Raw genomic sequence first — 54,884 nt, 5'->3', positions numbered from 1 at the left:
TACCCGTGTTGCCGGCGTTGCCAATGTCACCAGCGCTGCTCTTGTTGACAGCATGGCTCATGCTGGCAGCGCGGCTCACTTTGCCAGCGCGCCGCATGTTTCCGCCGATGCCCATGTCACCGCTGCCCATGTCACCGCCGCCCGCGTAGCGCATGTCACCCATGCCGCCGCTGTTGGCGTTCGGATCGTAGCTGGCCTGGGTGTTCATGAATCCGCCGGCCTGCAGCTGCGCCGCGCTGCGCTCGAAGCGCGAGCTGCGGGCCTGGTGCCGATAGTGATGATGTCTGCTGGCGTGATGCACGTAAGCGTGCCGCTCTGCGCTATGACGGTGAGGCCGCGCCGAGGCCGGAGAAATAAACGCGGCGACCGCCGCGAAGAAAAGCGCCAGCGCGACAACACAACGCGACAGGCGAGACGCAAACAACTCGAACATTAGTCATCCTTCGTTGACACCCCCACTCCCAGCCGGCCCGTGCGCGGCCGACATCCGCCGGGCCGTAAAGCTTCCGGATGTGGCGAGAACAAGACGCCGCGCGGCGGCGGGAATTAACGCTTCGGTGAATTGCTGCGATGATTTTGTGTCGATGCAGGTCTGTTGCCGCCGCATTGCGGACAACAGCATTAACTGCAATTCTCGAAACAACGGCTTGAAGAGAGGGAAACGGTTAATGCCCCACGCCACGACCAGGGACGACGTCCGCATTTATTTCGAAGAGGCGGGCCAGGGAACGCCGATCATTTTCCTGCACGAGTTCGCTGCCGACTACACCAATTGGGAGCCGCAGATGCGTTACTTCTCGCGCGGCCATCGCTGCATCACCTATTCGGCGCGCGGCTACACGCCGTCGGACGTGCCTGAGGGCGAGGTCTACACCTACACGCATTTCTACACCGACGCGCTCGCGGTGCTCGATCATCTCAGGATCGATCGTGCGCATCTCGTCGGGCTCTCGATGGGCGCCTACTCATCGCTTCAGGTCGGACTGAACGCGCCGCAGCGTGCGCTGTCGATGACGCTCGCCGGCGTCGGCTCCGGCTCGGAGATCGAGAATCTCGACGCCTGGCGCGAGCAATGCCGCGCCAACGCCGAGCAGTTCGAGACGCTCGGCTCCGCGGAGGTGGCAAAAGTCACGCGCGAGGCGCCGAGCCGGATTCCGTTCCTGGTCAAGGACCCGCGCGGCCACGCCGATTTCTACGCCGCGCTGGCGCGGCACGATGCCAAGGGATCGGCGCGCACGATGCGCGGCTTCCAGGGCGGCCGTCCCTCGATCTACACCATGACGGACGCGATCAGGGGCGTCGCAACGCCGGCGCTGATCATCTGCGGCGACGAGGACGATCCCTGCGTCGGGCCGAGCCTGTTCTTGAAGAAGCATCTGCCGGCCGCAGGCCTTGCGATGTTTCCGAAGTCGGGGCACGTGCTCAATCTCGAGGAGCCCGCGCTGTTCAACGAGACCGTGGAGCGGTTCGTCACGCTGGTGGAAGCGGGACGATGGCCAGTGCGCGATCCGAGGTCGGTGGCGGCGCATTAAGACGAAGGCGTCACCAAGTACTCCGTCATTGCGAGCGCAGCGAAGCAATCCAGGCTACCGCCGCGGAAATAGCCTAGATTGCTTCGTCGCAAGGGCTCCTCGCAATGACGAGTAACTACTTGCCCTGCCCGCGCGTCAGCAGAAACACCCCCTGCTCGCCGAACATGTTCCACACCCACCAGGGCAGGTTCAGCGGCACCGGGCGGCCATAGAGATCGAGTGCCACGGAGCGTTCCATCTTGACGTTGATCTCGTCGCAGAGCTCCACGAAATCCTTGATGGTGCAGAAGTGGATGTTGGCGGTGTCGTACCAGGTCGCCGGCAGGTTCTCGGTGCGCGGCATGTGACCGCCGATCAGGAGCTGGAGCCGCATCTTCCAGAAGCCGAAGTTCGGGAACGACACGATGGCGCGGCGACCGATGCGCAGCAGATTCTCCAGCACAACGCGCGGCTGCCGCGTCGCCTGGAGCGTCTGCGACAGGATCACGTAGTCGAAGGCATCATCGGGATAGTTGACGAGGTCGGTGTCGGCGTCGCCCTGCACCACCGCGAGGCCCTTGGCGACGCAGCGGTTGACGCCCTCGCGCGACAATTCGATGCCGCGGCCGTCGATGCCGCGGGTCTCCAGAAGCTGGAGCAGGTCGCCGTCGCCGCAGCCGACATCGAGCACCTTCGAGCCCGGCTTGACCATTTCGGCGACGAGCAGATGGTCGGCGCGAAAATGACCTGATCGTTCCGAGTCAAGGCCGCCCAACGGCAGCACTTCCTGCGCTGACATCCTAACTACCCTTGTTAGCTATTCTTGCCGTTGAGTCCGCGCGCCTTGCCTGCCGATTCCAGGAAGGCGCGGGCGATGTCGAAGAATTCGGGCACGTCGAGCAGGAAGGCGTCATGGCCGCGATCGGTCTCGATCTCGGCAAACGACACCCGCGCGCTCGACGCATTCAGCGCATGCACCAGCGCGCGCGATTCCGAGGTCGGAAACAGCCAGTCGCTGGTGAAGGAGACCACGCAGAAGCGTGTCTTGATTCCGGTGAACGCCTTCGCCAGCACGCCGCCATGGTCGCCGGCGATGTCGAAATAGTCCATCGCGCGCGTCAGATAGAGATAGGAGTTGGCATCGAAGCGCTCGACGAAGGACGAGCCCTGGTAGCGCAGATAGGACTCGACCTGGAAGTCGGCGTCGAACGAGAAGGTCGGCAGCTCGCGATCCTGCATGCGCCGGCCGAACTTGCGATGCAGCGCGGCGTCGGAGAGATAGGTGATGTGCGCAGCCATCCGCGCCACCGCGAGGCCACGATGCGGATGGATGCCGTGATCGGCATAGCCGCCATTGTGCCAGTCGGGATCGGCCATCACGGCCTGGCGGCCGAGCTCGTGGAAAGCGATGTTCTGCGCCGAGTGCCGCGTCGAGCAGGCAATCGCCAGCGCGGAATACACGCGCTTGGGGTAGGCCGCCGTCCATTGCAGCACTTGCATGCCGCCCATCGAGCCGCCGACCACCGCGAACAGCGTGTCGATGCCCAGCCGGTCGATCAGCATCGCCTGCGCGCGAACCATGTCGGGGATGGTGATGACCGGGAAATCCAGGCCCCACACCTTTCCGGTCGCGGGATTGATCGAGGCCGGCCCGGTCGAGCCCATGCAGCCACCGATCACATTGGCGCAGATGATGAAGTATTGGCTCGGATCGAGCGGACGGCCCGCACCGACCAATGTTTCCCACCAACCGGGCTTGCCGGTGACGGGGTGCACATTGGCGACATGCTGGTCGCCGGTCAGCGCATGGCAGATCAGGATCGCGTTGGAGCGGTCCGCGTTGAGCTCGCCATAGGTCTGGTAGGCGATCTGGAACGGCGAAAGATCGACCCCGCAGTCGAGCGACAACGGCTGATCGGCGCCGAAATGCGCGACGAGCGAACTCGGATGATCCACCTCATGCGACCGTTCATCGGCACTGATCGCGGGACTGGGAATCGACGTGACGCCAACCATCTCTGACCATCGACCTCGTTTGCGATCGGACTTCAGATCGCGACTGACATCAGGCCATAAAAAACCCGGCCTGAACGATAGGTTCGGCCGGGATCGAAAGCGTCCCCGGCCTGTTTAGCGAGTTTTTTAACGTGGCTGCAAGCCGGCCGGCTCAAATGACCACGGAACAGGCAAAACCTAGCGGCTTGGACGGTTTTCGTCAAGATACGGTCCGGATTGACCAAATTCGTCCCCGTCGCGTCAGCCGAAAAGGCCCAATTTCCCTTTGCATTTCTCTTTGCTTTCGCCGCTCCGACTGCCTAATCAAGACATCGACCGCAGCGGATCCGACCTGATGGACCCGCATTGGAACGCCTCTCAACAGCACTTGCCAGATATGTCCCAACGTCCGCCCGCGCCACCATCGTTGCAGGAATTGCGCAAGGAGATCGACGCGATCGACGAGGGCATGCATCGCCTCCTGATGCAGCGCGGCGACATCATCGACCGCCTGATCCAGGTGAAGCAGACCCAGGAGGTCGGCTCGGCGTTCCGGCCGGCGCGCGAGGCCGACATGATGCGGCGGATCGTGGAGCGCCATCGCGGCATCCTGCCGCTCGACACGGTCGAGAGCATCTGGCGCGTCATCATCGCGACGTTCACTTACGTGCAGGCACCGTTCGCGGTGCATGCCGACATCTCGGTGAGCGAGCCCGCGATGCGCGATTCCGTGCGATTCCATTTCGGCTTCACCGTGCCTTACGTCGCGCATTTCAGCGCGCAGGCGGCGGTCGAGGCGGTGGCGAAATCCAAGGGCGATCTGGCGCTGGTCTCGGCGACTTCCAGCCGCACCCCGTGGTGGCTGGAGCTGGAAGCCGAAGGCGCACCGAAGATCATCGCGCGGATGCCTTTCGTCGAACGCGCCGACCATCCGGCCGCGCTGCCCGTGTTCGCGATCTCGCGCGTCGCCGACAGCGCCCTGGTGACGGAGGTGGAGACCTTCAGCGTGCGTGTCTCCGGGTGGAATGCCGAGATCGCGCGGGCGCTGTCGCCGCTCGCCGACATCGTGGCGGTGCCCGATACCGCCTTCGACGGCGCGGCGCTGCTGGTCTCGGTCACGAGCGCGAGCAGCATCGACAAGATCAAGGCTGCCCTGATCGAGGCGGGGGCCTCGGTGCGCTCCACGGCCCTCGTCGGCAGCCACGCAACGCGCTATACGGTGCCCCCGACCGGGCCGAAATCGTAAGTCACGAGCCGCCTGCCATTCCGGAGTTGAAGATGTCCCGCCCCGTGCCGAACCCCGGCATTCTCGATATTGCGCCTTACACGCCCGGCAAGAGCCCGGTGCCGGAGCCGGGCCGCAAGGTGTTCAAGCTCTCGGCCAACGAGACGCCGTTCGGTCCCTCGCCCAAGGCGATCGCGGCCTTCAAGAACGTGGCGGATCATCTGGAAGACTATCCGGAAGGCACCTCGCGGGTGCTGCGCGAAGCCATCGGCCGCAGCTTCGGCCTCGACCCCAACCGCATCATCTGCGGCGCCGGCTCGGACGAGATCCTCAACCTGCTCGCCCACACCTATCTCGGCCAGGGCGACGAGGCGATCTCGACCACGCACGGCTTCCTGGTCTACCCGATCGCGACCATGGCGGTCGGCGCCAGGAACGTGATCGCACAGGAGACCAACTTCACCTGCAACGTCGACGCCATCCTCAAGGCTGTGACGCCGAAGACGAAGCTGGTGTGGCTTGCCAATCCGAACAACCCGACCGGCACCTATATTCCGTTCGACGAGGTCAAGCGCCTGCGCGCCGGCCTGCCCTCGCACGTGCTGCTGGTGCTGGACGCCGCCTATTGCGACTACGTCTCGCGCAACGATTACGAGATGGGCATCGAGCTGGTCGCCACCACCGAGAATACCGTGGTGACGCACACCTTCTCCAAGATCCATGGCCTCGCCGCGCTGCGCATCGGCTGGATGTTCGGCCCCGAGCACATCATCGACGCGGTCAACCGCATCCGCGGTCCGTTCAACGTGTCGACGCCGGCGATGTATGCCGCGGTCGCCGCGATCGAGGACACCGCGCATCAGGCGATGTCGAAGCAGTTCACCGAGACCTGGCGCAACTGGCTCACCGAGGAGATCGGCAAGCTCGGGCTGAAGGTGACGCCGAGCGTCGCCAATTTCGTGCTGATCCACTTTCCGACCGAGAAGGGCAGGACCTCGGACGAGGCCGACGCCTTCCTGACCAAGCGGGGCCTCGTGCTGCGGGCGCTGAAGAATTACGGCCTGCCGCATTCACTGCGCATGACCATCGGCACCGAGGAGGCCAACCGCCTCGTCGTCGACGGTTTGCGCGACTTCATGGCCGGCAAATGAGCGTACAGCCGCACTTCCAGCGCGTCGCCCTGATCGGCTTCGGCCTGATCGGCGGCTCGATCGCGCGCGCTGCGAAGCTCCAGGGCCTGGCCGGCGAGATCGTCACCACCGCGCGCTCGGAGAAGACGCGCGCCCGCGTGCTCGAGCTCGGCATCGTCGACCAGGTCGTGGCGACCAATGCGGAAGCGGTGAAGGATGCCGATCTCGTCATCCTCTGCATTCCCGTAGGCGCCTGCGGACCTGTGGCGCAGGAGATCGCCGCGCATCTGAAAGCCGGCGCGATCGTCTCCGACGTCGGCTCCGTGAAGGGCGCGATCGTCAGGGACATGGCGCCGCATCTGCCGAAGACCGTTCATTTCGTGCCGGCGCACCCCGTGGCGGGCACCGAGCATTCAGGGCCGGATTCCGGCTTTGCCGAGCTCTTCATCAACCGCTGGTGTATCCTCACCCCGCCGGAAGGCGTCGACGCATCGGCCACCGATCGCCTGCGCGCCTTCTGGGCCGCGATGGGTGCCAAGGTCGAGGTGATGACGCCGGATCATCATGATCTCGTGCTCGCGATCACCAGCCATCTGCCGCATCTGATCGCCTACACCATCGTCGGCACCGCCGACGAGCTGGCGCAGGTGACGGAGTCCGAGGTCATCAAGTTCTCCGCCGGCGGCTTCCGCGATTTCACCCGCATCGCCGCGTCCGATCCGACGATGTGGCGCGACGTCTTCCTCGCCAACAAGGAAGCCGTGCTGGAGATGCTCGGCACCTTCACCGAGGATCTCGCCAAGCTCACCCGCGCGATCCGGCGCGGCGACGGCGAAGCGCTGTTCGACCACTTCACCCGCACCCGCGCCATCCGCCGCGGCATCGTCGAGATCGGCCAGGATTCGGCGGCGCCCGATTTCGGCCGGCCGCATGCGCAGCTCGGCAAGAAGCCATAGCACACAGTCCCGTAGCCCGGATGAGCGTAGCGACATCCGGGACGGTCCCCGCATATCGCTTCGCTCATGCGGGCTACGCGCTCGCGACGAGGAGACAGAAACTAATACAGCGGCGGGATCTGGCCGACCTTGACCGGGCCGAGCAGCACGGCGCCGTCCACGAACTTCAGCGGGAAGCTGCGGGCCTTCTTGCCTTCCAGCGTGCTCTCGGTGCCGATCGAATTGATGCCGGCGGCAACGCCGGCATTGGCGTTCTGCTTGATGACCTTGCCGAGGCCCGGGACGGCGCGATCGAGCGCACCGAACAGATTGTTGAGATCCTGCGACTTCACGCCGGGCGCGACGCGGTCGAGGGTTGCCTGCGGCACGCCCTCTTCCAGCATCTTCTCGATGCCGAGCGCCGGGATCACCCGCTCGAGGCCGGTCACCGTCATCTGCAATTCGCCGTCGAGTCGGCCATTGGCCGAGAGTCCGAGCGTGCCGGCTGCGACCGCGATCATCTCGCCCTGCTGGATCCGCGACTGCACGATCTCGATATGGCCGCCGGCGGCCTGGATCTCGCGGAAGCGCTGCGGCCAGGGTTTTGGCGTGAGGTCGGAGAGGCCGGTGACCTTGGCGCGCGTGTCCGCCTCGAACGGCTCGGCGAGCAAGGGATGCACGCCCTGGATGCTGCCCTGCGCGACATGGAGCACGGTCTCGATCACGGGATGATCGGACGGCGATCCGTCCGCGAGGCGCCCGTGCAGCTCGACCTGCTTGGCGCGCGCGAGCGGCACCTGCACGCTGCCGTCGAGCCGGTTGATGACGGGATCGTCGAACACGATGGAGGCGCGGTCCGGCACCGCCGGCAGGCCGACCACGCTGCTGCGGCCCTTGCTCCAGTTCACCACGAAGGTGTTTTGCGTAACGCCGTCGGTGAGGGTCGCCGGCGCGGAGAATTCGGCGATGACGCGCTTGGGATCGTAGACCTGGGCGACGACCAGGATGTTGTCGAGCCTGGCCGTGAACGGCGTCTTGCTCGCGTTCTGCGAGACCAGGGCGACGCTGGCACCGGAGCACTGGACCTCGAACCGGAACGGGAAGCCCGCGATCGAGCGCTTGGCGCAATCATAGATGCGGCCGGACTTGGCCTCCTGCGCGCGCCAGGCGTCCGCGGCGATCTCGGCCTGCGAGGCGGCATAGAACCAGAAGCAGCTCCACGCGACGGCGAGGATCAGGAGGAGAACGGGTGCGATGAAAAGGCCCCAACGGGGGCGGCGGCCTGCGGCAACGGTCAGATTGGACATGCGGCGACCCTTTGACCCCAGATTTTGTCAAATGTAAGCGAGGTTGGCTTGCTCCGAAAGGCGGAGAATTCGCTTCGCTTGGGGGCGCGGGTCTGGTAGCCGTGCCCGCCATGTCGGAAATCACCCTCCCCTCCGTCACGACAGCCAAGGGCGACCTCTGGGTGTTCGGCTATGGCTCGCTGATGTGGCGGCCGGGCTTTGAATTCATGGAGCGCGTCCCGGCGCGGCTGGTGGGCGAGCATCGTGCGCTCTGCGTCTATTCCTTCGTGCATCGCGGCACGCCGGAGAAGCCGGGCCTGGTGCTCGGGCTCGATCGCGGCGGCGCCTGTCGCGGTATCGCCTTCCGCGTCGCCGAAAAGGACCGCGCCGACGTCGTCGCCTATTTGCGCGCGCGCGAGCAGGTGACGTCGGTCTATCGCGAGGTGATGCGCTCGGTGTGGCTGGAGAACGATGCGCGGCAGCGCGTCTCCGCACTCGCTTATGTCGTCGACCGCGGCCATGTGCAATATGCCGGCCGGCTGTCGCTCGCCGATCAACATCGCCACGTGCTCCAGGGGCACGGCCAGTCCGGGGCCAATCGCGACTATGTGACCGCGACGGTGAAGGCGATCGAGGCCGAAGGCTTTCGCGACACGCAGCTGCATCAGCTCGCGACGATGCTGCATGGGGAAGCGCATTCCCTGCACGCGCCGGCTCCGAGCGAAGACCGCGAAAGTCGCTAGCTGCCGGTCGGCGCGTAGCTCGGTGCCGAACCGATCAACTGCTCCTGCTCCTTGCGGCCCGCTTCGACGAGGCGGCCGGTTGCCTCTTCGATCGCCGTTTGCACGCGGGAGAGATACTCGTCCTTCGGCAGGCCCGCCGGCAGCGGATCGAGGAACTCCACCACCAGCGTGCCGGGATAGCGCATGAAGGTGCGGCGTGGCCAGAACAGGCCGGAATTGAGCGCGATCGGCAGACACGGCACGCCGCAGGACGAATAGATCTGCGCAAAGCCCGTCTTGTAGTCGGGAGGCGCGCCCGGCGCGCGGCGCGTGCCCTCCGGAAAGATCACGAGCTGGCGGCCGCTGCGCACCGCCACGCGTGCCCGCCGCGTCATGTCCAGCAGCGCCTTCACGCCGGCCTTGCGGTCGATCGCGATCATCCCGGTCTTGACCAGGAACTGACCGAACACCGGGATCTGCATGAGCTGGCGCTTGAGGATGAAGATCGGGCGGTCGAAGAATCCCGGCAACACGAAGGTTTCCCAGAACGACTGATGCTTGGCCACGATCACCAGCGGCCCCTGCGGAATCTTCTCCTGCCCGCGGAATTCCACCTTGATGTTGCAGATCACCCGCATCAGGACCAGCGTCGCCTTCGCCCACCATTCCGCAACCGTCAGCATGGCGCGCGGCGGCATCGCAAAGGTCGGCAGCGCCACGATCGCGAGACACACCAGCACGGCATAGAACAGCACGTTGAACACGAGCGAGCGCAGGAAAATCAAGAACATCGACGATCCGATCAATTGCCGATCAATTGGCCTGTGCGGTGGCGGGCCGCTTCGGCTGCATCCCGGGAGGCTGCTCCGATACTTCGGGCGAAAGGTCAATCCCGAAATCCTCCAGCCGCACCCTGAGTTCGGCCGCGATGTACTTGACATATTCCGACAGCAGCAGCCGCAAGGTGGACGCCGAGGCCCACCACGGCTCCTCGCGCCATTTGTCGCCGACCACGGCGAACGGGATCAGAATCGTCTCCGGCATCGCGTGCGAGAATTCCACCAGCGCGCGCGGCATGTGATAGTTCGAGGTCACCACGATCAGCGATTTGAACCGGCGCGCCTGCGCCCAGCGGCGCGCCTCCGCCGCATTGCCGCGGGTCGAGAGCGCGGTGCGGTCGAGGTCGACGCAGCAGGTCATGAAGGACTGGTTCTCCGGCAGCGTGCGGGAGATGTCGCTTGCGGTCGAGGTCGGATGCACGCCGGAAATCAGGAGCCGCCTGCCATAACCGGCAGCCAGCAGCTCCATCGCATCCGACACCCGCGAGGAGCCGCCGGTCAAGACCACGATGCCGTCTGCCTTGCGGTCCGGCACGATCTCGGCGCCGCGCAACTGCGACAGGAACGCGATGAAGCCCGCCGCCGCGCCGACGAAGGCGAACGCGATCGTCGACACCACGGCTGCGCGCAGCCAGCCGCGCGGCAATTTCGGCGATCGATCGTCGGTCGGCGAGGTCATGCGATGTCGGTAATCCCTTCCCCGGATGATTTTAAAACGTTTTGAGGCGAAGTGGAGTCCGGTTTATCGGGCTCCATCAACGTAGCGAAAACACTCGGGTCGCGAACTCGATCACCCTCTCCCCTTGTGGGAGAGGGTGGCTCGCCGCGGAGCGGCGAGACGGGTGAGGGGTTCTCTCCGCGAACTCGACGTTCGTGTGCGCGGAGAGACCCCCTCATCCGGCGCTTCGCGCCACCTTCCCCACAAGGGGAGAAGGAAGAAAGCAACTCAATCCACATCATTCAGCGTTGCGAACAGCGTCTGGCGCGAGGCGACGGCGGTGATGGCGCCGATCAGGACCGCCTGCACCGCGAGCACGACATAGCCGGAGGGCCGCAGCGAGAAGGTGCCGAGCAGGGCGGCGAACTGGTCGCCGACGGGCGTCCCTGAAAACCAGCCGGCGATCGACTCGGAGAAGCCGAACACCAGCATGGCGGCGCCGCCGCCGATCACGCCGCCCTCCAGGCCCAGCCTGAGGAAATGGCGCAGGAAGCGGTTGGCGATGTAGCGGTCGCCGGCGCCGACGAAATGCAGGACCTCGACGATCGGACGGTTCGCCGCCATGGCGCCGCGGGTCGCGAACGACACCGAGATGATGGTCGCGATGATGACGAGCGCGAGGATGCCGAGACCCGCGAGCACGGTGGCGTTGGTCATCGAGCGCATGCGCTCGATCCAGGCGCGGTGGTCGTCGACGCTGGCGCTTGGCGCCACTTGCGTCACGCGGACGCGCAAGGCGGCCAGATCGAGCGCCGTGCCGGGCTGCACGCGCGCGATGATCATGCGCGGCACCGGCAGATCGTCCATCGACAGTCCGGTGCCGAGCCAGGGCTCGAGCAGCTTGCCGCTCTCGTCCTTGGTGAACGGCTTGACCTCGACGATGCCGGCTTGGGCGCGCATCGCCTCGGTCACCGCGGCGGTGTCGCGCTCGAGGTCGCGCCCGGACTGCGGGCGAATCTGGATGGTGATTTCGCTGGCGACATCCGACTGCCATTCGGCGGCGGAGGCGCTGACCAGCAGCACCGTGCCGGTGGTCATCGAGGCGAGGAAGGTCATGATGGCGACGACGGCAACCAGCGCGCGGCCGTGGATCGAGGCGCGCGGCACGATCGGCGACATGTTGCGCGCCTTGGCCGGAAGCTGCGGACGCTCCTGTCCGAGATCGACCAGTACGCCGCGCTCGTCGGTCCTACTCATAGACGTGCAGCCGTCCCTGATGCAGCACCAGCCGCCGCGCCTCGTACTGGTCCATCAGGCCGATATCGTGGGTCGCGATGATGACGGCGGTGCCGGATTTGTTGAGCTCGATGAAAAGGCGCAGCAGGCGGCGGCCGAGCGTCGGGTCGACGCTGCCGGTCGGCTCGTCCGCGAGCAGAAGTTGCGGCCGCGAGATCACCGCGCGCGCGATCGCCGCACGCTGCTTCTCGCCGCCGGACAGGATCGGCGGCAGCGCGTCCATGCGCTCGCCGAGTCCGACCCAGCGCAGAAGGTCGATGACCTCCTTGCGATAGCTCGACTCGCTGCGGCCCATGACGCGGAACGGCAGCGCGACGTTCTCGTAGGTCGTCATGTGATCGAGCAGGCGGAAGTCCTGGAGCACGATGCCGATGCGCTTGCGCAGGTCGGCGATCTCGTCCTTGCCGAGTTGCGAAATATCGTGGCCGAACAGGTTGACGAGGCCGCGCGTCGGCCGGTGCGACAGGAACAGCAGGCGCAAGAGCGAGGTCTTGCCGGCGCCGGACGGGCCGGTGAGGAACTGGAAGGAGTGCGCCGGGATCTGGAAATTGAGGTCGCGCAGGATCTCCGGCCCCAGACCGTAACGCAATCCGACATTTTCGAACCGAACCAAGCTCAGCTCCGTTCGAGAGGGGGCGATGGCCGCGACGCGATGCTCCGCCACGCGCGATCAACGGTTTTTGCGACGGTTATGGTTTCCGGTTCGTTAACGGTCGCCCTGTAGCATCCAGGACGCCCGGGCCTCCGCGACCCTGGCATCGTCAAGACTCGTTCATGCATCAAGGCTCGTCCATGCATATCGTCTGCCCCCATTGTACGACATCCTACGCCATCAAGCTTGCGAGCCTTGGGGCGAACGGGCGGACAGTCCGCTGCTCCCGGTGCAAGCAGACCTGGGTCGCCTATGCCGAGGATGCCATCGAGGAGGCGTCCGTCCCGGCCATGGCTGCGGCCAGCCAGGCCGACGACCAGTCCGATCTCGCCGAGCAGTGGAACTCCTACGCCAAGGACGACGGCGCCACCGACACGCCTGTCGTCGACAGCCCCTCCATCGCCAGCGACTGGCCGGAGGAGGACGCCAGGGAGACCGAGGACGAATGGTCGGCGGCGGCCCGCGACGCCGAGGATGAGGTCGCCGGCGCGCAGCACCAGTCCTGGTTCCGCGGCCTGTTCAGCCGGCGCGGGGCGCGAGTGAGGCGTCAGGTCCCCACCGTGGCGCCGCGAAAGTCCCATTTCGGCCTGCCGACCGCCTGCGCCGCCATGGGCGCGCTGGTGCTGGCCCTGATCGTCTGGCGCGGCGACATGGTGCGGCTGCTGCCGCAGACCGCGGCCTTCTACAAGATGGTCGGCCTCGACGTTAACCTGCGCGGGCTGGCCTTCAAGGACGTCAAGCTCTCCAGCGAGACCGTTGACGGTAAACAGGTGTTGGTGATCGAGGGCGTCATCGTCGGCGAGGGCAAGAAGCCGCTCGACATCCCGCGGCTGCGCTTTGCGGTGCGCGACGCGCAGGGCGCGGAGATCTATGCCTGGAATGCGGTGCTGGAGCAGACCGTGCTGCGGCCCGGCGAACGCGCCTTCTTCCGCTCGCGCCTGGCCTCTCCGCCGCCGGAGGGCCGCAATATCGACGTTCGCTTCTTCAACCGGCGCGACATTGCCGGCGGCAGCGTGTAATCAGGCTCGCAAGGTCCGCACGGGAGGTTGGTCCCAAGGTTGGTCCCATGCCAAAAATCTTGATCGCCGACGACGAGGATTCGATGCGCCAGCTGGTGGCGCGCGCCATCGCCATGGACGGGCACCAGACCGTGACCGCGCAGGACGGCGCCGAGGCGCTGGAGATCCTGACCCGCGAGGACGGCGCATTCGATTTGCTGCTCACCGACATCCAGATGCCGGTGATGGACGGCATCGCGCTGGCGCTCTCCGCCGCGCGCGATTTCCCCGACCTGACCATCCTGCTGATGACCGGATTTGCCGACCAGCGCGAGCGCGCCTCGAACCTCAACGCGCTGGTGCATGACGTCGTGACCAAACCGTTCTCGGTCGCCGACATCCGCACCGCAGTGGCGGACGCGCTGGCGGCGAAGAAGCGGTAGCGCGCGGCCGCCGCAGTTGCGTCGGCTATGCGTCTATGACGCGACGCCGCCGCTATACATTCGGTGTCGTCCTGGCGAAAGCCAGGACCCATACCGCGTGATTTATCTGTCCGAAATGGAAGTCGTACCGGGCAACCAGCCTTCGCCAAACGCCTCCCTGGGGTAATGGGTCCTGGCTTTCGCCAGGACGACATTGGGGAGGCATCGAGGCTATCGCCTCTAGAAATCCTTCAGCAACCGCTCGATATAGTCGAGCTCGATCTGCGGACGCGAAGTATCGCCGAGGCGGCGGCGGAGTTCTTCGAGGATGCGGCGGACGCGCTGGGCGTCGATCTCGCCCGGAATCTTGACCGTGTAGTCGTCGCTGAACTCGCGGCCGTGAAGCGGGCGACCGAGCGGATCGGTCTGATTGCCGCCGCTCTGCTGGCGGCCGGCCCGGTTGCCCGGACCATCGCCCTGCCCGTCACCATCGCCCTGCTGCATCGCCTCGGCCATCTTCTGCGCACCCTTGCGCAAGGCTTCGAGAGCCTTGCCCTGCGAGTCCACGGCACCATCCGCATTGCCCTCGCCGAGCTTTGAGCCGGCATCGCCCATGGCACCGTCGGCGGTGTCCAGGCTGCCGTCATCATCGCCCTGGTCACCGTCCTGATCGCCATCCTGGCCGGGCTGTCCCTGATCGCCCTGCTGACCTTTCTGGCCCTGTTGCCCTTTCTGGCCCTTTGGTCCCTTCTGCGTGAGGCCGCGCTTGGCGAGCTCGTCCTGCAACTTCTTCAGCCGGTCGCGCAGCGCCTGCTGGTCCTGCTGGAGGTCCGACATCGACTGGTCGCCCTGCGGCTTGCCGCGCGAGCGGTCACGCCGGGAATCCTGGCCCTGCTTGTAGGTCTTGTCGCGCAATTGCTGCTGCTTGCGGATCATGTCGCTGAGCTCGTTGAGCGCCTGCTCCATGTCGCTGTCGCCGGATTGGCCGGGCTGCGCCATCTGGAGATTTTCCATGATCTGCGCCAGCTGCTCGAGCATGCGCTGCGCCGCCTCGCGATTGCCTTCGCGCGCCGCCTTCTCGATCTGCTTCAGGAGATCGTCCAGATCCCGCTGCGTGATAACGGAGCGATCGCGATTGGAGGACTGGTTTCTTTCCGTCGCGCGCTTGTACTCCTCGAGCTTCTGAATGGCATCGGATTGGTTGCTCAGGCTGCGCCCGGACTCCTTCTGGCGCAGGTTATCGCCGGCATCCTGCATCGCCTTTTCCGCGCCATCGAGCAGCGCATCGGGATCCTGATCCTGCTGGGCAGCGACGGACGGGAGGCCTCCCAACAGGAAGGCGAGGCAGGCGATCGACATCGCCTTCAAGACTGGCACGCGTGCTAGCTTCCGCATTTCCGGTCCCGCGTAAACTGGTTGGCCCCGTCGTCTCCCGCCTTGGCCCGGTTGCTCGCCGACTTGCGATAGGCCTGAAGCTGCTGGCGCAATGCGTCCTGCTGCTGCGCCAGTTCCTCGAGCTGCTCGGGCGTCGCGTGCTGGGTCTTTTGTCGCAGCTCGACGGCCTTGTCGAGGATGAGCTGGACCTCCGCCGGGAACGGCTGCCGGGGACCCAGCGGATTTTGCTCGGCGCGCCGGGCGAGGTCGCGCACCTTGCCGGCCATGGCCTCGCGGAGCTTTTGCGTCAGCACCCGGATCTCGTCCTCGCTGGCACCGCGCTCCAACGCCCGCTTGAGCGCGTCCTGCGCCGAGCGCAGCGCGGCATTGACGCTGCCGGCGACACCGTCGTCCTCGATGGTCACCGCGAACGCCCACATGCTCGCCACCACGTCACGCATCGCGTCGTCGGTGCGGGCCGCCTCGAGCTGGAGCGCCAGGCTGCGCAGACCGAGATAGCAGCCGGCATCCGGGGTGAACAATTCGGGCGCGATCATCAGCGCGTCGAGCGCGGCGTAGACGTCGGAATTCTTGTTGGCGTCGAGCGCGAGGATGCGGCGCTGCTCGATCAGCGCGCGCGCGAGCGGGTTCGTGAACAGCCGCTCGGGCAGGCGCATGTTGAAGGGTTCGCTTCTGGCCTCGTTGCCGGCCTCGTCCTTGGCGGCGAGCCTCAGCGTGACGTCGGCGCCGGCATAGGGGTCCTCGCTGAGGTCCTTCACCGTCTGGCCGACGCCGTTGCGGGTGCGCGCATTCGGCAGCACCAGCGGGAATTGCGGCGGCTGGAACAGCGGCCGTGCGGCAGCCTTGGTATCGCCGTCCTTGCTGCCATCCTTGGCATCGGCGGGGCGCAGGCCAAATTGCGCTTCGGCGCCGGTGACGCCGTAATCGTCCTCGATCTTGTAGGAGAGCTGAAGCGCACCGCGCGCCTGGCGCTCCGGATCCTTGGCCAGCGCAATCGTCGGCGCGCGGTCCGGCGTCGCCGCAAACGACCATTGCGGCTGGCCGGCGGGCGCGCGGACATGCGCGGTGCCGTCGCCGGTGATGGCGAAATGCTTCTCGTTGGTGCCCTTGGGCGTGGCTTCGGTGGGGGCGACCTCCTTGAGGCCGCCGGAGACGGCGACATCCAGGCTGCCGCCGGAGGAGCGCACGATCAGGGTCGAGCCGGCGGGAACGGCGAGCGGGCCGCCGGCGGGCAGCGCCGCGGCCTCCTTGTTGGCGGCCGACAGGATCACCGGCGGCTTGCCGGTGTAGAGCGGCGGCGTGACCCAGGCATCGACGCGAACATTGGTCGGCGCCAGCACGCCGTTCCAGTCGAAGGCCGCGCCGAGCCGCATCGCGCGCTCGTTGCCGGCGGCGAAGAAGGTCGCAACCAGCATCACCATGACCAGCGCTCGCAGCGCCCAGGGATCGTGAAGAGCGAGCCGCGGGCGCGGCAGACCGGCACGGATGCGCTTGAGCGAGGCCAGCGTACGCTCACGCTGCGCCTGCCACAGCGCCTTCGCGACCGGGTCCTGCGAGGTCAGCGTGTCCGTGAGCGTGGTGGCGGGGCGGTGACGGATGCCGGAGCCGCGGTCGAGCCGGCTCAAAGCTTCCTCGCGGCTCGGCCAGCGGAAGCGAGCCAGCGGGAACAGGGCCGCAATTGCGATGCCGGCGAAAACGACGAGACCAATGGCGCGGGCAAGGAACGGCAGCGCCAGCCAGAGACCGGCCCAGGACAGCGCCAGGAACAGGCCGACGACGGTCAGAAGCCGCGCCAAATTCGGCCAGGCACGCTCCCACGCGATGGCATATCTGGCCCGATCGAGGGCCTGCGCCAGCTTCAGCCGCGGCAGAGCGTCGCCATCGCGGATCGGGTCTGACGGGTCGGGGGTGACGCCGTTCAATCAGCTCTCCAAGTTGCCCGGGAGAGGAGAGCGTATCACAACGGCAGCACTGAGGCATCCGTTCCTGTACGGGAGACACCCCTTTTCCCGCATAACACGAGGACGTGACTGGCCCGCCGCAACCCCGTAATTTCCGCGCCGCCATCCAGGGACAAGCAAAGGGAAAACGAAGGAAACGCCATGGACAAGAAGATGCACGACAAGGGCCTGGAAGTCCGCAAAGCGGTGCTGGGGGAAGCCTATGTCAACAACGCCCTGAAGAACGTCGACGATTTCAACCGTCCGTTCCAGGAGATGCTCAACGAATATTGCTGGGGCACGGTGTGGGGCCGCGAGGAACTGCCGCGCAAGACCCGCAGCATGCTCAACATCGCGATGATCGCGATCCTCAACCGCCAGCACGAATTCCGCGCGCATCTGAAGGGCGCGCTCACCAACGGCGTCACCCGCGACGAGATCCGCGAGATCCTGATGCAGGTCGCGATCTATGGCGGCATGCCGGCCGCAGTCGACAGTTTTCGCATCGCGCGCGAGGTGTTCGCGGAGATCGACGGGAAGGCGTGAGGGGGCGGGCTCTCTCCACTGTCGTCCCGGACAAGCGAAGCGGAGCGTAGCGCCGATCCGGGACCCATAACCACAGGCGGATGTGGTTAGCGGGACTCGGAGTGACCGCTTTCGCGCTGCGACTCCTCCCTGGGGTTATGGGTCCCGGATCGGCGCGCGCTTGAGGCGCGCTTGTCCGGGACGACACCGGGGATAGAGCGCGGATTTTCACGACAACAACGAATAATCAAAACAAGGAACACCATGGACATCGGATTCATCGGCCTTGGAAACATGGGTTTCCCGATGGCGCGGCGGCTGGTCGAGGCAGGCCACAAGCTCGTCGTGTTCGACACGCGCAAGGAGGTCGTCGACAAGCTCATCGCGCGCGGCGCAACGCCAGCGACATCGCCGAAGGACGTGGCCGATCAGGTCGAGACCGTGATGGCGAGCCTGCCCTCGCTGCAAGCTTCGCTCGAAGTTGCAACGGGGACGAACGGCGTGATCGAGGGCAAGCGCGTCAAGCGCTTCATCGATCTGTCCACCGTCGGCTCGACGATGGCTTCGAAGATTCACGCCCTGCTCGCCAAGCGCGACATCGTGCAGATCGACTGCCCCGTCTCCGGCGGGGTCGGCGGCGCCGAGAAGGGCACGCTGGCAGTGATGGTGTCGGGGCCGAAGGCGGAGTTCGAGCTGCTGAAGCCGGCGCTCGATGTGATCGGAAAGGTGTTCTTCATCGGCGAGAAGCCGGGCGCAGCCCAGACCATGAAGCTCGCCAACAATTTCCTGTCGGCCGCTGCGATCGTGGCGACGTCGGAAGCGGTCGTCATGGGTGTGAAGGCCGGGCTCGATCCCGCGGTGATGATCGACGTCATCAATGCCGGCTCGGGCATGAACACCGCGAGCCGCGACAAGTTTCCGCGCGCGGTGCTGCCGCGCACGTTCGATTTCGGCTTCGCCACGGGGCTGATGGTGAAGGACGTCCGCCTCGCGCTGGAGGAAATGAAGCAGCTCGGCCTGTCGATGGAGGTCGCTGATGCCGTCGGGCGCCTGTGGGAGACCGTGATCAGCGCGGAAGGCGCCGATTCCGATTTCACCGCGGCGATCAAGCCGATCGAGAAGAAGGCGGGGGTTGTGGTTGGTGGGAAGACCGGCGGATTGGCGGGGAAGTAACACGCCAATCTCTTCGTCGTCCCGGCGAAGGCCGGGACCCATAACCACAGGCGGATGTGATTACGGGGACTCGGAGTTACCCGCTTCGCGCCACAACCCCTCCCTGGGGTTATGGGTCCCGGCCTTCGCCGGGATGACACCGTGATTGTTGAACCGGCGTGGCCTCACAGCCACGGCGCCGGCGTGTCCATCGCGATCAGCTGCTCGACCTCGATGCGCGGGCGCACCACGGCGTATTGGTCGCCCTTCACCAGCACCTCGGGCACCAGCGGCCGCGTGTTGTAGGTGCCGGCCTGCACGGCGCCATAGGCTCCGGCGGTCATGATGGCGAGGAGATCGCCCGCCTTCGGCGTCGGCAGCGTGCGGTCGAGCGCGAGATAGTCGCCGGTCTCGCAGACCGGGCCAACGACGTCGGCCACCATCGTCGCCGCATCCCTGGCCGGCTGCGTCACCGGCAGGATGTCGTGATGGGCCTCATACAGCGTCGGGCGGATCAGGTCGTTCATCGCGGCGTCGATGATGACGAAGTTCTTACCGTCGCCATGCTTCACATAGATCACCTTGGCGACCAGGATGCCGGCATTGCCGACGATCATGCGGCCCGGCTCGAACATCAGCGTGCAGCCGAGATTGTGACTGACGCGCTTGACCATCGCGGCATAGGCATCGGGCGCCGGGGGCGCCTCGCGGTCCATGTAATAGGGAATGCCGAGGCCACCGCCGAAATCAACATGCGAGATGTCGTGGCCGTCGGAACGCAGTGTCTGCACGAATTCGGAGAGGATGCGGAACGCCGTCTCCATCTTGGACAGGTCGGTGATCTGGCTGCCGATATGCACGTCGGTGCCGGTCACCTGGATCCCGGGCAGCTTCGCTGCGCGCGCATAGACCTCGCGGGCATGCGCGATCGGGATGCCGAACTTGTTCTCGGACTTGCCGGTGGAGATCTTGGCATGCGTGCCGGCGTCGACATCGGGATTGACGCGCACGGAAATCCGCGCGGTCTTGCCCATCTCGGTCGCAAGGCGCGACAACAGCTCGAGCTCCGGCTCGGATTCGACGTTGAGACAGAGGATGTCGGCGGCGAGCGCAGCGCGCAGCTCTTCTTCCGTCTTGCCGACGCCGGAGAACAGGATCTTGCGGGCGGGAATGCCCGCGGCCAGCGCGCGCTTCAATTCACCGCCGGAGACCACGTCGGCGCCGGCGCCAAGCTTGGCGAGCGTACGCAGCACCGACTGGTTGGAGTTCGCCTTCATGGCGTAGCAGACCAGCACCTTCTCGCCGGCGAAAGCATCGGCGAAGACGCGGTAATGCCGCTCCAGCGTTGCGGTCGAATAGCAATAGAACGGCGTGCCGACGGTTGCAGCCAGCTCGGACAGGTTCACCGCCTCGGCGTGCAGCACACCGTTGCGGTAGTCAAAATGGTTCATGGCTTTGGCTCAGTTGCCCAGCCTATCTGCTGGGTTTGTCGTCCAGGAGCGGGTCGAGAATAAACGGTTTCTTCCTGCCGCGGGACGCCGCAGGGGCGGCGTCGGCCCCGTAGGTGGGATTGAACACGCTCGGCGTCTTCTGGGCTTCGGTCTCGGTGTCGGTCGGCGCAGCACCGTTGGGCGCGGGCACATTGGAGGCGGTCGGCGGCAAATCCAGCGGGCCCTTGCGGCCACAGCCGGCAAGCGCGAGCGCCGTCAGGCTCAAGACAATGATGGCCCACCCCGAGCCGGCCGGGCGAAACTTTGACGTCACGACGAAATCCCCACTACGCGGGCCGCACCATACAGAGATTGGCGCACTCTGGCGAGAGCCGGATGACCATGAAACATAAGCGAAATTTTGCCCTCAGCCCGATTTTCGCTCTTTTTCCAGCCGCTTCAGCCAGGCCTTGGCCTGGGAGGCCACGTTCTTCGGCGCGGTGCCGCCAAAGCTGGTCCGGCTCTTCACCGACGATTCGACCGAGAGCACCCCGAGCACGTCCTTGGTGATCCTGGACTCGATCGCCTGCATCTCCTTCAGCGGCAGCTCGTGCAGCGCCACGCCGCCCTCGGCGGCCTTGGCCACGATGCGGCCGGTGACGTGGTGGGCCTCGCGGAACGGCATCTTCAGCGTCCGCACCAGCCAGTCGGCAAGATCGGTCGCGGTGGCGTAGCCCTCGCCGGCAGCAAGCCTCATCTTCGCTTCATCAGGCACGAGGTCGCGGACCATGCCGGTCATGGCGCGGATCGCGAGCGACAGCGCGGCGAAGCCCTCCATCGCGCCCTGCTTGTCCTCCTGCATGTCCTTTTGATAGGCGAGCGGCAGGCCCTTCATCACGATCAGGAGACCGTTGAGCGCGCCGATGACGCGGCCGGTCTTGGCGCGCACGAGCTCGGCGGCATCCGGGTTGCGCTTCTGCGGCATGATCGAGGAACCGGTGGTGAACTTGTCGCTGAGCCGGATGAGACCGACCAGCGGCGAGGTCCAGATCACGATCTCCTCGGCAAAGCGCGACATGTGCACGGCGCAGATCGAGGCCGCCGACAACGTCTCCAGCACGAAGTCGCGGTCGGAGACCGCGTCGAGCGAGTTCGCCATCGGCCGGTCGAAGGCAAGCGCCTTTGCGGTCGCGTGGCGATCGATCGGGAACGAGGTGCCGGCGAGCGCGGCGGCGCCGAGCGGCGATTCGTTGAGCCGCTTGCGCGCGTCCTGGAAACGGCCGCGGTCGCGCGCGGCCATCTCGACATAGGCGAGCAGGTGATGGCCGAAGGTCACGGGCTGCGCGGTCTGGAGATGCGTGAAGCCGGGCATCACGGTGCCGGCATGCTCCAATGCGCGCTCGACCAGCGCCTGCTGAAACGCGGCGAGCGCCGCATCGGTCTCGTCGATGACGTCGCGGACGAACAGACGGAAGTCGGTGGCGACCTGGTCGTTGCGCGAGCGCGCGGTGTGCAGCCGCCCGGCGGCGGGGCCGATCAGCTCGGACAGGCGGCTCTCGACATTCATGTGAATGTCCTCGAGCGCGCGCTTGAACGTGAAGCCGCCCTTGCCGATCTCTGACAAAATCGTGTCTAGACCCTTGCCGATATTTTTCGCATCAGAGGCCGTGATGATGCCCTGCGTGGCCAGCATCGCGGCGTGGGCCTTGGACGCGGCAATGTCCTGGGCAAAGAGGTGACGATCGACGTCGATGGAGACGTTGATCTCTTCCATGATCTCATCGGGACGTTCCGAGAACCGGCCGCCCCACATCTTGTTGCTCATGATCCCCTGCTCACGCCTTGCTTGTCGGTGGCCACGTTTGCTGGCCGCCGCCAGCCGTATTAAGAGGCCCCTGATAGCCATATCTGCGACCGGATGACAAACGATATGCTCGACACGAAGCCCTCCGCCACGCGCCGGATCCCCCTCGTCATCGCCACCGTGGCGGTCGGCGGGCTGGCCGGCTTCGCTGCGCTGTACGGGCTGGGCCTGAGCCGGGCGCCTACAGGCGATCCGGCCTGCCGGGCGGCAGTGGCTACGGCGCAGAAAATCGCCCCGCTCGCCCATGGCGAGGTGGCGGCGCTGACCATGGCGAGCGCACCCTTGAAGCTGCCCGACCTCGCTTTCGAGGACGCCGACGGCAAGCCGAGAAAGCTGTCCGATTTCCGCGGCAAGACGCTGCTGGTGAACCTCTGGGCCACCTGGTGCGTGCCGTGTCGGAAGGAAATGCCTGCGCTGGACGAGCTCCAGGGCAAGCTTTCGGGCCCGAATTTCGAGGTGGTGGCGATCAATATCGATACCCGCGACCCCGAGAAGCCCAAAACCTTCCTGAAAGAGGCCAATCTGACCCGGCTCGGCTATTTCAACGATCAGAAAGCCAAGGTTTTCCAGGATCTTAAGGCCATAGGCCGGGCCCTGGGCATGCCGACCTCGGTGCTGGTCGACCCGCAGGGTTGCGAGATCGCGACGATCGCGGGGCCGGCGGAATGGGCGAGCGAGGACGCGCTCAAGCTGATCCGGGCTGCGACGGGCAAGGCCGCCGCGTCGCTTTAGGCGGTGACGTTCAGATTATTGCCGACACCCGCGCCGACATTGGCGAGCGAGGGCTGGCCGGCGCCCATCAGCGTCAGGACGGTGGATTTCTCCATATCCATGTTCTGCTTGGTCAGCGTCGCCGCGATATTCGACTGCAACGCGCCTTGCTGAGCGGCCAGCATGGTGCTGACCATTGCCATCATGTCCATTACGCGAACCCTCGTACCGGGCGCAGCCTAGGCGCGAGCGGTTAACGCGACATGAATTGTCACAGTGCTGTAGGGTGGGTTAGCCGAAGGCGTAACCCACCACTGTGTGTCTCCGCGGAGGCGAAAGCGGTGGGTTACACCTGCGGACTGCGCTTCGCGCAGCCGCAAGCTAACCCACCATACGACATCAGCGCGTCGGAACCGGCTTGGCGCCGCGGTAGTCGTAGAAGCCGCGCTGGGTCTTGCGGCCGAGCCAGCCGGCCTCGACGTATTTCACCAAGAGCGGGCACGGACGGTACTTGGAGTCGGCGAGGCCCTCGTGCAGCACCTGCATGATCGACAGGCAGGTATCGAGGCCGATGAAATCGGCAAGCTCGAGCGGGCCCATCGGATGGTGCGCCCCGAGCTTCATCGCCGCGTCGATCGCCTCGACGTTGCCGACGCCTTCGTACAGCGTGTAGATCGCCTCGTTGATCATCGGCAGCAGGATGCGGTTGACGATGAAGGCCGGGAAATCCTCGGAGACTGCGACCTGCTTGCCGAGCTTGGCGACGAATTCCTTGGACGCCTCGAAGGTCGCATCGTCGGTGGCGATGCCGCGGATCAGCTCCACCAGCTCCATCAGTGGCACCGGATTCATGAAGTGAATGCCGATGAAGCGCTCGGGCCGGTCGGTGGCGGCGGCAAGGCGCGTGATCGAGATCGAGGACGTATCCGAGGCGACGATCGCCTCGGGCTTCAACACGGCGCAGAGCTCGTGGAAGATCTTGCGCTTGACCTCCTCCTTCTCGACCGCGGTCTCGATCACGAGATCGCAGTCGGCGAGGTCGTCGAGCTTCTCGGCGGCCACGATGCGCGACAGCGCCTTGGTCTTGGCCTCCTCGGTGACGGCCTTCTTGGAGACCTGGCGGGCCAGATTGCCATTGATGGTGGCCATGCCCGACTTGAGGCGATCGGCCGAAACGTCGTTGAGCACCACGTCGAAGCCAGCCAGCGCCGCAACATGCGCGATGCCATTGCCCATCTGACCCGCGCCGATCACGCCGACCTTCTTGATCACTGCCGCCATAATGTCATCCACCGGAACGGCGCGCATATCGCGCCTGTCTATCCCCCAAGCCGGGAGGTCTGATTTGATCAGAACCGTGATTTAATCAGAACCTGGGCTCGAAACCTAGATTGGATCGCTCCCCCGGCGTGCCCCACGCCAAAGAAAACGCCTCAAAAATGAAACACCGGCCGGAGTTTATACCTCCGGCCGGTGTTTTGAACGTCTTTTACTTGCCGAGCTTGCCGAGTTCGGCCGTCAGCTCCGGAACCGCCTGGTAGAGGTCGGCGACCAGGCCGTAATCGGCGACCTGGAAGATCGGCGCGTCCTCGTCCTTGTTGATCGCGACGATCACCTTGGAGTCCTTCATGCCGGCCAGATGCTGGATCGCGCCGGAAATGCCCACCGCGACATAGAGCTCGGGGGCGACGACCTTGCCGGTCTGGCCGACCTGCCAGTCGTTCGGCGCATAGCCGGCGTCCACCGCCGCGCGCGAGGCACCGACGCCGGCGCCGAGCTTGTCGGCGAGCGGCTCGATGTATTTGGCGAAATTCTCGCGGCTCTGCATGGCGCGGCCACCGGAGACGATGATCTTCGCCGAGGTCAGCTCGGGACGGTCGCTCTTGGCGACCTCCTCGCCGACGAAGGACGACAGGCCCGGATCGGCCGCCGCCTGAACGCTCTCGACCGGCGCGCTGCCGCCTTCGCCCGCCGCGGCGAAGGTGGAGGTCCGCACTGTGATGACCTTCTTGGCGTCCTTCGACTTCACCGTCTGGATGGCGTTGCCGGCATAGATCGGACGCTCATAGGTGTCGGGGGCGACAACCTTGATGATCTCGGAGACCTGCATGACGTCGAGCAGGGCTGCGACGCGCGGCATCACGTTCTTGAAGCGCGAGGTCGCGGGCGCGACGATCGCATCATAGGACGGGGCCAGCGAGACGATCAGCGCGGCCAGCGGCTCGGCAAGATCGTGCGCGTAAAGCGCGCCATCGGCGAGCAGCACCTTCTTCACGCCTGCGAGCTTGGCGGCGGCGTCCGCCGCGGCCTTGGCACCCTCGCCGGCCACCAGCACCTCGACGTCCGCACCGAGCGCGGCGGCCGCGGTCAGGGCCTTGTTGGTCGCATCCTTCAACGACGCGTTGTCGTGTTCGGCAATCAGAAGCGTCGTCATCAGAGCACCCCGGCTTCGTTCTTGAGTTTCGACACCAGCTCGGCGACGTCCTTGACCTTGACGCCCGCCTTGCGGCCCGCCGGCTCGGTCGTCTTGAGAACCTCGAGGCGCGCGGTGACGTCGACGCCGTAATCGGCGACGGTCTTCTCCGCGATCGGCTTCTTCTTGGCCTTCATGATGTTGGGCAGCGAGGCGTAGCGCGGCTCGTTGAGACGCAGGTCGGTGGTGACGATCGCCGGTCCCTTGAGCTTCACGGTCTGGAGACCGCCGTCGACTTCGCGGGTGACCTTGAAGTCGCTTCCTTCGACCTCGAGCTTCGAGGCGAAGGTCGCCTGCGACCAGCCGAGCAGCGCGGCCAGCATCTGGCCGGTCTGATTGCTGTCGTCGTCGATCGCCTGCTTGCCGAGGATGATCAGGCCCGGCTGCTCTTCCTCAGCGATCTTCTTCAGGATCTTGGCGACGGCGAGCGGCTCGACGGCGCCCTCTGCCTTCACCAGGATGCCGCGATCGGCGCCCATGGCAAGACCGGTGCGGATCGTCTCCGACGCCTGCGCCGGTCCAATGGAAACCACCACGACCTCGGTGGCCTTGCCACCTTCCTTCAGGCGCAGCGCTTCCTCGACCGCGATTTCATCGAACGGGTTCATCGACATCTTGACGTTGGCGAGTTCAACGCCCGATCCATCGCCCTTGACGCGGACCTTGACGTTGTAATCGACCACCCGCTTTACCGGCACTAAGACCTTCATCGATCCTCTTTCACTCAATTTGGGAAGGGGGTTATCAACTGGCGCGGAACCTAAAGGCCTGACCCGGCCCGGTCAACGCGCGAAGAGGCCAAATTTTAGACCTTGGAAATGGGCCGTTCTAATGGGTCAGCGATTCTGGCCCGGAACCCAGAGCACGTCGCCGGCGCCGTTATGGTTGGCTGCGCGGCTGGCCACGAACAGGAAGTCCGACAGGCGATTCATATATTGGATACCAGCGGCGCCGACCGGCTCGCCCGGCTGGGCCGCCAGTTCCACCATCACGCGTTCCGCCCTGCGGCATATCGTGCGTGCGACATGCAGGTAGGCGGCGGCGGGCGTGCCGCCGGGCAGCACGAAGGAGGTGAGCGGCGCGAGCTTGTCGTTGAGCGCGTCGATGTCGTGCTCGAGCCGCTCGACCTGGCTTGCCACTACCCGCAGCCGTTCGGCCTTTTTAGTTTCCTTGCCTTCCCGCTCCGGCACCGCGAGGTCGGCGCCGAGATCGAACAGATCGTTCTGGATGCGGCCGAGCATGGCATCGAGCTCGGGCGTATCATGGGTATGGAGACGCACGACGCCGATCGCGGCATTGGTCTCGTCCACGGTGCCATAGGCTTCGATGCGCAGATCGTATTTCGGACGGCGTTCGCCCGAGCCGAGCGCTGTCGTGCCGTCGTCACCGGTCTTCGTATAGATGCGATTCAGCACAACCATGTTCAGCGCCCCATCGCCCAGACCGCGATCATGGCAATGACGATCGCCACGAACTGAAGCAGCACGCGCCAGCGCATCAGCTTCTGCGAGGTGTTGGGCGAGCCGCCCCGCATCATGTTGACGAGACCGAGCAGCAGCACCAACGCCACGGCGCCGGCCGCCACCGGCAGGATGAAAGTACTCAGGAGAGATGCCATCGGGGGTAGATAACACCGTGCGCGCCGGTCCGCCATCTCCCCACCCGTCATTCCGGAGCGCGCCACCGGGTCGCGCTTTGCGCGGTCCCGTCGCATCGCCCCGGAATGGCGACTGGGTTGGTTGGCGATCTGGCTTTTAGGCCAATAATATCAGAAGCTGGCTGGATGATTTCCGATTTGCGTCCATCGCCGGCCCTCGCCTCTCCCCGCTTGCGGGGAGAGGCCGACGCGCGCAACGCGCGGCGGGTGAGGGGGGCTCTCCGCGAGGACGGTGACAGAGGGATTCGCGGAGACTCCCCCTCACCCGGAATCCGCGCTACGCGCGCATTCCGGCCTCTCCCCGCAAGCGGGGAGAGGCGAAGCCGGAGCAAGCCGTGAAAGCCATCCGCTACATCTACGTCGTCGTGATGGATGCGTTCTACACGTTCCTGGCCGATGACGGCTGGGCGATCGCGAGCCACATTGCGCTGTCGACGCTGATGGCGCTGTTCCCGTTCCTGATCGTGCTGACCTCGCTCGCCGGCTTCTTCGGTTCCAAGGAGCTCGCCGACCAGGCCGCCAGCCTGATGCTCGAGGTCTGGCCCAAGCAGGTCGCCGACAGCCTTTCCGGCGAGATCCACGACGTGCTGACCACGACCCGCACCGGCGTGCTGACCATCGGCGCGGCGCTGTCGGTCTATTTCGCCTCGAACGGCGTCGAGGCGCTCCGCGTCGCGCTCAACCGCGCCTATGCGGTGGTGGAGATGCGGCGCTGGTACTGGCTGCGGCTGGAATCGATCGGCTATACGCTGGTTGCGGCCTTCACCGCGCTTGCCATGGCGTTCCTGATCGTGCTCGGCCCGCTCATCATCGAGGCGACGCGGCGCCACATCCCGCTGTTCGTCGAGTCTAACGAGAGCATCCTCACCTGGCTGCGCTACGGCATCACCATCGGCGCGCTGGTGGTGGCGCTGATCATCCTGCATGCGTGGGTGCCGGCGGGGCGGCGCAGCTTCCTGCAGATCCTGCCCGGCATCGTCTTCACCGTGGTGGCGTCGCTGATCTCGGGCATCGTGTTCGGGCAATATCTGGCGCGCTTCGCCAACAATTACGTGACGATGTATGCGGGGCTGGCCTCGGTGATCATCGCGCTGGTGTTTCTGTATTTCATCGCCGCGATCTTCGTCTACGGCGGCGAGCTCAACGCCGCGATCATCAAGTCGCGACTTCCTCACGGCGTGTCGCTACAAGCAGCGCAGTCGCTAAAGCACGCGGAGACACGGGCTTGACCAGGAAGGCGTCGGCGCCCGCCTCGCGCGAGGCCGCCTCGTCCTCGCCGCGCCCGGACACGCCGATGATGGGGATTCGAGCGAGCGGCGCCGGCATGGTGCGGATCCGCCGGATGGCCTCGACGCCGTCGATGCCCGGCAGCACCATGTCCATCAGCACCGCGTCGAAGGCCCCCTGCGCGAGCCGGTTCACCGCATCCTCGCCGCGTCCGATGAACTCGGCATGATGGCCGAGCTCGGTCAAAATGGTGTTGAGCACGACGCGGCCGAACGGATTGTCCTCGACGCTGAGCACGCGCAGCGCGGCCGCCGCATCGGCCTCGGCCTCGCCCTTCGCCTTGCGGGACCTGGCCGGCCCCGCCGCGTCCAGCGACACCGTCAATGTGAAGGTGGCGCCGCCGCCGCGTCGCGGTGCGACCGAGATGTCGCCGCCCATCGCGCGCGCCAGCTGCTTCACCGAGGATAGTCCGAGCCCGGCGCCGCCGAAGCGCGAGGCGATGGTGACATTGGCCTGGGTGAAGGGGCGGAACAACCGCTTGATCTCGGCCATGGTCAGGCCGATGCCGCTGTCGGACACCGCGAAGGCGACGCCAACCCTGCCCTTCGTCTTGTCTCTTTTCCTGCCTTTGGCCGGACGCCAGGGCGCGACCACGAGCGCCACGCCGCCCTGGTCGGTGAACTTCACGGCATTGTCGATGAGGTTCTCGAGCGCGGCGCGCAGGCGGACGGGATCGCCGACCACCAGCCCCGGCAGCTTTTCGGAGAGCTCGACCTGGGCCTGGAGGCCCTTGGCCGCGGCGCGCCCAGCCAGCGAATCGCCGGAGCTGCGGGCCAGCGCCCGCAGGTCGAACAGGTCCTGCCGCAGCGCGCTGCCGCCCTTTCCGGCCCCCTTGCCGGTCCGGGCAGCGTCCACGAACAGGGTGGCGAGGCTCGCCAGATGCTCGGCGCCGGCCTTGATGGTGTCAGCCCAGCGCCGTTCCCGCTCCCCGAGATCCGAGGTCGCGAGCAGGTCGCTGATCGCAAGAATGCCGGTCAGGGGGGTGCGGACTTCATGGGCAAAGGCGGCAAGTGCCGCCTGGACCACGTCCGGCGTGACCGCCTTGGTGCTGCGCTTGCGCACCTTTCCGGCCGCCCCGGACCGCTTCCGAGGCAGTCGCCTGGACGTCCGCGTGGTGCGCGCTGCCCGCGTTTTCGCCGCCATAATTCCCCTTCGAAGTATCCCCTTCGAACCCCGGGCTGTCCGATAAGCATGGCACGGCGGAACACCCGGAGTCACGGCGGTGTTTGGCTAAACCCCAGAGAAACTTAACCTAATCCCACCAGACGGCGGATGCTGGCGGGCGATGCACCGGCGTCGCGCAACTCCCGCAGGCCGGTCGAGCTGCTCGATTTCGACAGCTTCCGCCCGGCTTCGTCCCGAATCAGCGCGTGGTGGCGGTAGGCGGGTTCCAGCAGGCCCAGCAGGGTTTGCAGCAGGCGGTGGACGGAGGTGGCGTGAAACAGGTCCTGGCCGCGCACCACCTCGCTGATCCCCTGGAGGGCGTCGTCGACGACCACGGACAAATGGTAGCTGGTCGGCGTCTCCTTGCGTGCCAGGATCACGTCTCCCCAGGCCTCGGGCCGTGCGGGAACCACGCCGCGCTCGCCGTCGGGCCCCTCGCCGAGCTCGTTCCAGCCCAGGCTGGCAACGCGCCGGCAGGCAGCCGCCATGTCGAGCCGGAGCGCATAGGGCGCGCCGGATGTGATCAACCGCGCCCGCTCGCCGGCGGGCAGTGACTTGGCGTCTCCGGTGTAAAGCGGCGCGCCGTCGGGATCGCGCGGCCACGGCCCATGGGCCTCGCGCGCGGCGACCAGCTTTGCGATCTCGGCGCGGCTTTCGAAGGCGGGATAGACGAAGCCGAGCGCAGAGAGCTTGTCCAGCGCGGCGCGGTAATCGGAAAGATGCTCCGACTGCCGCCGCACCGGTGTTTCCCAGGCAATGCCGAGCCAGGCGAGATCTTCGTAGATCGCCGTCTCATACTCAGGCCGGCAGCGCGTCGCGTCGATGTCCTCGATCCGCAGCAACAGGCGCCCGCCGGCCTCGCGCGCACGGTCGAAGTTGAGCAGCGCAGAATAGGCGTGGCCGAGATGCAGGAAGCCGTTCGGGCTCGGAGCAAATCGGAAAACGGGTGGCGACATATGGCAGGATCTCGTCATGGCCGGGCTTGACCCGGCCATCCATCTTCCATGACTCTGTTACGATCGGAAAGGGATGCGCCGGTCCCGCCTGCGCCGATGGTTTCGGCGGGCTTCTCGGTATTGGGCCGGCGTAGCTCTAGCAGAGACGGCAAGCCCGCGCATGACGAGTTAGGCCACAATGACCATCCACCTCGAAACCCAGTCCGATCTCGAAGAGGCCATCCAGGCGCTGGTGAAGCGCGATCCGCGGCTCAAGCCCGTGCTTGCGACTGCGGGCATGCCGGCCTTGCGGCGACGCGAACCGGGCTTCCCCGGGCTTGCGCATATCGTCTGCGGGCAGCAGCTCTCGACCGCGAGCGCCGCGGCGATCTGGGGACGGCTGTCGGACGCCTTCGATCCGTTCGATCATGAGGCGGTGGGCCGCGCGCGCACCGACCGGCTGGGACGGCTTGGCCTGTCCGCCGCCAAGATCAAGACGCTGAAACATCTTGCGCGCGAGATCACGGCGGAGCGGCTGAACCTCGACGTGCTCGCAGAGGAAGATGCCGACGCCGCGCATCACACGCTGATCTCGCTGCCCGGTATCGGGCCGTGGACGGCGGACGTCTATCTCCTGTTTTGCCTCGGCCATGGCGATGCCTGGCCGGCCGGCGACCTCGCGGTGCAGGAGGGAATCAAGATCGGCCTCGGCCTTCCGGCGCGGCCGACGGAGAAGCAGATGGCGCCGCTCGCCGAACCCTGGCGTCCGCTGCGCGGCGCGGCGGCGCATCTGTGGTGGAGCTATTACCGCGCGGTGAAGAAGCGTGAGGGCGTCATCGCCGGCGAGGCGAACGCCGTTTTAAACAATGTTGCTGTTGCAAAGCGCCTAGGCGTGAAAGAGAAGATGCCGGCACGGAAAAAGCCGGGACCTTCACCATGACATCGACCGACTTCGTCGTTGCGCGCAACGATCTCGAGCAGTGCAAGCTGATCGAGAGCGCCATTCCGGATGCAGCCGCGCTGCCGGCGGATGCGCTGCTGGTGAAGGTCGAGCGCTTCGCGTTCACCGCCAACAACATCACCTATGCCGTGATGGGCGACGAGCTGAAATACTGGCAGATCTTTCCTGCACCGCAGGGCTTCGGCAACATCCCGGTGTGGGGTTTTGGCGAGGTGATCGCCTCGAAACATCCGAACATCCCGGCAGGCGAGCGCCTGTTCGGCTACTTCCCGATGGCGACGCATCTGGTCATCGAGGCCACCGACGTCAGCAAGCGCGGCTTGCGCGACGGTGCTTCGCATCGGCAGGGCGTGGCGCCGGTCTACAATGCCTATGCGCGCGTCACCGGCGATCCCGCCTACGCCGGCCGGCAGGGCGACTACCAGGCGCTGCTGCGGCCGCTGTTCATGCTGTCGTTCCTGGTCGACGACTTCCTCGCCGAGAACGATGATTTTGGCGCGCGGACCGTGCTGCTGTCGAGCGCCTCGAGCAAGACCGCGTTCGGCCTTGCGCATCTGTTGCACACGCGCGGCCGCAAGGTGATCGGCCTGACCTCAGCCGGGAATACCGGCTTCGTGACGTCGCTCGGATGTTACGACGAGGTCGTCACCTATGACCGCGTGACGTCCTTGCCATCGAATGCGCCGGTCGCCTTCGTCGACATGGCCGGCAACAGCGCCCTGCGCGCCGGACTGCACCGGCATTTTGGCGACCAGATGAAATGCTCAGTGCGCGTCGGATTGACGCATCGCGCCACCGACGCCGACGAAGGAGCCCTGCCCGGCGCAAAACCGCGCTGGTTCTTCGCGCCGGACCATATTCGCAAGCGGGCGAAGGATTGGGGTCCAGGCGGCATCGAGCAGCGCTTTGGCGCGGCGTGGTCGGGCTTTGCGCCGCTGCTTGAGCGGAGCCTCGCCGTCGTCGAGAGCCGCGGGCCGGAGGCCGTGCGGCGAGTTTATCTCGACACGCTGACGGGGCGCATTCCGCCTGAGCAGGGCCACATGCTCTCGCTGCTCGGGTAAAGCGCTTTTGACATGGGCTGATCCAGTATAGCGTTCGACTTCTACTATTGGAGCATGATCTCTTCGGAAAACCGCTACACGCTTTGCGCTACGCGGCCCTCCGGGTCCGGATCATGCTCCAGAGGAAACGCCGCGAAGACGGCCACGAGGTCGCGAATGCTGGACAGGACGAAGGATATTTCCGTCGCTGCGCAGGCCTGGCTCGATGAATTCGCGGGCGCACTCGGCAAGCCGGAATCCGCCGCCGCGCTGGACCGCCTCTTCCTCGCCGAGAGCTTTTGGCGCGATGTGCTGGCGCTGAGCTGGAACTTGCAAACGCTGGCCGGCCGTAGCGCGATCGCTCAGGCGTTGGCCGCGCTCGCGTCCAGGGCTGCGCCGATCCATTTCGAGATCGCACCGAACCGTGCCGCACCGCGCTGGGTGACGCGCGCCGGCACCAGCAACATCGAAGCCATCTTCAACTTCGAAACCGCGCTCGGCCGCTGCAGCGGCATCCTGCGGCTCGTGCCTGATAATACCGACGGCGACCGGTTGAAGGCGTGGACGCTGCTGACCGCGCTCGACGAGCTCAAAGGTTTCGAGGAACAGCTCGGCACGTCACGACCACGCGGCCATGCCTATTCGCGCGATTTCCGCGGGCCGAACTGGCTCGACCAGCGCAACACCGCGCGCGACTATGCCGATCGCGACCCGGCCGTGCTGGTGGTCGGCGGCGGCCAGGCCGGGCTCGCCATCGCGGCACGGCTGAAGCAGTTGAAGGTCGATACCTTGATCATCGATCGCGAGACGCGGATCGGCGACAATTGGCGCAAGCGCTATCACGCGCTCACCCTGCACAACCAGGTGCAGGTCAATCACCTGCCCTACATGCCGTTCCCGCTGAACTGGCCAGTCTATATCCCCAAGGACAAGCTCGCCAACTGGTTCGAGGCTTACGTCGATGCCATGGAGCTGAACTTCTGGACCGGCACCGAATTCGGAGGTGGCTCTTACGACGAGGCGAACGGCCGCTGGACCGTCACGCTGCGCCGCGCCGACGGCAGCAAGCGCACCATGCATCCGCGCCATGTGGTGATGGCGACCGGCGTCAGCGGCATCGCCAATGTTCCTGACATTCCGACCCTCGCCAATTTCAAGGGCACGCTGGTGCATTCCAGCCGCTACGAGGACGGCGAGAACTGGGCAGGCAAGCGCGCCCTTGTCATCGGCACCGGCAACAGCGGCCACGACATCGCGCAGGACCTCCACTCCAGCGGCGCCGAGGTGACGCTGGTGCAGCGTTCGCCGACGCTGGTCACCAATATCGAGCCGTCGGCGCAGCTCGCTTACGCGACCTACAATGAGGGCACGCTCGAGGACAACGATCTGATCGCGACCTCGATGCCGACGCCGCTCGCGAAGAAGACCCATGTGATGCTGACGGAGCAGTCGAAGGAGCTCGACAAGGAACTGCTCGACGGCCTCTCCCGCGTCGGCTTCAAGCTCGACTTCGGCGAGGCCGGCACCGGCTGGCAGTTCAAATACCTCACCCGCGGCGGCGGTTATTACTTCAACGTCGGCTGCGCCAACCTCGTCGTCGAGGGCGCGATCAAGCTGAAGCAGTTTTCCGACATCGAGGGTTTTACCGCCGAAGGCGCGCGGATGAAGGACGGCACGACCATTCCGGCCGACCTGATCGTGCTCTCGACCGGCTACAAGCCGCAGGAATATCTGGTGCGAAAGCTGTTCGGCGATGGCGTCGCCGACCGCGTCGGGCCGGTCTGGGGATTCGGTGAAGGCTTCGAGCTGCGCAACATGTATGCGCGCACGAAGCAGCCCGGCCTGTGGTTCATCGCCGGCAGCCTCGCGCAGTGCCGCATCAACTCGAAATATCTCGCGCTCCAGATCAAGGCCCTCGAGGAAGGGATTTTGGGGCGTGAGGTGGCCCCGACTTGAGCCATTCGTCATTGCGAGCGCAGCGAAGCAATCCAGAGTCTTTCCGCAGAGACAGTCTGGATTGCTTCGCTACGCTCGCAATGACAGTGTGCGGATGATCGTGTGCGGCCAAGACGAACAAGAGGAGTATCCATGCCAGCCATTCTCGGCACCGGCGAGCACCGCTACCGCGTCGTCGAAAATTTCGCCAAGCTACCGGACGGCTGGCAGCTCACCGACGTCGCCTCCGTTGCGGTTGACAGCCGTGACCGCGTCTACGTCTTCAACCGCGGTGCCCATCCGATGGTGGTGCTGGATCGCGAGGGTAATTTCCTGCGCAGTTTTGGCGAGGGCCTGTTCTCGCGCGCGCATGGCCTGCACATCGATGCCGATGACAATCTCTACTGCACCGACGACGGCGACCACACCGTGCGCAAATGCACCACCGACGGCAAGGTGCTGCTGACGATCGGCATCCCGCAAAAGCCGGCGCCGTTCATGAGCGGCGAGCCGTTCCACCGCTGCACCCATACGGCGCTGTCGCCGAAGGGCGAGATCTACGTCTCCGACGGCTATGGCAATGCGCGCGTGCACAAGTTCACGCCCGACGGCAAGCTGATCAAGAGCTGGGGCGAGCCCGGCACCGATCCCGGCCAGTTCAACATCGTGCACAATATCGCGGCCGACGCCGATGGCTGGGTCTACGTTGCCGACCGCGAGAATCATCGCGTGCAGGTGTTCAATGGCGAGGGCAAATTCGAGACGCAGTGGAACAACCTGCACCGGCCCTGCGCGCTGTGCTGCTGCGGCGGCGGCAAGAACCCGACCTTCGTGATCGGCGAGCTGGGCCCCGGCCTCGACATCAACCGCAACGTGCCCAATCTCGGCCCGCGGCTGTCGATCGTGGACGCCAAGGGAAATCGCATCGCGCGGCTCGGCGGCGAAGCAGGTCCGGGCGTGGCCAGCGGCAAATTCCTGGCCCCCCACGGCATCGCGCTGGACTCGAAGGGCGACATCTATGTCGGCGAGGTCGGCGTCACCAACTGGGCGACGAGCTTCCCGGACGAGGAGATGCCGGCCGTCGTGCGCGCGACGCGGTGCTTGCAGAAGCTGGAACGGGTACGGGAGTGATCCAACGGCGCCGCCGCGAAGAGATGACGCGCTTTTGAAGTGCCGCTCCCTCCCCAGCGTCGTCCTGGCGAAAGCCAGGACCCACTACCCCAGGGAGTGGTTTGGTGAAGACAGGTTGCCGCGCGGTACTGGGACCCCGCATCACGGATGGATTCCGCGGTATGGGTCCTGGCTTTCGCCAGGACCACAGCGGAGAACGAGGCCGCGTCGTACGATATGTGTCGGCCTATGGAGACGCCCTCGCGCCACCCGGTCCGGCGCCTTGACCGTGAAGGCGGTTCCGCGGTTGCCCCGCATGGACCCCTCCCCGAATCGCGGCGTTTTTGCGCGTTTTGCCACCCCGCCGCCGCATTGCCTGCGCCTGAATAAGTCGCTCAACGGGCTTCACAATCCCGTCACGCTGCATGTAGTATGTCAATACATGCTGCTTCGCAGCGTACATGGAGGCCGGGAGCGTTACTTGAACGCACATGTCTCGCAAGGCAGTTGGCCGGTGTTGGTGCTGAATGCGGACTTCCGGCCGCTGAGTTACTACCCACTGTCTCTGTGGTCGTGGCAGGACGCGATCAAGGCGGTGTTCCTCGACCGCGTCAACATCGTCGCGCATTACGATCAGGCGGTCCGAAGTCCCACGCTGGAAATGCAGCTGCCGAGCGTGGTCTCGCTCAAATCCTTCGTCAAGCCGACCACCCACCCCGCCTTCACCCGTTTCAACGTCTTCCTCCGCGACCGCTTCAATTGCCAATATTGCGGCTCGCCCGAAGACCTCACCTTCGATCACATCATCCCGCGCAGCAAGGGCGGCCAGACCACCTGGGAAAACGTGGTCGCGGCGTGCTCGCCCTGTAACCTGCGCAAGGGCAACCTTACGCCAGCGCAAGCCAGGATGTTTCCGCGCCAGAGCGCCTTCGCGCCGACCGTGCACCAGCTCCACCGCAACGGCCGCATGTTCCCGCCGAACTATCTGCACGACAGCTGGCTGGACTATCTCTACTGGGATACCGAGCTGGATCCGTAGGACGGGCGAATACACTCACACCCCGATCGCATTCCTTGCCACCACGTCGCGATAGAACGCGGCACTCAGCTTCGGCACCCTCGCCTGCGTCTCGAAGTCGACCCGATACAGGCCGAAGCGTTTCCCGTAGCCGAAGATCCATTCAAAGTTGTCCATCAGGCTCCACAGGAAATAGCCGCGGATCGGCACCCCTTCCGTGACCGCGCGCTGCATCTGGGTCAGATAGTTGCGCAGGAACATGATGCGGTCGAGGTCGTAGACCTGGCCGTCGGCGGCGATCTTGTCCTCGGACGAGGTGCCGTTCTCGCTGATGTAGATGGTCTCGATGTTCCAGATCTTCGCGGCGAGGCGCGGCGCCCAGTAGATCACTTCGGGGCCGATCCGCAGCCATTCCGAATTCATGTGCGGGAACGAGGTGGGGAACGGCAGCACGTGGAAGCCGGGCGCGCGGTCGGAGGCGGTGACATAGAACTGCGGTGCGTAGATGTTGAGGCCGACGAAGTCGTTCGGCGTGCCGATGATCTTCAACTCCTCAGGCGTGAATTTCGGCGCGTTCGCGCCGGCATAGGCGAGGAAGCCGTCGGTATACTTGCCCTCCAGCACCACGCCGAGGAAGCCGGCGTTGAGCTCGCGCGTCGCAATCTCGGCGGCACGGATGTTTTCCGGCGTTGCGATCGCCGGCACGCAGGCCGCGATATTCTCGGCTGCGCCCACCCTTGTGCCGGCGCGCCCTGAGGCGCGGATCGCCTGCACGGCAAGCCCGTGCGCCAGCGCGACGTGATGGCGGACCTGGTTCAGCTGCGCCGCCGGCAGCTTGAGGCCGGGCGCGTCGATGCCCCAGCCGTAGCCGAAATTCACGAAGCGCCCGACCTCGTTCACGGTGAAGATGTTTTTTACGCGATCGGTCAGGCGTGCGGCGACGTACGCGGCGTAGTCGGCAAAGGCCTTCGAGGTGTCGCTCGACTGCCAGCCGCCGACGCGGTCCTGGAGCGCCTGCGGCAGGTCCCAGTGATAGAGCGTGGCGTAGGGCTCAATGCCGTTCGCGAGCAGCTCGTCGACCAGGCGACTGTAGAAATCGAGCCCCTTGGGATGGGGCCGACCCGCCCCATCGGGAAACACCCGCGGCCACGCGATCGAGAAGCGGTAGGCCTTGACGCCGAGCGCCTTGATCAGCGCGACGTCCTCCTTGTAGCGGTGATAATGCTCGTTGGCGCGGTCGCCCGTGGAGCCGTCCTCGATCTTGCCGGGCGTGTGGCTGAAAATGTCCCAGATCGATTTGCCGCGGCCGTCCTCGTTGACGGCGCCTTCGATCTGGTAGGACGAGGTCGCGGTGCCCCACAAGAAATCCTTCGGGAACGGCGCGCCGCGCCCGGCCGATGCTGGCGTTTCGCTCTCCGCAGCGCTGACGCCCGTCGCCGCTCCCAGCGCGGCAAGGCCGGCGAGCTTGGCAAGATGACGCCGCGAGAAATCCGCCGACATATCTATCTCCGCGCCTGCTCCATCTCGATCTGATAGGCGGAAACCCGGTCGATCTCGAATGCGACGGCCGGCGGTGATTCCGCATCGACGGGACCGACGCCGATAAAGAACTTCGATCCGATCGCGAGATTGACGATCATGTACATGGGATCGTCGAAGCCGATCGGCACCTTGATGTCGGACACCGGCTTGCGGTCGATGAAATAGACCAGGCGATCCTCCTCCCACAGCACACCGTAATTGTGGAATGTGCTCGAGGCGTCGCCGACCGCGAAGTCGAAGCCGCAGGACTGGATCTTCTGGGTCGACGGAATCCGCCAATGCGTCGTCATCACGAGATCGCCCGGCCGCTCACCCCGGCCTTCCAGCACGTCGACCTCCGGCGGCCAGCCGCCGTCGTCCGCCAGCATCCAGAACGCCGGCCACACCGCATGGCCGACCGGGAGCTTGGCGCGGATTTCGAAATAGCCATGCTTCTGCGCGAACGTGCCCTGCGTCGTCAGGATCCCGGAGATGTACTCGTTGTTGAACAGAACGGACTTCAATTCCGGCGGTGTACGGCTCGCGACGATCGAGAGCACGCCGTCCTTCACCTTGAACGGATCGAGCCCGAGCGGCGCCGCGGCGCGCCCCGAGTAGCGCGGATCGACATAGATCTGCTGCTCGCCATTGGCGCTGGTCTTGCGCTTGAAGTCGGAGCCGTCGCCGCCCCAGTAGCGCGCCTCCGGCCACGCCGCGCCGCCGGCATAGTGCGGCACCCAGCGTCCGCCCGACAGCGGATGCTCGTCAAAATCCTCGTTGAACGTCCGCCGCAGCGGCAGGAAGATCAGCGAGGCAGGATTGACCGTTTCGAGCTTGCGGCATTCGATCGTGGACGGATCGGTCGTCACCTGCAGCGACATGGTGCCGGGCGCGTCGTCGAGATCGTCCGGCACCGCGCCCAGCGCTGGCACGGCGGACAGACTGATTGCGACCAGAGCGCTCCTCGTCCAACGGCCGTTCATCGCTGCACATCGAAGGTATAAGGAAACGGACCGAGGCTAACGCGCCCGCATTGGAGCGAGCAAGAGCGGCCAGGCGGCCGCGGACGAATTTGGGGGCACCGCCCGCACGCGCGACCCATATTTTCGTGCACTTGCACAAACTGGACACCGCCATGGACCGCGGTCGGCTTGTGGCGCGGCCGATCGCCGGGGACGGAACCCGAGGCGCCCGGATCCGTTCAAGGTGGAGGCCGGCCGGATGTATCGCGACAGACGTATCCGGGCCCGTCACAGCACAAGGGGAGACGCGCCATGCCCACAGCCGAGAAGGATCACGTCTACAAGATCCTGGATCTGGTCGGATCATCCGAAACTTCGATCGAGGATGCGATCAAGAACGCGATCAGCCGCGCCGCCAAGACCATCCGCGAGATGAAATGGTTCGAGGTGGTGCAGACGCGCGGCCACATCGAGAACAACGCCGTGCGCCACTATCAGGTGACGCTGCGGGTCGGGTTTACACTGGAAGAGTGAGGCAGGGACGCCAGGCGAATCCGGCGTGAGGTCAGCGTGGTTAACAACCTCCGACGATAACCCGTCGAAACATCGAGGACTGGTTCCGGCCGAATACGGGATTCACACAATCAGCGCGGATGACGCAACAGCCCGTTAAGACCAAAGTGAGAGGTTTGCTCCGAAATGGAGCAAGCCTGATGAGTACGGGCCGCGACCTCGGAAAGACGCGTCTTCCGCTCTGGGCGGCGGGTTTCGTCATGCTGACCTGCTTCGCCATCCTGGGCTTGAGCGGCTGGCGCGAATGGGAATCGCGCAATGCCGAGCTCAGAACCGCCGAAATCGACGTGGCCAACCTCGCGCATTCGCTGGTCCAGCATGCCGACGACACGTTCGAGCTCGTCGATACTATCCTCGTCGGGCTGGTCCATCGGCTCGAGCTCGATGGAACGGGTCCGGACACGATCGCAAAACTCCAGACCTATCTGCCGACCCGCAAATCATCGGACCGCATCCGCGGCATCTTCGTCTATGACGAGACCGGCCGCTGGCTTGCCACGACCGAGCAGGTTGACTTCTCCAAATTCAACAACAGCGACCGCGAATATTTCCAGCGCCATCGCGACTCGCCGGATCCGGGCACGCTGATCGGACGACCCATCAAGAGCCGCGCCGGCGGACAGTGGATCATCACCGCGTCTCGCCGGATCAACCACCCCGACGGCAGCTTCGCCGGCGTTGCCCTGCTCACGATCGACGTCAGCTATTTCGTCAAGTTCTACGAGCGCTTCGACCTCGGTCCGCACAGCTCGGCGTCGCTGCTGAACAACGACGGCATCATGCTGGCGCGCAGCCGCGACGAGACCGGCGCCTTCGTCGGACGCGACCTGTCCAACGCGCCGCTGTTCAAGCAATGGAAAACCCGTCCGGCTGCGGCAGTCTACTATTTCAAGTCGCCGTTGGATGACGTGCAGCGGCTCAGCTACTACCAGCGCAGCAGCCGCTATCCCCTGATGGTGCTGGCGAGCAAGTCGCAGGACGACGTACTGGCCCCTTGGCGTCGCGCGGCGGTCGCACGCATGACCGTTGTCGTCGGCCTCGTCCTGCTGATCGCGGCGATCGGCTTCTACCTGGTCCGTCAGCTCTTGCAGCGGCAGCGCATGGCACAGGCTCTGATCGCCAAGGAAGCCCATTTCCGCCTGCTGGCCGAGCAATCCAGCGACATGGTGACCCGGATCGGACTGGACAACCGGCTGATCTACGTTTCTCCGTCATGCGCGCGCATCATCGGCTGGTCTTCCAACGAACTGCTGGGGACGTCGGCCGTGGCCGGGGTTCACGCGGAGGACATGGAACGGGTCGAGCAGGCCATTGCCGCGCTGAAGAACGGCGAGGCGGAGGAGGCAAGGTTCGTCTACCGTCAACGCCATCGCGACAAGGGCGAGATCTGGGCCGAGTCGGCCCTGCACGTGACCCGGGCGTCCGACAGCGGCGAGATCGACGGCGTCGTCGCGGTGGTGCGCGACATGACCGAGCAGAAGGACTTGCAGGACAAGCTCGCCTCGCTCGCGGCGACCGACGGCCTCACCGGGCTCGCCAACCGGCGCGCATTCGATGAGCGCCTCGCGGACGAATGGGCCCGCGCCCGCCGCGACGGCACCCCACTCTCGCTCCTGCTGATCGACGTCGATCATTTCAAGGCGTTCAACGACCATTACGGGCATTTGGCCGGCGACGGCTGCCTGCGCGCGCTGGGGCGGATCCTGTCCGCCCATCCCCGGCGGCCGGCCGACCTCGCGGCGCGCTACGGCGGCGAGGAGTTCGCCGTGCTGCTGCCGAACACCGATGCAGACGGCTGCGCCAGGGTCGGCGAGGAGATTCGCGGCGCGTTGCGCGACCTCGCCATGCTGCACGCGCAGAATCCGCCCTCGCGGCTCGTCACGGTGAGCGTGGGCGCCGCGACGGGGTTTCCATCCGAGACCACGACCGACTCCAGCGCGCTGGTCGCGGCCGCCGACCGCGCGCTCTATGCCGCAAAGGACAGCGGCCGCGACCGGCTGATCGTATCGGGACAGGTCGTGCCCTGGCCCGCGAAGAGCGCGTGACGCAATCGCCGATCTGCGAGGCGTAGCAAACGCTTGCCCTTGCCGGCGTAGCTGCGGATAACGTTCGAAAACTCGCCTTCGAAACGCGCCGCCGCCGACCAGGCAGCATCGCGGCGATCGGCCCTTTCCCGGATTTGTCGCCCGCGTTCGGGCGGGATATGACTGCGATCACGGCCGGAGGTTCGGCCGATCCGAGAGTGCTGCTGTGCCTGATGGGATCAAGCTCGTCCTCTTCGACATGGACAATGTCCTCTGCAGCTACGACAGGGGACAGCGTGTCGCCTGTCTGGCAGAGCTCGCGGGATCGACCAGCGAGTGCGTCCACCAGGCGATCTGGGACAGCGGCTTCGAATCGCTCGGCGATTCCGGCGCTCTCGATGCCGCGGATTATCTGCGAGGCTTCGGCGAGCGCATGGGCTATCCGCTGTCGCTCGACGAGTGGGTGGAGGCGCGGCGCCGTTCAATGCAGGCCGATCGTGCGGTGCTGGAGATTGCCCGACGTCTGCGCGAAACCGTCGATATTGCCGTCCTGACCAACAACACCACGCTGGTCGCCGACCACATCGACACGCTGCTGCCGGACTTGCGGCCGCTGTTCGGCTCCCGGATCTACACCTCGGCCCAGTTCAAGACGGCAAAGCCGGACCCGCGCTGCTATCGCCTCTGCCTGACCGAGCTCGGCGTGATGCCGGAGACCGCGCTGTTCGTCGACGATCTCCCGGCCAATGTTGCCGGCGCGCGCGAGGCGGGCCTGTTCGCGCATCACCACACGTCGGTGCAGGCTTTCAGGCAGGCCCTTTCGGCGTACGACCTGCTTCAGGGCGAATGAATACGCGTCCTGCTTTGCCGGCGTCAGGCCAGATGGCACGCCACGAAATGGCCGCCCGCCCCCTCCTTCAGCTCCGGCGCGCTTTCCGCGCAGCGCGGCTGGGCGATCGGACAACGGGTGTGGAAGTGGCAGCCTGACGGCGGCTTCATCGGGCTCGGCACGTCGCCCTTGAGGCGGATGCGCTCACGCTTGAGCTTGGGATCGGGCACCGGCACCGCTGACAACAGCGCCCTGGTGTAGGGATGCTGCGGGTTGCGGTAGAGGTCGCTGGCCTTCGCCAGCTCGACGATGCGGCCGAGATACATCACCGCGACGCGGTCGGAGATGTGCTCGACCACCGAGAGGTCATGCGCGACGAAGAGATAAGTGAGGTTCAGCTCGGCCTGGAGATCTTCCAGCAGATTGATGACCTGGGCCTGGATCGACACGTCGAGCGCAGAGACCGGCTCGTCGCAGACGATCAGCTTCGGCTCGACCGCGAGCGCGCGCGCGATCACGATACGCTGGCGCTGGCCGCCGGAGAATTCGTGCGGGTAGCGGCGCATGTGCTCGGCCTTGAGCCCGACCTTGACCAGCAGGCTCGCAACGCGCTCCTCCCGCTCCTTGGCCGATGAGCCGAGCTTATGGATGATGAGCGCCTCGCCGAGAATCGCCCCCACCGTCATGCGCGGATTGAGCGAGGCAAACGGATCCTGGAACACGAGCTGCATGTTCCGCCGCATCGCGCGCAGATCGTTGCCACCGAGCTGGCGCACGTCCTGACCGTCGAACACGACCTCGCCGTCGGTCGGCTCGATCAGGCGCAGCACGCAGCGCCCCGTCGTCGACTTGCCGCAGCCGGATTCGCCCCCCCCCCCCCCCCCCCCCCCCCCCCCCCCCCCCCCCCCCCCCCCCCCCCCCCCCCCCCCCCCCCCCCCCCCCCCCCCCCCCCCCCCCCCCCCCCCCCCCCCCCCCCCCCCCCCCCCCCCCCCCCCCCCCCCCCCCCCCCCCCCCCCCCCCCCCCCCCCCCCCCCCCCCCCCCCCCCCCCCCCACCGAGAACGACACGCCGTCGACCGCATAGACGCTGGCGACCTGGCGCGACAGCAAGCCGCCAAAAACGGGGAAATGTTTCTTCAGACCGCTGACGCGGAGCAAGGGTTCGCTCATGGCGCGGCTCCCAACTGCGTATCCCCCAAGTGACAGGCCATGCGGTGCCCGGGCGAGACCTCGCGGAGCAGCGGCTCCTTCTCGGTGCAGACGCTCATGGCAAACTTGCAGCGCGGCGCGAAGCGGCAGCCGACCGGCGGATTGATCAGGATCGGCACCGAGCCGCCGATCGCCTCCAGCCGCGTCTTGTGCTCGCTGTCGAGGTCGATGCGCGGGATCGAGCGGATCAGCCCTTGGGTATAGGGATGGCGGGGATCGGCGAAGAGATCGTCGACGCTCGCCTCCTCCACCACCTTGCCGGCATACATCACGACGACGCGCTGCGCGGTCTCGGCGACGACGCCCATGGCATGGGTGATCAGCATCACCGCCATGCCGAAGCGCTCCTTCATGTCCTGCAAGAGGTCGAGGATCTGCGCCTGGATGGTGACGTCGAGCGCGGTGGTGGGCTCGTCGGCGATGATCAGCTTCGGCTTGCAGGCGAGCGCCATCGCGATCATCACGCGCTGGCGCATGCCGCCGGAGAACTGGTGCGGATAGTTGTGCACGCGGCCCTCGGCGTTGGGGATCTGCACCAGCTTCAGCATCTCGATGGTGCGCTCGAGCGCCTGCTTCTTGGTCACGGCTTCATGACGGCGCAGGCTTTCGGCGATCTGCTCGCCAACGGTGAGCACCGGGTTGAGCGATGTCATCGGCTCCTGGAAGATGAAGCCGATTTCCTTGGCGCGGATCTCATCGAGCTGATTGCTCGTCAGCGGCACGAGATCGCGCCCCTCGAAGATGATCTGGCCGGCCGCGATGCGCCCGGGCGGCATCGCGATCAGCTTCAGGATCGACATCGCCGTCACGGTCTTGCCGCAGCCGGACTCGCCGACGACGCAGAGCGTCTCGCCGCGGTTGATGGAGATGTCGACGCCGTCGACGGCCTGCAAGATGCCGTCGTCGGTGGAGAAATGGGTTTTCAGGCCCTTGATCTCGAGCAGCGGCGCCATCAGATCACCCGTCGCGCATCGAGCGCGTCACGCAGGCCGTCGCCGATGAAGTTGATGGCGACCACCGCGATGAAGATCGCGCCACCCGGAAACAGCGCCCAGTGCGGGCCGATGTCGAGGAAGTCCTTGGCGTCGTACAACAGCCGCCCCCAGGTCGGAGTGTCCGGCGGGAAGCCGAGGCCGAGGAACGACAGCGTCGATTCCGCGATGATGGCGGCGGCGACGTCGATGGTGCCGGCGATGATCACCGGACCGAGCGCATTGGGCAGGATGTGGCGCACCACCTGCCGGACCGGGCTGGCGCCGAGCGCGCGCGCGGCCTCGACGAACTCCTTTTCGCGGATCGACAGGAACTGTGCGCGCACGAGGCGGGCGACCGGCATCCAGCGCAGGCCCCCGATCACGAGCACGATCAGGATGAAGATGCCGCCCTCGGGGCCGAACGCGGCCTTGAGCCCGTCGCGGAACAGATAGATCAGCAGCAGCAGCAGCGGCAACTGCGGCAGCGACAGGAAGAGATCGGTGAGCCACATCAGCCCGTGACCGAGCGCACCGCGCGACATGCCGGCAAGCGCACCGATCAGCGTGCCGACGAACACCGAGACCAGCATCGCGGCAAGGCCGACAGCGAGCGAGATGCGCCCGCCGTAGATCATGCGGGCGAGGATGTCCTGCCCGAGATCGTCGGTGCCGAAGGGATGGGCGAGCGAGGGCCCCTGCATGCCCGCCACGATGTCGATGTCGTCGATCTTGACCCGCCAGACGAAGGGGCCGGCGACCACCGCCAGCACCAGAATGAGGAGCAGGAACGCACTGACCACGGCAAGCTTGTGGCGGCTATAGCGCCGCCACGTCTCGCGCCAGGGCGAGTAGACGCGCCGCTCAGCGGAGGGAGATGCGAGGGTCAAGCCAGCCATACAGGACGTCCGCGATGAGATTGAACAGGACCACAAGGCACGCGAAGACGAAGGTGACGGCCATCACCACCGGCGTGTCGTTGGAAAGGATGGAGGAGATCAGCAGCGAGCCGATGCCGGGGATGCGGAAGATCTGCTCGGTGACGATGGCGCCACCGAACACCGCCGGCATCTGGAGCGCGATCAGCGTGACGACCGGGATCATCGCATTGCGCATCACATGCTTGACGATGACCTTGGCCTGCCCGAGCCCCTTGGCGCGCGCCGTGGTGACGTAGTCGAGCCGGATCACGTCCAGCATCGCCGAGCGCACGAAGCGCGTCATCGAGGCCGCCTGGAACAGGCCGAGCACCGCCACCGGCATGATCGCCTGCCGGATCATCTCCAGCACCCAGCGGATGCCGGTGGCCTTGATGTCGCTGGAATAGACGAAGGGCAGCCAGTCCAGCGTGACCGAGAAGATCAGGATGAACAGGATGCCGGTGAAGAAGGTGGGCAGCGAGAAACCGACGAAGGCCAGTACGTTGGCGATCTGGTCAAACAGTGAATACGGCTTGGTCGCCGCGTAGACGCCGACCGGAATCGCGATCAGGAGCGCCAGGATCTGCGCCGAGCCGATCACATAGAGCGTCGCCGGCAGGCGCTGGAGGATGAGCGCATCGACGTCCATCCGGCTGACGAAGGAAAAACCCCAATCGCCATGCGCCATGGCGGAGAGCCAGTGCAGGTAGCGCAGATAGATCGGATCGTCGAGGCCGAACTTCGCCCGAAGCGCGGCAGCGACTTCGGGCGGTACGTTCGGATTGGTCGCCAGTTCCGAGAAGGGATCGCCGGGGGCGAGCGCCAGCACGACGAACAGCACGAGCGAAATGCCGAGCAGGCTCGGAATGGCGATCAGCAGGCGACGCAGGACATATTGACTCATAGGGAAAGACCCCGCCTAGACCTGCGCGATCATGCCTCCCGGTACCAGTCGAACAGGTTGTCGGTCTCGTTCGCCCAGCCGCTGATCACGCAAACCAGGTTGTTGGCAGCGGCCTCCACCTTGAGGCGATGCTGCACCGGGATGAACACGGTGTCGCCGATCAGGATGTCGTTGGCCTTGATGTAGAACGCCGCACGCTTGACCGGATCCATCTCGCCTTCCGCGGCCAGGATCGCGGCATCATACTCCTTGTTCACGTAGCGCGGGAAATTCTGTCCCTGCCACTTGTTCTCCTTGGTCGCCACGTTCGCCGACATATAGCGCCGCATGTGCTGGGACGGATCCGGCTGGCTCATCGGGATCTGGAACATCTCCATGTCGGCATAGAACTTCGGATAGATGTCGGGATTGCCGGCGTCGGAGGAGAAGAACACCGAGGCGACGACCGATTTCAGTTCGACGTCGATGCCCGCCTTCTGGCAGGCCTGCTTGACGATGGCCTGGGTCTTCTGGCGCGGGCCGTTGATCGAGGTCTGGTACAGAAGCTTCAGCTTCTTGCCGTCCTTCTCGCGGATGCCGTCCGCACCCGGTTTCCAGCCGGCGTCATCCAGCATCTTCGACGCCTTCTCGATGCTGAATTCCCAGCTGGTGTTCTTGGAGACGAACTTTTCGGGGCCGTTGAGGAAGTTCGCCGTGGTGCGCCCTGCGCGGCCGTAGATCACCTTCTTCACCGCTTCACGATCGACCAGCAGCGCCAGCGCCTTGCGCACGGCGGGATCGGAGAACAGCGGGTGCTTCGTCTTCATCGAAGAGCGCTCGCCATCGACCTCGGTGTTCGGGTCGGTGAAGTTCAGCGCGATGAACTCGGTATCTCCGCCCACGGCGTAGATGGCCTTGCCCTTGCCGCCCTTCTCCAGGCGCAGCAGCACGTCGTCTTCCACCTGGATGTTATAGCCGAAATCGTATTCGCCGGTCTGGATCACCGCGCGCGCCGCCGAGACGGCATCGCCGCCGCCCTTCATTTCGAGCGTGTCGAAATACGGGCGGTTCGGCATGTGATAGTCGGGATTGAGCTCGCCACGGACGATATCGCCCGGCTTGAACTCGAGGAACTTGTACGGGCCGGTGCCGACCGGCGAGAGGTTGTTCGGCGCCTCGCGGGACTTGGCGCCCTTGTAATCCGCGAACAGATGCTTGGGGATGATGGAGTTCGGCGCCCCGACGAAAGCGTCGGCCCAGAACGGCGTCGGCTTGTTGAAGACGATGCGGACGGTGAGGTCATCCACCTTCTCGACGACGATGTCGCGATAGGTCGCAATCGTGACCGCGGAGGTCGCGGGATCCTTGGCATATTCCCAGTTGAACACGACGTCGTCGGCGGTGAACGGCTTGCCGTCATGCCATTTGACGCCGGGCTTGAGCTTCCAGGTCACCGACTTGCCGTCGGCGGCGAGGCCGCCGTTCTGGATCGACGGGATTTCCGCGGCCAGAACCAGCTTCATGTTGCCGTCCGGATCCCAACAGGCAAGCGGCTCGTAGAACAGGCGCGAACCGTCCTGGTCCTTGGTGCCGGTGGCGAAATGCGGATTGAGCAGGGTCGGCCCCTGCCACCACAACAGCTTCAGCGCACCGCCGCCGCCGCGCTTGGTCGGCTTGTAGGTCGAAACGCCTTCCGCCATGGCGACGCCGCCCAGCGCGAGGATCTGGTTGGCCAGCGGGGCTGTCAGACCGACAGCGGCGAGACGCTGGATGAAGGCACGGCGATCCATCCGTCCGTCCTTCACTTGGCCGATCATCGAACGCAGTTCTTTATCCAGCATGGTTTGTCCCCCGTCTGGTTCCCGAATGGATGCAGGCGGCCGCGATGCGACCGCCGGGTTTTGTCTGGCCGTAGATGGCACACTGAATAGGCCGCCCGTCAACTGCGACCGTGTGTATGCAAACAGTGTTCTGGCTGTCCGTTGGGCAAAACTGCGTTCCGCAGCCCAAGCGCTCGGCAATCCGGCGTCAAAACACGCCGAAATCCACGTTGCACTGCGGAAAATTTGTTCGCCGGATCAGACGAAGTATCGAGACGAAATTCTACACCACGGACATATTCAGCGGTGGCGCGACGTGGTCCGGCAGCGGACAGACATAAGGTGTCTTGGCTGTCCGCCTCGCAAGGTCGGCTTTCGCGGCCTTGATCAGCTCCGGTTCCGTGAGCGCGTTGATGCCGATACCCGCCATCGCCTTGGCCGCCTGCACCATGGCCTTGTGGGCATGCGGGCTCTTGCCCTGCGCCACCACCTGCCAGGTGTGGAACGGCGTACCAATTGCAACCGTTGGTGCGTGAACCTGCACCGTCGGCACCACCCAGCTCACATCGCCGACGTCGGTCGAGCCGACCAGCGGGTTGCGCTTGGCATCGAGCGGCACCAGGAAGTCGGCCAGCGGCCGATCGGTCGGCTCCATCCCGATCGCGTAGTAGACCGAGGCGATGTCCTTGTCGCTCAGCGTCGATCGGATCTGGGTGGCAAACCCCTTGTCCGCGTCGTCGAAATGCGGCGGTCCGAGCTCTTCCATGACCCGATGCAGCGCCTGCTCCAGCGGCGTATTCGGCAGGATGTTGGAGACCGCGGAGATGATCTTCATCTCGACCTTGGTCTCGGTCATCAGCGCCGCGCCGTCCGCGATCTTGCTGACGCGTCCGACCAGCTCGTTCATGCCGGGCAGATCGCGGGCGCGGATGGAGTAGCGCACGCGCGCATGCGCCTGCACCACGTTGGGCGCAATGCCGCCCGTGTCGAGCAGCGCGTAATGCACCCGCGCGTCGCTCGGCATGTGCTCGCGCATGTAGTTCACGCCGACATTCATCAGCTCCACCGCATCGAGCGCGGAACGGCCGAGATGCGGCGAGGCCGCGGCGTGCGAGGTGCGGCCGGTGAAGATGAAGTCGGCCCGCGTATTGGCGAGCGACGGCGTCACCGCCACTTCCCAGAAGCTGTGCGGATGCCAGGTGATGGCGATGTCGGTGTCTTCGAACGCACCGGAGCGCACCATGAACGCCTTTGCCGCGCCGCCTTCTTCTGCCGGACAGCCGTAGTAGCGCACGCGGCCCGGCACCTTGTTCTCGGCGAGCCAGTCCTTCACCGCGGTCGCCGCCAGCAGCGCCGCGGAACCGAGCAGATTGTGACCGCAGCCATGGCCGTGGCCGCCGGTCTCGACGGGACGGTGTTCCGCAACGCCTGCCTCCTGGCTGAGGCCCGGCAGCGCGTCATATTCCCCCATGAAGGCGATGACCGGTCCGCCCTCGCCCCATTCGCCGATCAGCGCGGTCGGGATGCCGGCGACGTTCTCGGTGATACGGAAGCCCTGATGGCGCAACTCGGCGAGATGCTCGGCGGCGGACCGCGCCTCGGTGTAACAAACCTCCGGCATGCCCCAGACCTTGTCGCTGAGGTCGATGAAACGCGTCTTGATCGTGTCGACGCCACGCCAGATGTCGCTGCGGTTATCCATGCTTCGGTCCGTGATCTCTTGGTCAAACGAAGCGGCAATCGTTAGCAGCTTCAATGCACGGCGCCTAGCACCTCGCCGGACAGCAGCCATGCGGCGGATGCCGGATCGAAGGGCCGCCGGACCGCCGACCGCGCGCGAAACGATCCCGCGACTTTCGAAGATTTCACGCCGCGTTCTGCAGAATAGTTGAGGAACGAGGCTTTCAAGACGGCCTTGTCCAGCCTAAATTATGCGGGCTTCGCGCGTCGTCCCGCCGGCCACGGCGGAGCGATGCACTAGCCAGGAGAACTCCATGCCCGCCCTGACCGAATGGAGAGTGCCGCCGGCCAATCAGCCGCGTGCGAGCGATTACGGTTTCGATCTCGACCGCGCGCTCGCGTCCGTCGTCGGCCTGCACGCCATCATCCCGCCCGACGCGTTCAGCGCCGAGACGCTGGGCACCGAGCGCGCCGGCAACGGCGTCGTGATCGACGACGGGCTGGTGCTGACCATCGGTTATCTCATCACCGAGGCGGAATCGGTGTGGCTGCACCTCGCCGACGGGCGCGTCGTCGAAGGACATGCCCTGGGTTTCGATTCCGTCACCGGCTTCGGTCTCGTGCAGGCGCTGGGTGAGCTCGACGTCGAACCCTTGCCGCTCGGCGACTCGGCGCAGACCCGCGTCGGCGACCGCGTCGTGGTCGGCGGCGCCGGCGGCCGCACGCGATCGGTTGCGAGCCAGATCGTGGCCAAGCAGGAATTCGCCGGCTACTGGGAATATCTGCTGGACGAGGCTGTCTTCACCTATCCCGCGCACCCGAACTGGGGCGGCACCGGCCTGCTCAACGAGCGCGGCGAGTTGATCGGCATCGGCTCGCTTCAGCTCGAGCGCGAACGCGACGGCAAGGCCGAGCACGTCAACATGATCGTGCCGATCGACCTGTTGAAGCCGATCCTGGAGGATCTGCGCAAGTTCGGCCGCGTCAACAAGCCGTCGCGGCCCTGGCTCGGACTCTATTCGACCGAGATCGACAACCGCGTGGTGGTGATCGGAATCTCCGCCAATGGTCCGGCCGCTCACGCCGAGCTCAAGACCGGCGACGTCATCCTCGCCGTGGACGGCGAGAAGATCACGAGCCAGACCGCCTTCTACAAGAAGATGTGGGCGCTCGGCGCCGCCGGCGTCGACGTGCCGCTCACCGTGCATCATGAAGGCGTCACCTTCGACGTCACGGTGACCTCGACCGACCGCTTCAAGCTGTTGAAGGCGCCGAAGCTGCACTGACCGGCCGAACTGAAGCAAGGAAGCGGCGATGACCGAGGCCGTCGTTGACGACATCGTGGCCGTACTGCCGCCGCTGCTCGATGCGCTGGAGGCGCTCGGCTTCTTCGCCCGCCACCTGCATCCGCCGGCCTTCGCCTCCGTGATGAATGCGATCGGTGCGCCGGACGACGCGCTGCAAGCGGCGCGCGCCGCGATCGGCACCTGGCCTGAACAGTTCGCCGGCTTGCGCAACCGGCTCGATGGTGCCTGCAACGAAACACTCGCCGCCTTTGCCGGCATTCGCGAGGTCGAGCGCGGCAACGGCGATCTCGTCGCCCTCTTCCGCGCACTGCGCCACGCGCCGCGCGCGCTGGAAGCGCTTTATCCGCTTGCGGTGCAGTTTCCGCCGGTCAGCAGCTTCTTCCTCAACGCCGCGAGGCGCGAGGACGAGAACCTGCTGGCACGGCTCGCGGCCGGCGCGGGCGAGCACACCGGCATCTTCCACGATCACAACGAGCCCGGCAGCCGCGGCGGCTTCTCGGTCTATGTCCCCGAATATTACACGCCCGATCGCGCCATGCCGCTGGTGATGGCGCTGCATGGCGGCAGCGGCAATGGCCGTGGCTTCCTGTGGAGCTGGTTACGCGATGCCCGCAGCCTGGGTGCGATCCTAGTGGCGCCGACGGCGACCGGTCAAACCTGGGCGCTGATGGGCGATGACACCGATACGCCCAACCTCATGCGCATCCTCGAGACCGTGCGCAGCCGCTGGACCATCGACGGCTCGCGCATGCTGCTGACCGGCATGAGCGACGGAGGCACTTTCTGCTACGTCAGCGGGCTCGATGGCGCCTCGCCCTTTACGCATCTCGCGCCGGTGTCGGCGACCTTCCACCCGCTGATGGCGGAGATGGCGGATGCTGCGCGCCTGCAGCGCCTGCCGATCTTCATCACCCACGGCAAGCTCGACTGGATGTTTCCTGTGCAGACCGCGCGACAGACGCAAGCGGCGCTCTCCGCTGCCGGCGCCGACGTCACTTATCGCGAGATCGACGATCTCAGCCACACCTATCCGCGCGAGATCAATGCGGATCTGCTGGCGTGGCTGAACGGAGAATGAACAACCTCTCCTTAGATGCGCCGCATGGCCGCGGAACCATCGCGCCGTGCCGACGTTATCGGCGCGACACCGGAGGTTCGCTATGAAGACTTTTTTCGGAATGATTTTGGGCGCGCTGCTTCTTGCGGGCGGCGTCTATGTCTATGATTCCATGCAGACCTCATCCGTCGCCAATGGCGAGGTCGCGACCACCAACCGCACCATCGTGAACTGGGATGTCGCCAAGGCCGACTGGGATGCTCTGCGCGATCGCGCGCACAAGGACTGGGTCCGCATCTCGTCGAAGTAACGTTGCTGACATCATGAACAAGGCGCCGTCGCGGTCTGCGGCGGCGCCTTTGTGTTGGCCGTGTCAGTTGCGGCGAGCGCCTTAGTTCATCTTGGCCTTGCGCGCGTCGGCGATGACCTGCTCGAACTCGGTCATGCTGAGCGCGCCGGGCACGCGGTACTTGCCGACGATGAACGACGGGGTGCCGCGGAAGCCGAAGGCTTCGGCCTGCTCGTTGTTGCGCTTGAGGATGGCGTCGATGTCCTTGGCATGGTCGGTGAGATCGCGCTTCAACCGGTCCATGTCGACGCCGGCAGCCGCCAGAAGCTCATTGATGCGCGGCTCGGTCAGGCGGGAGCTGACGCCCATCATGGCGTCATGGGCCTGGTGGTACTTGTCCTGGAATTTCGCCGCGAGCGCGATCCGCGCCGCCGTGACCGACACCGGCCCGAGGACCGGCCAGTCCTTCATCACCAGCCTCACCTTGCCGTCGTCCTGGACGACCTGGCGCAGCTCGGGCTCGAGCTTGCGGCAATAGGGGCAATTGTAGTCGGACCATTCGACGATGGTGATATTGCCGTCGGGATTGCCGGCGACGGGCGTGTCCGGATCGCGCAGCACCTTGGTTTCGGTCAGCACCTCGTCATCGGCGGCGGCGGCCCGTGCCGAGGTGATGCCGCCCGCTGCGAGCGCGCCCGCCCCGATCAGCGTGAGCGCCGCACGCCGCGTCGGTACCAAGAGGCCCTTATTCCTGAATCCAGTCATATCTCGTCCCGTTTCGGTCCCATCCCCGCAAATACGGTTGGAGACCGGGAAGTGTTACGCTTCATATAGAGCGTCGCGGCGGCGATGTCATCGCACCAGCAGCGTGACCGCCAGCGGGACCAGGAACGAGGTCACCAAAGCGTTCAGGCTCATGGCGATGCCGGAAAAGACGCCGGCGATCTCATCCACCTGGAACGCGCGCGCGGTGCCAATGCCGTGCGCGGCGAGGCCGGCGGCAAATCCGCGCGCGCGGAAATCGGTGACGCCGGTGCGGTTCATCAGCGGCGTCACGATGATCGCGCCCATGATGCCGGTGAGGATCACCGCGACGGCCGCCAGCGAGGGATCGGCGTGCAGGGATTCGGCGATGCCCATGGCAACGCCGGCCGTCACCGATTTCGGCGCCAGCGACAGCACGACGTCGCGCGGCAGCCCGGCGAGCTCGGCCAGCAGCACGACCGACACCACCGCCGTGACCGAGCCGGCCACGAGCGCCACCAGCATCGGCACGATGGACGACACCACGCGCCTGCGGTTCTCGTAGAGCGGCACGGCGAGCGCGACGGTGGCGGGCCCCAGCAGGAAATGCACGAACTGCGCGCCGGCAAAATAGGTGGTGTAGGAGGTGCCGGTGACGAGCAGGAACGCACCGATGATCCACATCGCATGCAGCACGGGATTGGCGAGCGGATGACGCCGGCTCGCCAGCGACACCGCATCCGTGCTCGCATAGACCAGCAGGGTCACGGTCAGCCACAGCAGCGGGGACTGCGAGAGATAGACCCAGAGCGAGAACGGGTTGTCCTTCATCGCGCGTCCTGTTGCCTCAGGAGGCGGCTGACGAGGCGGAAGGTCAGCACCGTCGCAAGCAGCGTGACGACCACCGAGAGCGCGAGCACGAGAATGATGGCGACGCCGTGGGATGCGAGCAGATCGAGCTTCTGCACGACGCCGACACCGGCCGGCACGAACAGAAGCGACAGATGGGCCAGCAATCCTTTGCTGGCAGCCTCCACGCCGCCGTTGCGCAACGGCCCGCACGCAAGCAGCGCAAAGCGGTCGCGTGCAAGCAGCAGGATCAACAGCAACAGCAGGCCGAGCACGGGTCCCGGCAATGGCAGGCCGAGGCCGCGCACGACGGCTTCGCCGATCAACTGGCAGAGCAGGATGAGGCCGAGACTTGCGAGCATGACAAGCGCATCAAGAGATGCGCCGGCAGGCTTGTCAATCGCCGCTATGCACGGGGCGCACGCACTTCGGGCGAAGCCGCAACGCGGGGCAGCATCGCCATCAACGTTCCGGTCATGGTGGCGATCAGCGTGGTCTTGCCTTCGTGCTCGGCAAAGGCCCTGGCCTCGCAGAAGGTCAGCGTGCGGCCGGGCTTGACCACCTCGGCCTTGAAGACGAAGCGCGCGCCGCGCGCGGGCGCGAGCAGCGTGGTCTTGAACTCGACGGTGAGGATATCGGCCTTGTCAGGCATCAGGGTGAAGGCGGCAACGCCGCAGGCATTGTCGAGCCCGGCCGTGATGATGCCGGCGTGGACAAATCCGTTCTGCTGCGTGAATTTGGACGAGTGCAGCATCGCCAGCTCGGCCTCGCCCGGCGCAAGGCGGACGATCGTGACGCCAAGCGTGCGCATCGCCGGCTGACCGTCGAACATGGCAATGGCCGCGGCGCGATAGCCCGGGTTCTTCGGCTCGAACGCGGTCATGGCTCAAGCCTCGGCCGGTTCGGTGAGATATCTAAGAGCGACCTCGCGGATCGCATCCTCGAACGGCGCTGATTTGCGCTTGCTTCGGTCCATATGCAC

General features: G+C 65.7%; 55 protein-coding genes, 2 pseudogenes and 1 riboswitch (2 of these 58 only partly in view). Of the genes and pseudogenes, 22 read left to right on the top strand and 35 right to left on the bottom strand.

Annotated features, from left to right (window positions below; genetic code table 11):
- Positions 1 to 433 carry the 5' portion of a TIGR02594 family protein gene (locus tag XI08_RS42065; protein ID WP_271578937.1) on the bottom strand. 368 nt of this gene lie to the left of the window's left edge, so only the first 433 of its 801 coding nucleotides appear in the window; its start codon is at positions 431 to 433; its stop codon lies beyond the left edge, outside the window.
- Positions 434 to 668: 235 nt separating this feature from the next.
- Between XI08_RS42065 and XI08_RS42060 the strand changes: the two genes are divergently transcribed.
- A complete protein-coding gene (locus XI08_RS42060) occupies positions 669 to 1,532 on the top strand; it encodes an alpha/beta fold hydrolase (RefSeq protein WP_271578936.1) in 864 nt (287 codons plus the stop codon).
- A gap of 115 nt (positions 1,533 to 1,647) precedes the next feature.
- Here XI08_RS42060 and metW read toward each other — a convergent pair whose 3' ends face one another.
- Both metW and metX read right to left on the bottom strand, forming a co-directional pair.
- Positions 1,648 to 2,310 carry a methionine biosynthesis protein MetW gene (gene metW, locus XI08_RS42055; protein WP_271578935.1) on the bottom strand — a complete coding sequence of 221 codons (663 nt, stop codon included), beginning with the start codon at positions 2,308 to 2,310 and terminating at the stop codon, positions 1,648 to 1,650.
- 14 nt (positions 2,311 to 2,324) lie between these two features.
- On the bottom strand, positions 2,325 to 3,527 hold the full coding sequence (gene metX, locus XI08_RS42050; protein ID WP_271578934.1) for a homoserine O-acetyltransferase MetX: 1,203 nt from the start codon (positions 3,525 to 3,527) through the stop codon (positions 2,325 to 2,327).
- Between the two features lie 93 nt (positions 3,528 to 3,620).
- Positions 3,621 to 3,700, bottom strand: a riboswitch (SAM riboswitch).
- Positions 3,701 to 3,903: 203 nt separating this feature from the next.
- Between metX and XI08_RS42045 the strand changes: the two genes are divergently transcribed.
- From XI08_RS42045 to XI08_RS42035, 3 genes are read left to right on the top strand one after another with little or no spacing between them, the layout of a single operon-like run.
- Entirely contained in the window at positions 3,904 to 4,752 is an 849-nt protein-coding gene (locus XI08_RS42045) for a chorismate mutase (protein ID WP_271578933.1), read from the top strand.
- A gap of 32 nt (positions 4,753 to 4,784) precedes the next feature.
- A complete protein-coding gene (locus tag XI08_RS42040) occupies positions 4,785 to 5,882 on the top strand; it encodes a pyridoxal phosphate-dependent aminotransferase (RefSeq protein ID WP_271578932.1) in 1,098 nt (365 codons plus the stop codon).
- Positions 5,879 to 6,817 (top strand): prephenate/arogenate dehydrogenase family protein, encoded by a 939-nt coding sequence (locus tag XI08_RS42035; protein WP_271578931.1) that lies wholly within the window; start codon positions 5,879 to 5,881, stop codon positions 6,815 to 6,817. The genes XI08_RS42040 and XI08_RS42035 overlap by 4 nt, the downstream gene beginning before the upstream one ends.
- Before the next feature lie 101 nt (positions 6,818 to 6,918).
- Here XI08_RS42035 and XI08_RS42030 read toward each other — a convergent pair whose 3' ends face one another.
- Positions 6,919 to 8,103 (bottom strand): DUF2125 domain-containing protein, encoded by a 1,185-nt coding sequence (locus XI08_RS42030; protein WP_271578930.1) that lies wholly within the window; start codon positions 8,101 to 8,103, stop codon positions 6,919 to 6,921.
- A 110-nt stretch (positions 8,104 to 8,213) separates the two neighbouring features.
- Here XI08_RS42030 and XI08_RS42025 point away from each other — a divergent pair, with 110 nt between their 5' ends.
- Positions 8,214 to 8,825 (top strand): gamma-glutamylcyclotransferase, encoded by a 612-nt coding sequence (locus XI08_RS42025; RefSeq protein WP_271578929.1) that lies wholly within the window; start codon positions 8,214 to 8,216, stop codon positions 8,823 to 8,825.
- Here XI08_RS42025 and XI08_RS42020 read toward each other — a convergent pair.
- The 4 genes from XI08_RS42020 to ftsE all read right to left on the bottom strand — a co-directional run bounded on the left by XI08_RS42020 (position 8,822) and on the right by ftsE (position 12,210).
- Complete coding sequence (locus XI08_RS42020; RefSeq protein WP_271578928.1) at positions 8,822 to 9,595, bottom strand: lysophospholipid acyltransferase family protein; 774 nt, start codon at positions 9,593 to 9,595, stop codon at positions 8,822 to 8,824. The two genes, XI08_RS42025 and XI08_RS42020, sit on opposite strands and share 4 nt — an antisense overlap.
- 22 nt (positions 9,596 to 9,617) lie before the next feature.
- The gene (locus tag XI08_RS42015) at positions 9,618 to 10,322 is read right to left on the bottom strand and encodes a YdcF family protein (protein ID WP_027544303.1); all 705 of its coding nucleotides are present in this window, start codon (positions 10,320 to 10,322) and stop codon (positions 9,618 to 9,620) included.
- A gap of 267 nt (positions 10,323 to 10,589) precedes the next feature.
- On the bottom strand, positions 10,590 to 11,558 hold the full coding sequence (locus XI08_RS42010; protein WP_271578927.1) for a cell division protein FtsX: 969 nt from the start codon (positions 11,556 to 11,558) through the stop codon (positions 10,590 to 10,592).
- Positions 11,551 to 12,210: a cell division ATP-binding protein FtsE gene (gene ftsE, locus XI08_RS42005; protein WP_027544305.1), complete on the bottom strand. Its 660-nt coding sequence runs from the start codon at positions 12,208 to 12,210 to the stop codon at positions 11,551 to 11,553. Before ftsE ends, XI08_RS42010 begins: the two co-directional genes overlap by 8 nt.
- 179 nt (positions 12,211 to 12,389) lie before the next feature.
- Between ftsE and XI08_RS42000 the strand changes: the two genes are divergently transcribed.
- Positions 12,390 to 13,268, top strand: a complete 879-nt coding sequence (locus tag XI08_RS42000) for an MJ0042-type zinc finger domain-containing protein (protein WP_167771110.1) — start codon at positions 12,390 to 12,392, stop codon at positions 13,266 to 13,268.
- 47 nt (positions 13,269 to 13,315) lie between these two features.
- Positions 13,316 to 13,690 carry a response regulator gene (locus XI08_RS41995; RefSeq protein WP_135176387.1) on the top strand — a complete coding sequence of 125 codons (375 nt, stop codon included), beginning with the start codon at positions 13,316 to 13,318 and terminating at the stop codon, positions 13,688 to 13,690.
- Positions 13,691 to 13,909: 219 nt separating this feature from the next.
- On the opposite strand, the gene XI08_RS41990 is transcribed toward XI08_RS41995, so the two are convergent.
- Entirely contained in the window at positions 13,910 to 15,064 is a 1,155-nt protein-coding gene (locus tag XI08_RS41990) for a DUF4175 family protein (RefSeq protein WP_271578926.1), read from the bottom strand.
- Complete coding sequence (locus tag XI08_RS41985; protein ID WP_271578925.1) at positions 15,052 to 16,986, bottom strand: TIGR02302 family protein; 1,935 nt, start codon at positions 16,984 to 16,986, stop codon at positions 15,052 to 15,054. The genes XI08_RS41990 and XI08_RS41985 overlap by 13 nt, the downstream gene beginning before the upstream one ends.
- Before the next feature lie 180 nt (positions 16,987 to 17,166).
- On the opposite strand from XI08_RS41985, the gene XI08_RS41980 reads away from it, so the two are divergent.
- Together XI08_RS41980 and XI08_RS41975 are read left to right on the top strand one after the other, a co-directional pair.
- Positions 17,167 to 17,550: a carboxymuconolactone decarboxylase family protein gene (locus XI08_RS41980; RefSeq protein WP_008567285.1), complete on the top strand. Its 384-nt coding sequence runs from the start codon at positions 17,167 to 17,169 to the stop codon at positions 17,548 to 17,550.
- Positions 17,551 to 17,793: 243 nt separating this feature from the next.
- Positions 17,794 to 18,702 (top strand): NAD(P)-dependent oxidoreductase, encoded by a 909-nt coding sequence (locus XI08_RS41975; protein WP_271578924.1) that lies wholly within the window; start codon positions 17,794 to 17,796, stop codon positions 18,700 to 18,702.
- Positions 18,703 to 18,866: 164 nt separating this feature from the next.
- Here the strand turns inward: XI08_RS41975 and lysA are convergent, their stop codons facing one another.
- The 3 genes from lysA to argH all read right to left on the bottom strand — a co-directional run bounded on the left by lysA (position 18,867) and on the right by argH (position 21,936).
- Positions 18,867 to 20,132: a diaminopimelate decarboxylase gene (lysA, locus tag XI08_RS41970; RefSeq protein WP_027544311.1), complete on the bottom strand. Its 1,266-nt coding sequence runs from the start codon at positions 20,130 to 20,132 to the stop codon at positions 18,867 to 18,869.
- Between the two features lie 22 nt (positions 20,133 to 20,154).
- Positions 20,155 to 20,445: an LPS translocon maturation chaperone LptM gene (gene lptM, locus XI08_RS41965; RefSeq protein WP_027544312.1), complete on the bottom strand. Its 291-nt coding sequence runs from the start codon at positions 20,443 to 20,445 to the stop codon at positions 20,155 to 20,157.
- A 93-nt stretch (positions 20,446 to 20,538) separates the two neighbouring features.
- Positions 20,539 to 21,936, bottom strand: coding sequence for an argininosuccinate lyase (gene argH, locus XI08_RS41960; protein ID WP_271578923.1), 1,398 nt, complete (start codon positions 21,934 to 21,936; stop codon positions 20,539 to 20,541).
- A gap of 105 nt (positions 21,937 to 22,041) precedes the next feature.
- Between argH and tlpA the strand changes: the two genes are divergently transcribed.
- Positions 22,042 to 22,707 carry a thiol:disulfide interchange protein TlpA gene (tlpA, locus tag XI08_RS41955; RefSeq protein WP_271578922.1) on the top strand — a complete coding sequence of 222 codons (666 nt, stop codon included), beginning with the start codon at positions 22,042 to 22,044 and terminating at the stop codon, positions 22,705 to 22,707.
- Here the strand turns inward: tlpA and XI08_RS41950 are convergent.
- The 6 genes from XI08_RS41950 to XI08_RS41925 all read right to left on the bottom strand — a co-directional run bounded on the left by XI08_RS41950 (position 22,704) and on the right by XI08_RS41925 (position 26,777).
- Positions 22,704 to 22,898, bottom strand: coding sequence for a hypothetical protein (locus XI08_RS41950; RefSeq protein ID WP_027544315.1), 195 nt, complete (start codon positions 22,896 to 22,898; stop codon positions 22,704 to 22,706). The genes tlpA and XI08_RS41950 overlap by 4 nt on opposite strands.
- A 187-nt stretch (positions 22,899 to 23,085) precedes the next feature.
- Positions 23,086 to 23,967 carry a 3-hydroxybutyryl-CoA dehydrogenase gene (locus XI08_RS41945; protein ID WP_027544316.1) on the bottom strand — a complete coding sequence of 294 codons (882 nt, stop codon included), beginning with the start codon at positions 23,965 to 23,967 and terminating at the stop codon, positions 23,086 to 23,088.
- A 208-nt stretch (positions 23,968 to 24,175) separates the two neighbouring features.
- Positions 24,176 to 25,120 carry an electron transfer flavoprotein subunit alpha/FixB family protein gene (locus XI08_RS41940; RefSeq protein ID WP_011084196.1) on the bottom strand — a complete coding sequence of 315 codons (945 nt, stop codon included), beginning with the start codon at positions 25,118 to 25,120 and terminating at the stop codon, positions 24,176 to 24,178.
- A complete protein-coding gene (locus XI08_RS41935; protein WP_027544317.1) occupies positions 25,120 to 25,869 on the bottom strand; it encodes an electron transfer flavoprotein subunit beta/FixA family protein in 750 nt (249 codons plus the stop codon). The genes XI08_RS41940 and XI08_RS41935 overlap by 1 nt, the downstream gene beginning before the upstream one ends.
- A 126-nt stretch (positions 25,870 to 25,995) precedes the next feature.
- Positions 25,996 to 26,580, bottom strand: a complete 585-nt coding sequence (locus tag XI08_RS41930) for a cob(I)yrinic acid a,c-diamide adenosyltransferase (protein ID WP_271578921.1) — start codon at positions 26,578 to 26,580, stop codon at positions 25,996 to 25,998.
- 2 nt (positions 26,581 to 26,582) lie between these two features.
- Complete coding sequence (locus XI08_RS41925; protein WP_220013735.1) at positions 26,583 to 26,777, bottom strand: twin transmembrane helix small protein; 195 nt, start codon at positions 26,775 to 26,777, stop codon at positions 26,583 to 26,585.
- Positions 26,778 to 27,151: 374 nt separating this feature from the next.
- Between XI08_RS41925 and XI08_RS41920 the strand changes: the two genes are divergently transcribed.
- Complete coding sequence (locus tag XI08_RS41920) at positions 27,152 to 28,045, top strand: YihY/virulence factor BrkB family protein (protein WP_271578920.1); 894 nt, start codon at positions 27,152 to 27,154, stop codon at positions 28,043 to 28,045.
- Here XI08_RS41920 and XI08_RS41915 read toward each other — a convergent pair.
- The gene (locus XI08_RS41915) at positions 27,972 to 29,246 is read right to left on the bottom strand and encodes an ATP-binding protein (RefSeq protein WP_271578919.1); all 1,275 of its coding nucleotides are present in this window, start codon (positions 29,244 to 29,246) and stop codon (positions 27,972 to 27,974) included. The genes XI08_RS41920 and XI08_RS41915 overlap by 74 nt on opposite strands.
- Positions 29,247 to 29,350: 104 nt before the next feature.
- Positions 29,351 to 30,223 (bottom strand): tRNA glutamyl-Q(34) synthetase GluQRS, encoded by an 873-nt coding sequence (gluQRS, locus tag XI08_RS41910; protein ID WP_271578918.1) that lies wholly within the window; start codon positions 30,221 to 30,223, stop codon positions 29,351 to 29,353.
- Between the two features lie 178 nt (positions 30,224 to 30,401).
- Here gluQRS and XI08_RS41905 point away from each other — a divergent pair, with 178 nt between their 5' ends.
- From XI08_RS41905 to XI08_RS41885, 5 genes are all read left to right on the top strand, one after another.
- The gene (locus XI08_RS41905) at positions 30,402 to 31,142 is read left to right on the top strand and encodes a DNA-3-methyladenine glycosylase family protein (RefSeq protein WP_271578917.1); all 741 of its coding nucleotides are present in this window, start codon (positions 30,402 to 30,404) and stop codon (positions 31,140 to 31,142) included.
- Positions 31,139 to 32,224 carry a DUF2855 family protein gene (locus XI08_RS41900; RefSeq protein WP_271578916.1) on the top strand — a complete coding sequence of 362 codons (1,086 nt, stop codon included), beginning with the start codon at positions 31,139 to 31,141 and terminating at the stop codon, positions 32,222 to 32,224. Before XI08_RS41905 ends, XI08_RS41900 begins: the two co-directional genes overlap by 4 nt.
- A 156-nt stretch (positions 32,225 to 32,380) precedes the next feature.
- On the top strand, positions 32,381 to 34,159 hold the full coding sequence (locus XI08_RS41895; protein WP_271578915.1) for a flavin-containing monooxygenase: 1,779 nt from the start codon (positions 32,381 to 32,383) through the stop codon (positions 34,157 to 34,159).
- A 132-nt stretch (positions 34,160 to 34,291) separates the two neighbouring features.
- Positions 34,292 to 35,269, top strand: coding sequence for a peptidyl-alpha-hydroxyglycine alpha-amidating lyase family protein (locus tag XI08_RS41890; RefSeq protein ID WP_271578914.1), 978 nt, complete (start codon positions 34,292 to 34,294; stop codon positions 35,267 to 35,269).
- Positions 35,270 to 35,729: 460 nt separating this feature from the next.
- Complete coding sequence (locus XI08_RS41885) at positions 35,730 to 36,287, top strand: HNH endonuclease (protein WP_271578913.1); 558 nt, start codon at positions 35,730 to 35,732, stop codon at positions 36,285 to 36,287.
- Between the two features lie 15 nt (positions 36,288 to 36,302).
- Here XI08_RS41885 and XI08_RS41880 read toward each other — a convergent pair whose 3' ends face one another.
- Positions 36,303 to 37,766, bottom strand: coding sequence for a GH1 family beta-glucosidase (locus XI08_RS41880; RefSeq protein ID WP_271578912.1), 1,464 nt, complete (start codon positions 37,764 to 37,766; stop codon positions 36,303 to 36,305).
- A 2-nt stretch (positions 37,767 to 37,768) separates the two neighbouring features.
- Positions 37,769 to 38,770 (bottom strand): glycoside hydrolase family 16 protein, encoded by a 1,002-nt coding sequence (locus XI08_RS41875; protein ID WP_271578911.1) that lies wholly within the window; start codon positions 38,768 to 38,770, stop codon positions 37,769 to 37,771.
- 291 nt (positions 38,771 to 39,061) lie between these two features.
- Between XI08_RS41875 and XI08_RS41870 the strand changes: the two genes are divergently transcribed.
- From XI08_RS41870 to XI08_RS41860, 3 genes are all read left to right on the top strand, one after another.
- The gene (locus tag XI08_RS41870; protein WP_271578910.1) at positions 39,062 to 39,283 is read left to right on the top strand and encodes a dodecin; all 222 of its coding nucleotides are present in this window, start codon (positions 39,062 to 39,064) and stop codon (positions 39,281 to 39,283) included.
- A gap of 179 nt (positions 39,284 to 39,462) precedes the next feature.
- A complete protein-coding gene (locus tag XI08_RS41865; protein ID WP_271578909.1) occupies positions 39,463 to 41,367 on the top strand; it encodes a sensor domain-containing diguanylate cyclase in 1,905 nt (634 codons plus the stop codon).
- Between the two features lie 205 nt (positions 41,368 to 41,572).
- Positions 41,573 to 42,196 (top strand): HAD family hydrolase, encoded by a 624-nt coding sequence (locus XI08_RS41860; protein ID WP_333929419.1) that lies wholly within the window; start codon positions 41,573 to 41,575, stop codon positions 42,194 to 42,196.
- A gap of 23 nt (positions 42,197 to 42,219) precedes the next feature.
- Here XI08_RS41860 and XI08_RS41855 read toward each other — a convergent pair.
- The 7 genes and pseudogenes from XI08_RS41855 to XI08_RS41825 form a co-directional block, all read right to left on the bottom strand.
- Positions 42,220 to 43,044 (bottom strand): annotated as a pseudogene (locus XI08_RS41855) (ABC transporter ATP-binding protein); the annotation flags it as partial.
- A 165-nt stretch (positions 43,045 to 43,209) separates the two neighbouring features.
- Positions 43,210 to 43,343: pseudogene (locus tag XI08_RS41850) on the bottom strand (peptide ABC transporter substrate-binding protein); the annotation flags it as partial.
- Positions 43,340 to 44,335 carry an ABC transporter ATP-binding protein gene (locus XI08_RS41845; RefSeq protein WP_271578908.1) on the bottom strand — a complete coding sequence of 332 codons (996 nt, stop codon included), beginning with the start codon at positions 44,333 to 44,335 and terminating at the stop codon, positions 43,340 to 43,342. The gene XI08_RS41845 and the pseudogene XI08_RS41850, both read right to left, overlap by 4 nt.
- Complete coding sequence (locus XI08_RS41840; protein WP_025575971.1) at positions 44,335 to 45,252, bottom strand: ABC transporter permease; 918 nt, start codon at positions 45,250 to 45,252, stop codon at positions 44,335 to 44,337. Before XI08_RS41840 ends, XI08_RS41845 begins: the two co-directional genes overlap by 1 nt.
- Positions 45,218 to 46,177, bottom strand: a complete 960-nt coding sequence (locus XI08_RS41835) for an ABC transporter permease (protein WP_027544334.1) — start codon at positions 46,175 to 46,177, stop codon at positions 45,218 to 45,220. Before XI08_RS41835 ends, XI08_RS41840 begins: the two co-directional genes overlap by 35 nt.
- 29 nt (positions 46,178 to 46,206) lie before the next feature.
- Positions 46,207 to 47,997, bottom strand: coding sequence for a peptide ABC transporter substrate-binding protein (locus XI08_RS41830; RefSeq protein WP_271578907.1), 1,791 nt, complete (start codon positions 47,995 to 47,997; stop codon positions 46,207 to 46,209).
- Positions 47,998 to 48,259: 262 nt separating this feature from the next.
- A complete protein-coding gene (locus XI08_RS41825) occupies positions 48,260 to 49,678 on the bottom strand; it encodes a M20 family metallopeptidase (RefSeq protein ID WP_271578906.1) in 1,419 nt (472 codons plus the stop codon).
- Between the two features lie 292 nt (positions 49,679 to 49,970).
- On the opposite strand from XI08_RS41825, the gene XI08_RS41820 reads away from it, so the two are divergent.
- The 3 genes from XI08_RS41820 to XI08_RS41810 all read left to right on the top strand — a co-directional run bounded on the left by XI08_RS41820 (position 49,971) and on the right by XI08_RS41810 (position 52,330).
- Positions 49,971 to 50,942 carry a S1C family serine protease gene (locus XI08_RS41820; protein WP_271578905.1) on the top strand — a complete coding sequence of 324 codons (972 nt, stop codon included), beginning with the start codon at positions 49,971 to 49,973 and terminating at the stop codon, positions 50,940 to 50,942.
- Positions 50,943 to 50,970: 28 nt separating this feature from the next.
- A complete protein-coding gene (locus tag XI08_RS41815) occupies positions 50,971 to 52,041 on the top strand; it encodes a phospholipase (protein WP_271578904.1) in 1,071 nt (356 codons plus the stop codon).
- A gap of 82 nt (positions 52,042 to 52,123) precedes the next feature.
- Positions 52,124 to 52,330 (top strand): hypothetical protein, encoded by a 207-nt coding sequence (locus XI08_RS41810; RefSeq protein ID WP_027544339.1) that lies wholly within the window; start codon positions 52,124 to 52,126, stop codon positions 52,328 to 52,330.
- A gap of 81 nt (positions 52,331 to 52,411) precedes the next feature.
- Here the strand turns inward: XI08_RS41810 and XI08_RS41805 are convergent, their stop codons facing one another.
- The 5 genes from XI08_RS41805 to XI08_RS41785 form a co-directional block, all read right to left on the bottom strand.
- Entirely contained in the window at positions 52,412 to 53,074 is a 663-nt protein-coding gene (locus XI08_RS41805) for a DsbA family protein (RefSeq protein WP_027544340.1), read from the bottom strand.
- Positions 53,075 to 53,161: 87 nt separating this feature from the next.
- On the bottom strand, positions 53,162 to 53,884 hold the full coding sequence (locus XI08_RS41800) for an LrgB family protein (protein ID WP_025575961.1): 723 nt from the start codon (positions 53,882 to 53,884) through the stop codon (positions 53,162 to 53,164).
- A complete protein-coding gene (locus XI08_RS41795; protein WP_271578903.1) occupies positions 53,881 to 54,264 on the bottom strand; it encodes a CidA/LrgA family protein in 384 nt (127 codons plus the stop codon). The genes XI08_RS41800 and XI08_RS41795 overlap by 4 nt, the downstream gene beginning before the upstream one ends.
- 44 nt (positions 54,265 to 54,308) lie before the next feature.
- Positions 54,309 to 54,785, bottom strand: coding sequence for a PaaI family thioesterase (locus tag XI08_RS41790; RefSeq protein WP_271578902.1), 477 nt, complete (start codon positions 54,783 to 54,785; stop codon positions 54,309 to 54,311).
- Between the two features lie 3 nt (positions 54,786 to 54,788).
- Positions 54,789 to 54,884: the final stretch of an acyl-CoA thioesterase gene (locus XI08_RS41785; RefSeq protein WP_271579119.1), read on the bottom strand. 333 nt of this gene lie beyond the right edge of the window; only the last 96 of its 429 coding nucleotides appear in the window; its start codon lies beyond the right edge, outside the window — the gene reads right to left on this strand; the stop codon is at positions 54,789 to 54,791.

This window comes from Bradyrhizobium sp. CCBAU 11361, assembly GCF_028128935.1.
Taxonomy (GTDB): domain Bacteria; phylum Pseudomonadota; class Alphaproteobacteria; order Rhizobiales; family Xanthobacteraceae; genus Bradyrhizobium; species Bradyrhizobium niftali.
The sequence above is the reverse complement of the archived record's forward strand: the minus strand, read 5'-3'. Positions and strand labels throughout refer to the sequence as shown.

What these genes read in the sequence shown, in the direction of transcription:
- XI08_RS42060 (WP_271578936.1), top strand. Translation starts at nt 669, where the DNA reads ATGCCCCACGCCACGACCAGGGACGACGTCCGCATTTATTTCGAAGAG.
- metW (WP_271578935.1), bottom strand. Translation starts at nt 2,310, where the DNA reads ATGTCAGCGCAGGAAGTGCTGCCGTTGGGCGGCCTTGACTCGGAACGA.
- metX (WP_271578934.1), bottom strand. Translation starts at nt 3,527, where the DNA reads ATGGTTGGCGTCACGTCGATTCCCAGTCCCGCGATCAGTGCCGATGAA.
- XI08_RS42045 (WP_271578933.1), top strand. Translation starts at nt 3,904, where the DNA reads ATGTCCCAACGTCCGCCCGCGCCACCATCGTTGCAGGAATTGCGCAAG.
- XI08_RS42040 (WP_271578932.1), top strand. Translation starts at nt 4,785, where the DNA reads ATGTCCCGCCCCGTGCCGAACCCCGGCATTCTCGATATTGCGCCTTAC.
- XI08_RS42035 (WP_271578931.1), top strand. Translation starts at nt 5,879, where the DNA reads ATGAGCGTACAGCCGCACTTCCAGCGCGTCGCCCTGATCGGCTTCGGC.
- XI08_RS42030 (WP_271578930.1), bottom strand. Translation starts at nt 8,103, where the DNA reads ATGTCCAATCTGACCGTTGCCGCAGGCCGCCGCCCCCGTTGGGGCCTT.
- XI08_RS42025 (WP_271578929.1), top strand. Translation starts at nt 8,214, where the DNA reads ATGTCGGAAATCACCCTCCCCTCCGTCACGACAGCCAAGGGCGACCTC.
- XI08_RS42020 (WP_271578928.1), bottom strand. Translation starts at nt 9,595, where the DNA reads ATGTTCTTGATTTTCCTGCGCTCGCTCGTGTTCAACGTGCTGTTCTAT.
- XI08_RS42015 (WP_027544303.1), bottom strand. Translation starts at nt 10,322, where the DNA reads ATGACCTCGCCGACCGACGATCGATCGCCGAAATTGCCGCGCGGCTGG.
- XI08_RS42010 (WP_271578927.1), bottom strand. Translation starts at nt 11,558, where the DNA reads ATGAGTAGGACCGACGAGCGCGGCGTACTGGTCGATCTCGGACAGGAG.
- XI08_RS42000 (WP_167771110.1), top strand. Translation starts at nt 12,390, where the DNA reads ATGCATATCGTCTGCCCCCATTGTACGACATCCTACGCCATCAAGCTT.
- XI08_RS41995 (WP_135176387.1), top strand. Translation starts at nt 13,316, where the DNA reads ATGCCAAAAATCTTGATCGCCGACGACGAGGATTCGATGCGCCAGCTG.
- XI08_RS41990 (WP_271578926.1), bottom strand. Translation starts at nt 15,064, where the DNA reads ATGCGGAAGCTAGCACGCGTGCCAGTCTTGAAGGCGATGTCGATCGCC.
- XI08_RS41980 (WP_008567285.1), top strand. Translation starts at nt 17,167, where the DNA reads ATGGACAAGAAGATGCACGACAAGGGCCTGGAAGTCCGCAAAGCGGTG.
- XI08_RS41975 (WP_271578924.1), top strand. Translation starts at nt 17,794, where the DNA reads ATGGACATCGGATTCATCGGCCTTGGAAACATGGGTTTCCCGATGGCG.
- lysA (WP_027544311.1), bottom strand. Translation starts at nt 20,132, where the DNA reads ATGAACCATTTTGACTACCGCAACGGTGTGCTGCACGCCGAGGCGGTG.
- argH (WP_271578923.1), bottom strand. Translation starts at nt 21,936, where the DNA reads ATGAGCAACAAGATGTGGGGCGGCCGGTTCTCGGAACGTCCCGATGAG.
- tlpA (WP_271578922.1), top strand. Translation starts at nt 22,042, where the DNA reads ATGCTCGACACGAAGCCCTCCGCCACGCGCCGGATCCCCCTCGTCATC.
- XI08_RS41950 (WP_027544315.1), bottom strand. Translation starts at nt 22,898, where the DNA reads ATGGACATGATGGCAATGGTCAGCACCATGCTGGCCGCTCAGCAAGGC.
- XI08_RS41945 (WP_027544316.1), bottom strand. Translation starts at nt 23,967, where the DNA reads ATGGCGGCAGTGATCAAGAAGGTCGGCGTGATCGGCGCGGGTCAGATG.
- XI08_RS41940 (WP_011084196.1), bottom strand. Translation starts at nt 25,120, where the DNA reads ATGACGACGCTTCTGATTGCCGAACACGACAACGCGTCGTTGAAGGAT.
- XI08_RS41935 (WP_027544317.1), bottom strand. Translation starts at nt 25,869, where the DNA reads ATGAAGGTCTTAGTGCCGGTAAAGCGGGTGGTCGATTACAACGTCAAG.
- XI08_RS41930 (WP_271578921.1), bottom strand. Translation starts at nt 26,580, where the DNA reads ATGGTTGTGCTGAATCGCATCTATACGAAGACCGGTGACGACGGCACG.
- XI08_RS41925 (WP_220013735.1), bottom strand. Translation starts at nt 26,777, where the DNA reads ATGGCATCTCTCCTGAGTACTTTCATCCTGCCGGTGGCGGCCGGCGCC.
- XI08_RS41915 (WP_271578919.1), bottom strand. Translation starts at nt 29,246, where the DNA reads ATGGCGGCGAAAACGCGGGCAGCGCGCACCACGCGGACGTCCAGGCGA.
- gluQRS (WP_271578918.1), bottom strand. Translation starts at nt 30,223, where the DNA reads ATGTCGCCACCCGTTTTCCGATTTGCTCCGAGCCCGAACGGCTTCCTG.
- XI08_RS41905 (WP_271578917.1), top strand. Translation starts at nt 30,402, where the DNA reads ATGACCATCCACCTCGAAACCCAGTCCGATCTCGAAGAGGCCATCCAG.
- XI08_RS41900 (WP_271578916.1), top strand. Translation starts at nt 31,139, where the DNA reads ATGACATCGACCGACTTCGTCGTTGCGCGCAACGATCTCGAGCAGTGC.
- XI08_RS41895 (WP_271578915.1), top strand. Translation starts at nt 32,381, where the DNA reads ATGCTGGACAGGACGAAGGATATTTCCGTCGCTGCGCAGGCCTGGCTC.
- XI08_RS41890 (WP_271578914.1), top strand. Translation starts at nt 34,292, where the DNA reads ATGCCAGCCATTCTCGGCACCGGCGAGCACCGCTACCGCGTCGTCGAA.
- XI08_RS41880 (WP_271578912.1), bottom strand. Translation starts at nt 37,766, where the DNA reads ATGTCGGCGGATTTCTCGCGGCGTCATCTTGCCAAGCTCGCCGGCCTT.
- XI08_RS41875 (WP_271578911.1), bottom strand. Translation starts at nt 38,770, where the DNA reads ATGAACGGCCGTTGGACGAGGAGCGCTCTGGTCGCAATCAGTCTGTCC.
- XI08_RS41870 (WP_271578910.1), top strand. Translation starts at nt 39,062, where the DNA reads ATGCCCACAGCCGAGAAGGATCACGTCTACAAGATCCTGGATCTGGTC.
- XI08_RS41865 (WP_271578909.1), top strand. Translation starts at nt 39,463, where the DNA reads ATGAGTACGGGCCGCGACCTCGGAAAGACGCGTCTTCCGCTCTGGGCG.
- XI08_RS41845 (WP_271578908.1), bottom strand. Translation starts at nt 44,335, where the DNA reads ATGGCGCCGCTGCTCGAGATCAAGGGCCTGAAAACCCATTTCTCCACC.
- XI08_RS41840 (WP_025575971.1), bottom strand. Translation starts at nt 45,252, where the DNA reads ATGGCTGGCTTGACCCTCGCATCTCCCTCCGCTGAGCGGCGCGTCTAC.
- XI08_RS41835 (WP_027544334.1), bottom strand. Translation starts at nt 46,177, where the DNA reads ATGAGTCAATATGTCCTGCGTCGCCTGCTGATCGCCATTCCGAGCCTG.
- XI08_RS41830 (WP_271578907.1), bottom strand. Translation starts at nt 47,997, where the DNA reads ATGCTGGATAAAGAACTGCGTTCGATGATCGGCCAAGTGAAGGACGGA.
- XI08_RS41825 (WP_271578906.1), bottom strand. Translation starts at nt 49,678, where the DNA reads ATGGATAACCGCAGCGACATCTGGCGTGGCGTCGACACGATCAAGACG.
- XI08_RS41820 (WP_271578905.1), top strand. Translation starts at nt 49,971, where the DNA reads ATGCCCGCCCTGACCGAATGGAGAGTGCCGCCGGCCAATCAGCCGCGT.
- XI08_RS41815 (WP_271578904.1), top strand. Translation starts at nt 50,971, where the DNA reads ATGACCGAGGCCGTCGTTGACGACATCGTGGCCGTACTGCCGCCGCTG.
- XI08_RS41810 (WP_027544339.1), top strand. Translation starts at nt 52,124, where the DNA reads ATGAAGACTTTTTTCGGAATGATTTTGGGCGCGCTGCTTCTTGCGGGC.
- XI08_RS41805 (WP_027544340.1), bottom strand. Translation starts at nt 53,074, where the DNA reads ATGACTGGATTCAGGAATAAGGGCCTCTTGGTACCGACGCGGCGTGCG.
- XI08_RS41800 (WP_025575961.1), bottom strand. Translation starts at nt 53,884, where the DNA reads ATGAAGGACAACCCGTTCTCGCTCTGGGTCTATCTCTCGCAGTCCCCG.
- XI08_RS41795 (WP_271578903.1), bottom strand. Translation starts at nt 54,264, where the DNA reads ATGCTCGCAAGTCTCGGCCTCATCCTGCTCTGCCAGTTGATCGGCGAA.
- XI08_RS41790 (WP_271578902.1), bottom strand. Translation starts at nt 54,785, where the DNA reads ATGACCGCGTTCGAGCCGAAGAACCCGGGCTATCGCGCCGCGGCCATT.